Raw genomic sequence first — 56,429 nt, forward strand, 5'->3', positions numbered from 1 at the left:
CACTATGTGGTTCCCGGACAACAACCCAGGAACAAACCACAAAAACACAACCGAATAACACCAGCAGCAACACCTGGTAACCACAAGACTTCCCACCACCCCCACAAGCACGGGGTCGGACCGGGTAACAGGGTTACGGCGGTCATAGCGTGGGGGAAACGCCCGGTCCCATTCCGAACCCGGAAGCTAAGACCCACAGCGCCGATGGTACTGCACCCGGGAGGGTGTGGGAGAGTAGGACACCGCCGGACAACCATTCAGGTCGAGGCCCCCGAACACACCGTTCGGGGGCCTCCCGCATTTAACCGATATAGCCAGCCGGCAAACAGGACCAGCTGGGCGGCTGGACGAGCAGGCACGAGCCCAACCGACGCCAGCGCGCGCAACCCCCACTGCCGCCGTCGGGCACTCCCGCTAACGGCCGTCGGGCACTCCCGCTAACTGCCGCCGGACGGCCACGCAAGCCGCCGCCCGGGCCGCTGCGGCAGCCTCGCCAAGCTCCCCGAACTCCTCAAAAACCCCGGAAATCCAGTGAATTTGGTCAAAAAAGCGCGGAAACACGCGGAATTTGCTGGCCGCGTCGGCCCAAGCTGGTAAGTTTTCGAACAGTGGCTCGTGCGCAGACCGCGCGTGAGCTCCAGACTCGTATAGTCCAGGAGGACAACAATGGCTAAGAACCGTAGCGAACTGGTTGCAGAGGTTGCTGGCAAGGCTGGCACCAGCCAGGCTGCCGTGAACGGCGTTCTCGACGCCCTCTTCGAGGTCTTCGAGGCTTCCGTCGCCGCAGGCGAAAAGATCACCATCCCGGGCTGGCTTGCCATCGAGCGCACCGACCGCGCCGCACGCACCGGCCGCAACCCGCAGACCGGCGAGACCATCCAGATTGCAGCAGGCCACAGCGTCAAGCTGACCGCCGGTTCCAAGCTGAAGGCTGCTGTCGCCAAGAAGTAGGACACTTCGGCGAACGCCCCGGAAGGCGGCAGGCTCACGGCCTGCCGCCTTCTGCATTTAACTGCGCGGCTCCATCGGCCGATTCGCGGCCTCGGCGGCGTTGGCGGACAATGGATAGGTGCCCCAAGCAAGAACCCCCTCCACAGCCCCGCAGCCCGCTCCCAAGGCAGGGGCCGGTGCAGGGACGGCAAACGGCATCCCGCTTCCGTGGCAGCTGGCCGGCATTGCCGTGCTCCTGCTTGGTTTGGCAGGGGCACTGCTCTTCTCGGGCGCAGCAGGGGCCCGCCAGGTCTCCGATCCCGGGGCGCTGGTCCGCTGGGGCCTGCCGGTCAGCAAAGCCATCCACAACGTCGCTCTGGCGACCGTGGTGGGCGGGCTGATCTTCGCCGTCGGAATCCTTCCGCGCCACCTTCCCGGGCACCGGGGCAAGGACGAGGACGCACCGGAACATCCGGCTTTCACCCGGGCACTGGCGGTCGCGGCCGCCGCGGGCGCCGTCTGGACCCTCTCCGCCGTCGCGGTGCTGGTGTTCAGCTACGCGGACATCGCGGGCCAGGGCGTTTCGGGCGACGCTGAGTTCACGCGCTCCCTCGTCTATTTCATGACCGACATCGAGACCGGCAAGGCCTGGCTCGCGGTCACCATCATCGCCGCGGTGGTCACCACCATCCTCTTCGGCGTCCGTTCCCTGGCCGGACTGGCCTGCACGCTGGTCCTGGCGCTCGGCGGCCTGGTACCGACCGCACTGATCGGACACTCCTCCAGCTCCAGCGACCACGGCGGCGCCATCAACTCCCTCGGCCTGCACCTGGTGGGCGTCTCCTCTTGGGTGGGCGGCATCATCATGCTCGCGGTGCTTTCCGGCACCCTGGGTGGCAAGGTCTCCGGCGGCAAGGACGCCACCGAACAGACACTCCGCCGCTTCTCCAGCTTGGCGGGGTTCGCCTTCCTCCTGGTCTTTGCCTCCGGCGTCGTAAACGCGAGCATCCGGGTGACCACCTTCCAGGAGCTCATCGGCTCGTCCTACGGACAGCTGATCCTGGCCAAGGCCTTCGCCACGCTGCTCCTGGGCGGCATCGGCTTCATGCACCGGCAATGGGTCATTCCGCAGCTTGGCCGCGGCGGGATGTCCGCCAAGCGGGTGCTATGGCAGCTCGTCCTCGTCGAACTGCTGGTGATGGGCGCGACGTCGGGACTCGCCGTCGCGCTGGGCCGTTCGGCACCGCCGGAGCCGACCACGTACGCGCCGGACGCGTCGCCGTCGTTCATCCTGTCCGGCTATGACCTGCCGCCGGAACTGACGCCGGAACGTATGTTCAGCGAATGGCGCTTCGACTGGATCTGGGTGACGGTGGCGGTCTTCGGCGCCGTGGCCTACCTGCTGGGCGTCGCCAAGCTGCGCCGCCGCGGCGACTCCTGGCCGTGGCTGCGCACCGTCGTGTGGCTCCTGGGCCTGGCGGCGCTGACGTACATCACGTCCGGACCGCTGGCCGTGTACGGCATGGTGCTGTTCTCCGTGCACATGGTGGACCACATGGCCCTGACCATGGTGGCGCCGCTGTTCCTGGTGCTGGGCTCGCCCGTGACCCTGGCCCTGCGTGCGCTCCCGGTGCGCGGCGAAGGCAGCCGGGGCGACGGCTCACGGGGCCTGCGCGAGTGGCTGCTGGTGTTCGTCCACTCGAAGTTCTCCCAGCTGGTGACCCACCCGCTGTTTGCCGCAGCGAACTTCGCCGGATCGATCGTCCTGTTCTACCACTCGGACGCCTTCGGCTGGGCAATGCGCGAACACGTCGGCCATGAACTGATGAACCTGCACTTCCTGCTCACGGGGTACATTTTCGTGCTGACAATGATCGGCACGGACCCCCTGCCGCGCCGGGCACCTTATCCGTTGCGGCTCCTGCTGCTCCTGGCCACCATGGGCTTCCACGCCTTCTTCGGCGTGTCCATCATGGGCGGCACCGGCCTGCTCGCCGCCGACTACTTCGGCAACCTCGGCCGCACCTGGGGCGGCTCGGCCCTCGCAGACCAGCAGCTCGGCGGCGCCGTGGCGTGGGGAATCGGCGAAGTGCCCACGCTCCTGGTGGCGATCGGCGTCGCGATCATGTGGTCCCGTTCCGACGAACGGGAGACCCGGCGGAAGGACCGCGCGGCCGAGCGGAATAATGACGCCGAGCTCAACGCTTACAACGACATGTTTGCCCGGCTCGCGGACCGCGACGCCAAGCTTGAACAAGACAACCCTGGACACCGGCCCGCCAAGCAGGCCGACTCCCACACGAAGCTGGAAGGACGCTGATGAGCGAAACCGTACGCACCCAACTGCGGGTCCGGGCCTCCGAACTGGTGGGCCGCGGCTGGCTCAACACCGGCGGCAAGAACCTGGACCTGGAAGCCCTGCGCGGCAAGATCGTGCTCCTGGACTTCTGGACGTTCTGCTGCATCAACTGCTTGCACGTGTTGGACGAACTGCGCCCGCTCGAAGAGAAGTACTCGGACGTGCTGGTGACCGTGGGCGTGCACTCGCCCAAATTCGAGCACGAGGCCGATCCTGTGGCCCTTGCCGCTGCCGTGGAACGCTACGAAATCCACCACCCCGTGTTGGACGACCCGGAGCTTGCGACCTGGAAGGCGTACACGGCGCGTGCGTGGCCCACCCTGGTGGTCGTGGACCCCGAGGGCTACATCGTGGCGCACCTGTCCGGTGAAGGGCACTCCGGCGGCCTCGCGGTCCTGCTGGAGGAACTCGTCGCCGAGCACGAGGCCAAGGGCACCCTGCACCGCGGCGACGGCCCCTATGTGGCGCCGGTCCCGACGTCGGGCACCCTGCGCTTTCCGGGCAAGGCCACGGCACTGGAGAACGGCAACTACCTGGTGGTCGACTCCGGCCACCACCGCCTGGTGGAACTGCGCCCGGACCTGGAGACCGTGGAGCGCGTGATCGGCTCCGGCACCAAGGGGTACCTGGACGGCCAAGCCGAGGTGGCGCAGTTCAACGAGCCGCAGGGCGTGGCCGTGCTGCCGTCCGAGCTCGCCTGGAAGGTGGGATACGACGCCGTTGTGGCCGACACCGTGAACCACCGACTCCGCGGCGTCACGCTGAGCTCCGGATACGTGCAGACCGTGGCCGGCAACGGCATCCAGCGGTTGCTCGACGCCGGTCCTGCGCGTGTGAGCGCGACCGGCGCCGCCGAATGGGCTACTCCGGCTGCTTCCGCGGGCTCCGCGGGTTCCGCGCACCACGAAGGTCCTGCCGACTTCGCCGGCGATGCCGTGGACGTGGGCGTGCTTGGCCTCGGGGCCGGGGTTTCGCTGTCCTCCCCGTGGGACCTGGTGTGGAGCGACAAGCTGCAGCGCGTGGTCATCGCCATGGCCGGCACCCACCAGATCTTCGCCTTCGAGCCTGTGTCCGGTGAGGTCTCCATCCTGGCCGGCTCGGGCCTGGAAGGGCTCCTGGACGGTCCTGCCGAGGAAGCCTGGTTCGCGCAGCCGTCCGGCGTGGCCATCGACGCCGCCGGGGACATCTGGGTGGCCGACTCCGAAACCTCCGCCCTGCGCCGGCTGGTGCTGGGTGAATCCGGCGTGACCGTGGAATCCGCGGTGGGCAAGGGCCTGTTCGACTTCGGCTTCCGTGACGGCGAGGCCGCCGAGGCCCGCCTCCAGCACCCGCTGGGCGTCACCGTGCTGCCCGACGGTTCCGTGGCCGTCGCCGACACCTACAACGGTGCCGTGCGCCGCTACGACCCCGCGGCGAAGTCCGTGTCCACCCTGGCGCGCGGCCTCGCCGAGCCTAGCGACGTCGTCGTGGTCCACCCCGACGGCGCCGAGCCGCTCCTGGTGGTGGTGGAGTCCAACAAGCACCAGCTGGTCCTGGTCCCGATCCCCAAGGAAGCCCAGCAGGTGGACGAGGGTGCCTCGCAGACCCACCGGCCCAAGAGCCCCGTGGCTCCCGGCACCCTCGAGCTCACGGTGCGCTTCACCGCGCCCACCGGCCAGAAACTGGATGACCGCTGGGGCGATCCCACACAGCTGAAGATCTCCTCCACCCCGCCGGAGCTGCTGGTGTCCGGCGGCGGCACCTCCGTGGGGCTGCTGCGCACGCTGGAGCTGTCCTCCGAGGTGGCCGAGGGCGTCCTGCACATCACGGCCCGCGCCGCTGCCTGCGACGGCCCCGAGACCGAGGACGGCGAGATTCCGGACCATGCCGCCTGCCACCTGTACCAGCAGGACTGGGGCATCCCGGTGGTCCTGCAGGCCGACGGCGACAGCGAACTGGTGCTGGACCTGCGCGGAATGGACTGATCGGCTCGGTTTGAGTGACTAGGCGTCACGCCAGACAGGTTTTGCACTGGAGTTCCGGGTGGATTCCCCGGATATCCGGGGTTCCGCTGATCGGGACCGGGTGAAAACCTGACTGGCGTGACGCTTTGTTGTTTTCAGAGGCGTTATCCACATAGGCCCGTTCCGCCGCCCCGGAGGCTTGGAATTCCCGTGACCATGGGTGAGTGGATGTTGTCAGAGCCCTGAAGCTGTGCGGAGGCGTGGCCCGGAGACCCGTCCTCCGGAGTCTTGGCGTCAGCGATGCACAGCTGCGCCGGGCGGTCCGCCGGGGCGTTCTGCAGCCGGCAAAGGGTGTCTACTCGCTGCCGGAGGCCCTGGCGGAGCGAGTGGACCTTATTGTGAAGCGCCAGCTGCTGAGCTGTGCCAGCGCTGCCCCCTTTTACGGGCTCTGGCTGCTGCATGAGCCGACGGTTCGCCACGTGCATCACGTCCGGGCAGGAGATGACGGAGCCGTTGTCCATCACGGGCCCCTCCTGCTGCCACCGCATCCGTACCAGCCCGTAGTAGCGCTGGCAGATGTCTTGGTCCACGCGCTGCGGTGCCTGCCCTGGCAGGAAGCCTTGGTGATGGTCGAATGCGCAGTGGGCAGGGGTGACATGACCATCGGATTCCTCGAGGAACGCCTGCCCGGCAACCGCAACGGTAAGGCACGGGACGTACTCCGGTGGGTGGGCTCCGGAGCCGAATCGCTGACTGAAGTCCTGGCCCGTACCTATTTCCGGATGGCAGGGATCCACGTCGAGGCGCAGTTCCACGTCCATGAGGCGGGGCATTTCGACCTGTTGCTGGAAGGCTGGCTCCTTGTTGAGATTGATGGGCGCCACCATGCGGAATGGTCCCAGGTGAAGAAGGACCACCGGCGCAGCAACATTTCAATCGAGCAAGGCTACGTCGTGCTGCATTACTACTATGCCGACGTCGTGTATTCACCAGGGAAGATGGTGGCGCAGGTGCTGTCGGTGCTTGCCCGGGGCAGGAAAACCTGGGGCGGCCGGGCCGCGTGACGCCTGTGTCGCGTCACGTCGTGCAGCTTTTGCCGCGCAGAAGCGAAGACGGTTCCCGCAACCAAAGGGGTCGCTGGCTGGAGGAGACCTGAAAACCTGCGCCGCGTGACGCCGCCGGGCTCCACCTGCGCCGCGTGACGCCGCCGGGCTCCACCTGTCGGGCGTGACGCCGTCGGGCTCCTGCCGCCGGGCCGTCAGCCCGCCAAGCTCAGTAGCTCACCTGCGGGACCACCGCGATGCTGTTCTCGCCGATGTTCAGCCGGGTGGTGAAGCTGAAGTCCAGGACCTCGTTGAGGTTGCTGACCTGGCCCGTGAACAGGTCGATCTGCTTCGCGGTCACCCGTGCCTTGCCGTTGAGGGGCGCCACAGCCCAGCCTCCCGCGAACGGTTCGATGCTGATCTTCGGGTACTGGGTGATCCGCCACTTGATGGTGCCCGGCTCGATTGGGCTGTTGGTCACGTGGTAGAACGGGCAGTCCGGCTGCAGGCGCTGCTGCTTCGTGGCTTCCTCGGCGCAGTTGTCCAGGTACTGCTTGATCTTTGCGGCCACGGCCCGGTTCATGCTGTCGGTGGTCCGGGTCAGCAGGTTCAGCGGGGTCTGGCCGGAATCGTTGCTCGTCACCGCCGTGTGGACCGGGATGGCGGTGAAGAATTGTTCGCTGAGGCTGGCCTCGTACTGGCCAGGGTAGAACACCGAGAAGCTGCCGCGGCCATCGGGCAGGTTCACCGGGATGCCGTTGAGGTTGGCCTCGCTGGCGTTCACCACGGTGACGTCGATGGTGGGCAGGGACGAGGGCACAAACTCCCAGTGGCCGAAGAACAGCCACTCAGTGCCCGTGCGCTCAAGCAGGAACTCGCTGTGCAGCTCGTTGCCGTCGATGGTGTAGTCGAGCGGCACCATGACCCGCTTCCCGCCGCGGGATTCAGGAGCGCCGATCCGGACGTCTGACACCTTCGAGGCCGCCGTCTGCAGGGCGGTGCCGTCCAGCATGGCCGCGTTTCCGCCCGGGACGGAGGCCTTCAGCAGGCCCAGCGCCGCACCGCCGTCGCCCCTTTTCAAGGCGTCCAGATAGTCGCGGACGGGCTGCTGCGGACTGGCCACGGTGTTGCTGACCAGGTTGATTGCAACGATGCATGCGGCGACGGCAAGCATCAGACCGAGCAGCCATTTGGCTGCGGTCCTGACGAAGGCTTGACTGAGCTGCACGTCCCTTACGTTACCTGCCAAGGCACCCATAACCGCGAATCGCGGGGGTTCCGCGGCCCGGAAAACCCTGAAAATCCAGCCCCCGACGGCGGCCGGAACCTTCCGCTGATGCCCCGGCGGCGGGCGGCGGGGCCGGGGGAGTGCGGTGGCCGGCGGCGCTTGAAACGGGCGTCCGTCGCCCGGGTAACCGCGCGCTTAATATGAAGCTCCCGGGACTGCCGCTTACCGCCTCCGGCGGGAGGACGTCCCGAAGATGCCCCGCATGAGTTCGCGGCCCAACTGCGTTCCGAGTGAGCGCGCCATGCTCTTCAGGCCGCCGCCCAGCGCGCCACCCAGGACGCCGGCCAGGTCACCCAGCTGGCCGTCGTCGTCCTGCGCTCCGGAGTTCCGTGTTCCGGAACGCCGTGGCTCCGGGACGGGCGCCGGCGGGAAGTCCGCCGGGGGAACCTGCGGGAATCCCGCTGGAGCCTGCGGGGCGGGGCGGCTGCTGGGGCGGCCCAGGATTTCCTCCTCGATGCGGCGAGCCTCGGCGTCGATGACGTTGGGGTTGCTGCTGGCGGGAACGGGAGGCTGCCCGGGTGCGGCGTCGCCGGTGGGGGCAGCCGCGCGGCCGCTCAGTTTCTCGTAGGCGGAGAGGTTGTCCACGGCCGTGCCGTACTTGACCAGCAGGGACGACGACGCCACGGTGCTGCGGACGAGGTCTTCGGCGCTGGGGCCCATGACCGATTCGGGGGCACGCAGCCTGGTCAGCGCCACCGGGGTGGGCGCGCCCCGTTCGTTCATCACGGTGATGACGGCCTCGCCGATGCCCGCCGAAGTGAGGGTCTCTTCGAGGTCGTAGTCACTCACGGGAAAAGTGGAAACCGTGGCCTTCAGGGCCTTGGCGTCCTCCGGGGTGAAGGCGCGCAGGGCGTGCTGGATGCGGTTGGCCAGCTGGCCCAGGACGTCCGCCGGCACGTCCTTCGGGGTCTGCGTAACGAAGAAGATGCCCACGCCCTTGGACCGGATGAGCCGGACCGTGGTGGTGATGGCTTCGAGGAAGGCCTTGGACGCGCCGTTGAACAGCAGGTGGGCCTCATCGAGGAAGAAGACGAGCTTGGGCTTGTCGAGGTCGCCGGCTTCGGGAAGCTCCTCGAACAGGTCGGCGAGCAGCCACATCAGGAAGGTGGAGAACAGCATCGGCTTGGTCTGCAGCGTGGGCAGTTCCAGGCAGCTGATGACGCCGCGGCCGTCCGGGGCGGTGCGCAGGAGCTCGGCGGTATCGAATTCGGGCTCGCCGAAGAACTTCTCCAGACCCTGCGCCTCCAGGCCCACCAGTTCGCGCAGGATGACGCCGGCGGTGGCCTTGGAGAGCCCGCCCAGGTTCTCGAGTTCGGCCTTGCCTTCATCCGAGGTGAGGAACTGGATGACCGAGCGCAGGTCCTTGAGGTCGAGCAGCTCCAGGTTTTTCTGGTCCGCGAAATGGAAGATGAGCTGCAGGCTGGATTCCTGGGTGTCGTTGAGCTCCATGATCCGGGACAGCAGGATGGGGCCGAAGGACGTGACGGTGGCCCGGACCGGGATGCCGTTGCCGTCCCCGCCGAGGGCCAGGAATTCCACGGGGAAGTTCCTGCCTGACCATTCCTGGCCCAAGTTCGCTGTGCGGGCTGTGAGCTTCTCGCTGCCCGTGGCCGCGGTGGCCAGTCCGGAGAGGTCGCCCTTGATGTCCGCGAGGAACACCGGCACCCCGGCGGTGGAGAGCTGTTCGGCGATCATGTGCAGGGTGACCGTCTTGCCGGTGCCCGTCGCGCCGGCCACCAGGCCGTGCCGGTTCATCATGGACAGCGGGAGGCGGACCTGTGCTTCCTTGTGGACTTCGCCGTCCACAATCGCAGCCCCGAGTTCGATGGTGGCGGCTTCGAGGGTGTAGCCCTGCTGGATGGTGGCGAGCTTCTCTGCAGCGGTTTTGTTGGCCATGCGCACAGCTTAGCCCCGGGGCAGCCCGGAAGGGCGGGATTGTTCGGAAGGTCCGGATTGCTTGGAAAGCGCATTCCAGATAGCGTGGGGGCAGACTTCCCGACGCCGGACAGACTGCGAGATGAGCCATGGCCCCCGACACCCCGAACGGCACCCCGAACGGCACCTTGACCCCGGGCCTGTGCTCGGTGACGCTCCGTTCGCACAGCGTGGAGGACGTGGCGGCCCTCGCCGCAGAGGCCGGGCTGGCCGGCATCGAATGGGGCAGTGACGTGCACGTCCCGGATGCCGATGCCGCCGCCCGGGCACGGAAGGCCTGCGCCGACGCCGGCCTCCGCGTCTTCTCCCTGGGGTCCTACTACCGCGCCGGCATCTTCGGGGAATTCGAGCCCGCCCTGGCGCTCGCCGCCGGGCTCGGCGCCCGCCGGGTGCGGATTTGGGCGGGGAGCCTGGAGCCGCACGAGGCCGACGCCGGAACCTGGGATGCGGTGGTGGAGGACACCCGGCGGATCGCCGCACTCGCGGCCGCCCAAGGCGTCGAGCTCGCCTTCGAGTTCCACAACCACTCGCTGACCGCGACGGTCGAGGGGACCCTGGAGCTTCTGGACCGGGTGGCCCGGCCGAACGTCGGCACCTACTGGCAACCCGCCGTCGGCGTTTCAGATGCAGAGGCGCTGGACGCCCTCCGGAGCCTGCTCGGTCAGCTGATGGGCATCCACTGCTTCTCCTGGTGGCCGCAGGCCGAGCGGCTCCCGCTCGACGCCCGCGAGGGGCTGTGGCGCGAGGCGCTCGCGATTGCGCGCAGCAGCGGCCGGGACCTCGATGTGATGCTCGAATTCGTCGCGGACGACAGCCCGGAGAACCTCCGTGCCGACGCGGCGGCGCTGCGGGGTTGGATCGACGCCGTTTAGGCGCCTTCGGTGCTCCGGCGCAGGCGCACGGTGCCGGTGATGTCGGTGGCAGCGGGTTCTTCCGCAGGCCGGTCGGCCAGCGCTCCGAGCGTCACCTGCCTGCCGATTTCCTCCAGGGGCAGCCCCACCGTGGACAGTTCGGGGCGGAAGTCCCGGAGCCATTCGATGTCGTCGAAGCCGGCCAGTGCGGCGTCTTCGGGGACCGACAGGCCGTGCTCCCGCAGTGCCGCGACGATCCCGATCGCCATGACGTCGTTGCCGGCGAAGATACACGGCCGGGTGGCCCGGTCTGCAAGGCGCCCGGCCAGCTGCGTTCCGGCGTCGAACCCGCCGTTGCGGCTGAAGGCCGTGTGCAGCACCTCCGTCGATTCCCGCCCCGCCTCCGCCAGGCCGCGCTGGAATCCTCGGACCCGCTCGTCGGAGGTGGCCAGGCCGTCCGGGCCGGCCACGATCACGAACGGACCCTCGTGCGTGGCGGCAAGTTCCGCCGCCAGTCCGCAGGCCAGGTCCTCGTTCGGCACCGGCAACGTGCGGTAGCCGGCCGTCTCCGGCAGGCCGATGATTCCCTGCCCGACGACGCCGAGCCGGCCGCCGTTGCGGCAGTAGCGTTCGAGCTCCGCGGCGAGTTCGCCGTTGGCGGCGGAGTCTTCCGCGCGGGTTGAGCGGGAGCCGGCGATCACGATCGCGTCCGCGCGCCGGGCGGCGAATGCGGCGGCGGCCTCCTTCTCGCCGGCGGGAGTGCCGTCCGTGGTGGCCAGCAGCACCATGCGCCGTTCCTGGCGGGCCGCGACCTGGACGCCCTGGGCGAGCGCGGAGAAGTAGGGATCGGCGATGTCGTGGACGATCAGGCCGATGAGTCCGGTGCTTGATTTCGCGAGAGCCTGGGCCTGGGCGTTGGCCACATAGCCGAGGGATTCGGCGGCCTGGCGCACGCGTTCGGCGATGCCCGCACCGGGCGTCCGGGCCGAGCCGTTGAGGACCCGCGAGGCCGTGGCGGGAGAGACGCCGGCGAGTTTTGCCACTTCGGCCAGGGTGCTTGCGGCCACGGAATTCCTTTGCTCGGGGGTCGCAGGGGATCTCCGCCCATTATGGCAGCTTTCGGCCTCACCCGGGAAAGCGCTTGCCAATAACGCTTGCCGCATGCACACTGGAGCAAGTGGGAATGCGCTTTCCAACTAATCCCGAGAACTTTTGGAGGACACATGGGTTTCGAAACAAGGACCATCCGGATCGCCATGAACGGCATCACCGGCCGCATGGGCTACCGCCAGCACCTGCTGCGCTCGATCCTGCCGATCCGCGACGCCGGCGGCTTCACCCTCGAGGACGGAACCCGCATTCAGGTGGAGCCCATCCTGGTGGGCCGCAACGAGGCCAAGATCCGCGAGCTTGCCGAGAAGCACAAGATCGCCGAGTGGACCACGGACCTGGATTCCGTGATCAACGACCCCTCCGTGGACATCATCTTCGACGCCTCCATGACCAGCCTGCGCGCGGCCACCCTGAAGAAGGCCATGCAGGCCGGCAAGCACATCTTCACCGAGAAGCCCACCGCGGAAACCCTCGAGGAAGCGATCGAGCTTGCGCGGATCGGCAAGCAGGCCGGAGTCACCGCCGGCGTCGTGCACGACAAGCTCTACCTGCCCGGCCTCGTGAAGCTGCGCCGCCTGGTGGACGAAGGCTTCTTCGGCCGCATCCTCTCCATCCGCGGCGAGTTCGGCTACTGGGTCTTCGAAGGCGACGTGCAGGCAGCCCAGCGCCCGTCCTGGAACTACCGCAAGGAAGACGGCGGCGGCATGACCACGGACATGTTCTGCCACTGGAACTACGTCCTGGAAGGCATCATCGGCAAGGTCCGGAGCGTCAACGCCAAGACCGCCACCCACATCCCGGTCCGCTGGGACGAGGCCGGCAAGGAATACCAGGCCACGGCGGACGACGCCTCCTACGGCATCTTCGAACTCGAAACCCCGGGCGGGGACGCCGTCGTCGGCCAGATCAACTCCTCCTGGGCCGTGCGCGTCTACCGCGACGAACTGGTGGAGTTCCAAGTGGACGGCACGCACGGTTCCGCCGTCGCCGGTTTGAACAAGTGCGTTGCGCAGCAGCGCGCCCACACCCCCAAGCCGGTCTGGAACCCGGACCTGCCCGTCACCGAATCCTTCCGCGACCAGTGGCAGGACGTCCCGGCCAACACCGAGCTGGACAACGGCTTCAAGCTGCAGTGGGAGGAATTCCTGCGCGACGTCGTCGCCGGCCGCGAGCACCACTTCGGCCTGCTCTCCGCCGCCCGCGGCGTGCAGCTGGCCGAACTCGGCCTGCAGTCCAATGACGAACGCCGCACCGTGGACATCCCGGAGATCGTGCTCTGATGACGTCCTTGATTCTTCCCGACGCCGACGGCGGCACCCGCCGATACACGGTCCGCCCCGCGACGTCGTGGGCCAGGCCGTCCGCGCCTTTGACGTCCCGGCGCGCCTACGCCGCGGCGCACGTGATCCCCGAAGCCACCGCCGACAACACCCCCGGCGCCCCGGCACGGCTCAACTGGGACGCCACCCTGGCCTACCGGCACGAGCTCTGGTCCTACGGCCTGGGCGTGGCCGACGCGATGGACACCGCACAGCGCGGCATGGGGCTGGACTGGGCGGCGACCCAGCAGCTGATCAAGCGTTCCGGCGCCGAGGCCGCCTCGGTGGTGGCGGCCGGGAATGCTTCGGGCCAGGGCGCGACGGCGGGCAAGTCCGTCCGCGACCTCGTCGCCTGCGGCGCCGGGACCGACCAACTGGACATGTCCAGCCTTCCGTCCGGCCCGGCCGGACTCAACGCCGTGCTTGAGGCGTACCGCGAGCAGATCGCCGTCGTCAGCGAAGCCGGGCCCAAGGTGATCCTCATGGCCTCGCGTGCCCTCGCCCGTGTGGCGAGCGGTCCGGAGGACTACCTGCACGTCTATTCCACGCTGCTGCGGGAAGTGGACCAACCCGTGATCCTGCACTGGCTGGGCACTATGTTCGATCCCGCGCTGGCTGGCTACTGGGGTTCCGACGACGTCGCGCAGGCGACCGAAACGTTCCTCACCCTCATCCGCGAGCATGCGGACAAGGTGGATGGCGTAAAGGTCTCGCTCCTGGACGCCGCGCACGAGGTGGCGCTGCGCGCCCAGCTGCCGGCCGGCGTCAGGCTCTACACCGGCGACGACTTCAACTACCCGGAACTGATCGACGGCGACGGCACGCACCACTCGGACGCGCTGCTGGGCATCTTCGCGGCCATCTACCCGGCCGCCTCGGTGGCCCTGCAGAAGTACGACGCCGGCGACGCCGCGGAAGCGCGCGCCATCCTGGATTCGACGAGGGAGCTCGGTAAGCACATCTTCAGCGCGCCGACCTTCTACTACAAGACCGGCATCGCCTTCCTGTCCTGGCTCAACGGCAAGCAGGCCGGTTTCCAGATGGTGGGCGGCCTGCACTCGGGCCGGTCCGTGGTCCATCTGGCCCGCACCTTCGAACTGGCGGACCAGTCGGGACTGCTGCGCGACCCGGCGCTCGCCTCCCTCCGAATGTCCGACTTCCTGCGGATCAACGGGGTGGGCGCATGAACAGGCTTTCCCTCAACACCGCGACCACCAAGAAATGGACCCTCGCCGAGGCCGTGGACGGCTGTGTCCGGGCGGGCATCCCGGCCATCGGGCCCTGGCGGGACCGTGTCCACGAGGCCGGCCTGGACGAGGCGGCCCGGCTCATTAAGGACGCCGGGCTGCGGGTCTCCTCGCTGTGCCGCGGCGGCTTCCTCACCGCGGCCGACGCCGAAGGGCAGGCGGCGGCGCTCGCCGACAACCGCGATGCCGTCCTCGAAGCGGTGGCACTGGACACGCGCGAACTGTTCCTCGTCGTCGGCGGCCTGGCCCCCGGCGAGAAGGACGTGGTGGCGGCCCGGCAGCGGGTGGCGGACCGGCTTGGGGAACTGGTGCCGTTCGCCGTCGAGCACGGGGTACGGCTGGTCCTCGAACCGCTGCACCCGATGTACGCCGCGGACCGGGCGCTGATCTCCACGCTCGGGCAGGCGCTGGACCTCGCGGCACCGTACTCCGCGGACGCCGTCGGGGTCGCCGTCGACACTTTCCACGTGTGGTGGGACCCGGAGCTGAAGTCGCAGATCGAACGGGCCGGGCGGGAGCAGCGGATCGCTTCGTACCAGGTGTGCGATTTCAACCTGCCGATCGCGGCGGACGCGCTGCTGTCCCGCGGCATGATGGGCGACGGCGTGATCGACTTCGCCACGATCGGCGGCTGGGTGCGGGACGCCGGATACACGGGCGACATCGAGGTGGAAATCTTCAACCAGGACATCTGGGACGCCGACGGAGACGCGGTGCTGGCCACCATGAAGGAGCGTTACGCGAAGCTGGTCCTGCCGCACGCGTGAGCCCTTTTTTGGCCTCGTTTCCGGGGGCGCGGCACCGTGTGATTAATGCCTCTTGCCGTCGTCTTGACGGGTGCTAGGGCGAGCCTTCAGCATTGTTCGTAGCGTTCATTTCTCGAACGTTTCTCGCGTTCAATTTTCGAACGTTTCTTATCGGTGTCGCACTTCCGTCTCTGGGGAAGTGGTGTCGGGCAAGGGAGCGGATCCTGCGCCGGAAATGGACAACATTGTGGGACTGTGGTTGGACATCGCAGGTTGGGGCGGCGCAGTTGCGATCCTGGCGTCCTACCTTTCCGTTTCCATGGGCTGGCTGCGGGCCGGCCGGCGTTTCCAAGCGGCGAACCTCGTTGGTTCCGTCGCCTTCATCATCAACGGTTCCTACTACGGGGCGTGGCCGTCCGTGGTGACCAACGTCGCCTGGTTCGTAATCTCGGCGGTGGCGCTGGTCCGGATGCAGCGCGCCGCGTCCCGGGCAGCCCAGGCTCCCGAAGCCCCGGCCACTGCGCCGGTGGAAACCGCGGCGCAGATGGCCCCGGCGCACCCCGTACCGGTGGTGACCGCCTCGATTCCGGTGGTGCAGGCGCCGGTGCAGGCGGCCCCGGCGCACCCCGTACCGGTCGTCACCGCCTCGGTGCCGCTGGTGCCTGCCTGCGAGTGCTGATTCCACCACCTTTGGCACACTTATCCCGTGGCTCAATTCAAGATCTATGGGAACGTTGAATCGCTGGCGGGAAAACGGCAGCAGATTTCCGATCTACTGCACGAGGCGTCCGTGAGCGTGCTCGGCTTGCCCGCGGACAAGCGCTTCCACCGCTTCATTCCCCTCGACGCGGAATCCTTCATCTACCCGAATTCCCGGAGCGGCAGTTACACAATCATCGAGGGCATCCTCTTCGAAGGTCGCGCGGTAGAAACGAAGAAGCGCTTCTACCGGGCGCTCTTCGAGGGTTTCGAAACGGCACTGGGCATCGCGGCCAACGACCTTGAAATCATGCTCATCGAAACCCCGCGCCACGACTGGGGCATCCGGGGCCTGCCCGGGGACGAACTGACCCTCGACTACCGAGTGAATCCCGACGACAAGGTACGCACCTAGGGCGCAGGGTCCTCCCGACGCTCGCTCTGCGGCTTGCCCGACGGCGTCCGCCGCACATTCTGCTGGATCACCTCGGCTGCTATCCTCCGTGCCCGTGCAATCCCGGGCGGTTCGTGCTGCCCGGCCGGGTGATCCAGCAGAACCGTCACGGGGAACCCGGAACTACGCCGTCAGGTTCCGGTAGCTGACGTACACCACGCCGTTGCCGAAGCGGCGCTCGTCCAGCAGCTCGAGCGTCAGCCCGACGCCGTCCGGCAGGAACCGCTTGCCGCCACCCACTGCCACGGGGCTGAGGAAGAAGCGGAACTCGTCCACGAGCCCCGCCTTGACCGCCTGCCCCGCCAGCTCGGCACCGCCGATGGCGAGCTCCCGCCCGGCAGAGGCTTTCAGCGCGCGGACGGCATCGGCGTCGAACGTTCTTTCAACCCGTGTCCTCGCGGTGGTGGGCCGGTCCAGGGACGTGGAGTAGACGATCTTGTCCGCCGCGTGCCAGATCCCGGCATAGTCCTTGATGGCCTGGGGCTCGCCGGAGGTGTCCAGGTCTTCCCACCACGCCATGACCTCGTACATCCGGCGGCCCAGGAGGTAGGTGCCGGCCTGCCTCTCAAGCTCGTTGACGAAGGCGTGGACTTCCTCGTCCGGGGCGCTCCAGTCGAAGTTGCCGTCGGCGTCGGCGGTGTAGCCGTCCAGGGACATGATCGCGGTGTAGATCAGCTTGGCCATGAGCCGAGGGTACGCCGTTCCGGCGCGGTCCTGAATGCCGTTTCGGTCAGTCGCGGTGCAGCCGATGCCACAGGAGCGCGACCGACAGGGACGTCCGGGACTCGGCGGAGTCGAAGGAGAAACCGAGCCGGTCCTCGAGCCTGCGGATCCGTGCATACAGCGCCTGCCGGCTGATGTTCTGGGCCCGTGACAGGGCGGACATGTTGCCGGCGTGATCCAGGTAGGCGGACAGCAGGGCCAGGCCTTCCTTGTCGAGCGGTTCCAGCAGCGGACCCAGCTCCGCCTGCGCGAAGGACCTGACCCGGGGGTCGCCGCCCAGGAGCGACAGCAGGCCCCGGAGCCGGACGTCCCCGAAGCGGTAGAACGGGCGGTTGCGGGAGCCCAGGGTGGCTGCGGTCTCGGCTACCTGGTCGGCGTCGTCCAGGCCGCGGGCGGCCCGGAGCAGGGAACGGTCGGCCTTGCCCACTCCGAAAGTCCAGGCGACGCCGGGTGTCTTGGCGCCGGCGGTGAGGCGGTGCAGCGTGGAATCCTCAAGTTCGAGCGCGGCCAGGGGGAGCAGGATGGCCACGGACCCCGCGCGGAGGCTGGCGGACAGGATCGACTGCCGTTCCTGCCGCGACCAGTCCTGCAACGCATCCAGGAACGCCCGTTCGCGGAGCTGCACTGCGGTGGCATCCGAGGGGTCGGTCCCGCCGTCCTGCCGTGCGACCACCGGAACGTAGGCCGCCGCGGAGGTCAGGCCGAGCGCTCCTGCCCGGGCCAGGGCTTCCTCTTCGCTGGGCGGCGAGGCCTGGCGTAGGTCCTGCACCAGGCCTGCCCGCGCCTGGAACAGCAGCTCGCGCCGGTCCCGGCCGGCCATGCGCGCCATGGTGAGCGCCTGGCCTGCGCGCTCGAGGACCTGGAGGGCGTCCGCGAGGTCCCAGCCGGCGGGTTCCTCGCTGGCCGCTGCGGTGTCTGCGGGCGGTGCCACCGCTGGGGCCACAAGCCGCCCCCACCGCTGCCCCTTCAACCCCACAGGGGTCTGGAGCCAGCGCTCGCCGCCAGCGGCGAATCCCGTCTGGTTGAGGTAGCCGACAAAACGCGAACGCTCCGCCCAGCCGTCCAACAGCCGGGTGGGGTTCTCCTGCTGCGCGGCGTAGCTCAGCACCAGGTGGGCGGGGTCCTCGAACACCACCGGGCTGCCCAGCAGCTCCGCGGTGGTGGTGACGATGTCGCCCTCCGCCGCGTTCTCCAGGCCCAGCGCCGTGAAGACCTCGTGGACCTGCCGGGCCCGCTCGAGGCGGACAACCTGCCGGTCCATCAGGGCCCGGTGCGCGGCTTCGGTGACCTGGACGAAGCGGGTCCGCCGGCTGAGCAGGACCAGCGGCGCCGCCGCGGACTGCGCCGCCGCCCGCAGGACGTCGATCGCCGCGCTGTCCGGAGCGCCGTCGTCGTCCACTAGTTCGACGACGACGGCGGCCGCGCCCGCCGCGTGGAAGCGCGCCAGGAAGGCGGCGGTGAGTTCGGGCGAGCGGCGGAAGGCGAGCCCGGTGGTAAGGACCAGTTCGCCGCCCTCCAGCAACGAACTTGTATCCGCCTCTTCGGCAATGTGCACCCACCGGACCGGCCTGTCGAGCTCCGCGTCGCCGGCCAGGACCTCGGGCGCGCCGGCCGCCAGTGGCGGCAGCGCAAGGGTGTCCCGGACGGTCAGGGGGCGCTGGGCTGTAGGCGAAAGCATGGACGGCGAGGACATGGACACAGTGTAATTCGATGACGCCGGATTCGGTACAACGTGTCAGGTGCGCCGGTCCAGTGCGAGACAGACCATGGAGGCAGCACATTTCGTGAAAGGACTCCCATGCAGACCACTTCTTTGCAGACCACTTCTTTGCAGACCATCGAACACTGGATCAACGGCACCACCACTGCGGGCGACGGCGCCCGTTTCGGTGACGTGACCAACCCGGCCACCGGAAAGGTGAGCGCCCGCGTCGCGCTCGCCAGCAAGGCCACCACGGAGGAAGGCATCGCCGCCGCAGCGGCCGCCTTCCCGGCCTGGCGCGACACTTCGCTCGCCCGCCGCGTCCAGATCCTCTTCGCCTTCCGCGAGCTGCTGAACGCCCGCAAGGGCGAGCTGGCCGCCATCATCACGGCCGAACACGGCAAGGTCCTGGACGACGCACTCGGTGAGATCGCCCGTGGCCAGGAAGTGGTGGAGTTCGCCTGCGGCATCCCGCACCTGATCAAGGGCGGCTACACGGAGAACGCCTCCACCAAGGTGGACGTGCACTCCGTCCGCCAGCCGCTCGGCGTCGCCGCCATCATCTCGCCCTTCAACTTCCCGGCCATGGTGCCCATGTGGTTCTTCCCCGTGGCGCTCGCCGCCGGCAACACGATCGTCCTCAAGCCTAGCGAGAAGGACCCCACCGCCGCCAACTGGCTGGCCGCCCTCTGGAAGGAAGCCGGCCTGCCGGACGGCGTGTTCAACGTGGTGCACGGCGACAAGGAATCCGTGGACACCATCCTGGACTCCCCGGAGGTGTCCAGTGTCTCCTTCGTGGGATCCACGCCGATCGCCAAGTACGTCTACGAGCGCGGCACCGCCACCGGCAAGCGCGTCCAGGCCCTGGGCGGCGCCAAGAACCACATGCTCGTGCTGCCGGACGCGGACCTGGACCTCGCGGCCGACGCCGCCGTCAACGCCGGCTTCGGCGCCGCGGGCGAACGCTGCATGGCCATCTCCGCCTTGGTCGCCGTCGACTCGGTCGCGGACGAGCTGGTGGCGAAGATCGCCGAGCGCACCCGCACCCTCCGCATCGGCGACGGCACCCGCGGCTGCGACATGGGCCCGCTCATCACCGCCGCCCACCGGGACAAGGTGGCGGGGTACATCGACGCCGGCATCGAGTCCGGCGCCACCGTGGTGATCGACGGCCGCAACCCCAGCCCGGACGCCGAGGGCGAAGGCTTCTTCCTCAACCCCACGCTCTTCGACAACGTCACCCCGGAGATGAGCATCTACCAGGACGAGATCTTCGGCCCGGTCCTCTCGGTGGTCCGCGTGGACAGCTTCGACGACGGTATGAAGCTCATCAACTCGAACCCCTACGGCAACGGCACCGCCATCTTCACCAACGACGGCGGCGCGGCCCGCCGCTTCGAGAACGAGGTCACCGTGGGCATGATCGGCATCAACGTGCCGATCCCGGTGCCCATGGCGTACTACTCCTTCGGCGGCTGGAAGAACTCCCTCTTCGGGGACACCCACGCCTACGGCAGCGAGGGCGTGCACTTCTTCACCCGCGGCAAGGTGGTCACCTCCCGCTGGCTGGACCCCAGCCACGGCGGCCTGAACCTCGGCTTCCCCACCAACTCCTGACTCACCTGGGTTAGCGGACGACGGCGGCGCCACGCGCCGTCGTCGTCCTCCTCCCGCTTCACCACACAGAAAGGGGACACCCCATGAGCACCGAGACGCTCCCCGGCGTGGAGGCCATGCCGCCCACCGCCGAAGAAATCGAAGCCGGCCGCCGCGCCCACGAGCTGGACCGCGCGCACGTGTTCCACTCCTGGTCCGCGCAGGACACCCTCAACCCCATGACCATCCTCAAGGCCGCCGGCTCCGAGGTGTGGGACGGCGAGGGCCGGAAGTTCATCGACCTGTCCAGCCAGCTGGTCAACACCAACATCGGGCACCAGCACCCGCGCGTGGTCGCCGCGATCCACGCGCAGGCCGGCAAGCTCTGCACCGTGGCGCCGCAGCACGTCAACGACGCCCGCTCCGAAGCCGCCCGGCTCATCACCGAACTGGCGCCGGAGGGCCTGAACCACGTGTTCTTCACCAACGGCGGCGCGGACGCCAACGAGCACGCCATCCGCATGGCCCGGCTGCACACCGGGCGCCGCAAGGTGTTCTCCGCCTACCGCAGCTACCACGGCGGCACCGACTTGGCGATCAACGTCACCGGCGACCCGCGGCGCGTCCCGAATGATACGGGCGACGCCGGCGTGGTCCACTTCCTGCCCGCCTACCTCTACCGCTCCTACTTCGGTTCCACCACCGAAGCCGAGGAGACCGAGCGGGCGCTCAAGCACCTGGAGGACATGATTGTCCTGGAGGGCTCGGTGAACGTGGCCGCCGTGATCCTGGAGTCCGTGCCCGGCACGGCGGGCATCTACGCCCCGCCCGCCGGCTACCTCGAAGGTGTCCGCGAGCTCACCCGCAAGTACGGCATCATGTTCATCGCGGACGAGGTCATGGCCGGATTCGGACGCACCGGTGAGTGGTTCGCCGTCGACCGCTGGGGCGTGACCCCGGACCTGATCACCTTCGCCAAGGGCGTGAACTCCGGCTACGTTCCGCTGGGCGGCGTGGTCATCTCCGACGAGGTGTTCGATACCTTCCGCCAGCGCGTGTACCCGGGCGGCCTGACCTACTCCGGCCACCCGCTCGCCTGCGCCGCCGCCGTTGCCACCATCGAAACCATGCGCGACGAACGGATGGTGGAGAACGCGCGCCGCCTGGGCGAGGAAATCATCCGGCCGGCCCTGGAAGCGATGAAGGCCAAGCACCCGAGCGTGGGCGATGTCCGCGGCTCCGGCGTATTCTGGGCGATCGAACTGGTCCGGGACCGCGAAACCCGCGAGCCGCTGGCGGCCTATGGCGGATCGAGCCCCGAGATGAACGCCGTGATCGCGGAGATCAAGGCCGGCGGTGTGCTGCCCTTCGCCAACTTCAACCGCGTCCACGTGGTTCCGCCGCTGAACATCCCGGACGAGCTGCTCCGCGAGGCGCTCGCCGTGATCGACCGTGCGTTGGACGTCGCCGACGCGGCCGTGGCCGGCTGACGCTTTTTCGTCCGCGGCAGCGTGATGCCCGCCGTTGGCGGCGGGCGGGCGATCTGGACCAGGGCCGAACCGCCGTCGTAACGACCGGACTCCAGCACCCGCACGACGACGGCTGGCGGCTTGGCGGGGGCGGGAGCCGTCGGGGGAATCCCGGTGGCTCCCGTCCGTTTACCGGGCGGCCGCTTTCGGAGATCGCCAAGGAGGGCTAGTATCTGTCTGACAATCAGCATTCCCTCTCGCTGCGAGGTTTCCATGGCATCCTTCCCTTCCGCCCAGCCCAATGGACGGGCCGTCTCCCCGGTGGCATCCGTGTCCCGGAGGGACGGGGTCCTCAACGAGATCCGGCGTGCCGTGGTCCTTGGAAGCATCAAGCCCGGGGACAAGCTCACCGAGGCCCAACTCGCCGAATGGCTCAACGTCAGCCGTCCCACGGTCCGGGAAGCGCTCAGCCAGCTCTCCCAGGAGGGCCTGCTGGTCCAGGAGCCGTACCGCGGCCTGCGCGTGGCGACGCTCTCGCCGGACGCCATCATGGACCTCGCCCGGACGCGCCTTGCGCTGGACATGCTGGCCGCTGAAGGGATCTGCGAGGACGCCACGGGTGCACGCTTGGCGCAGGTGGAGGAAGCCTGGCTGCGGTACGAGGACCTCGAATTCCATCCGGATCCCGTGGTCAAGCACGAAGCGCATGTGGCCTTCCACCGCGCCATCTGGGCCGCCGCGGACAACGCCATGCTGCTCCGGCTCTGGCCCGTGACCGAGGCCCACCTGACCATCCTCCTGGCGCAGGACCAGGCGACGCGTGACGACCCGGTCCGGGCCCACAATGTCCACGAACGCCTGGTGGAGGCCCTGCGGACCAGGGACCTGGATGTCATCCGGGCCGCCATGTCCGCCCACACCATCGACAGCGCCCGGGAATTGATCGAGCTCCTGGGCAGGAATGGAGAAAGCGCATGAGGGTCCTTTTGATCGGGGCCGGCGGGCACGTCGGCAAAGCCGCCTCGGCCGCATTCGTGGCGCAGGGGCATGAGGTCATCGAGGCCTCGCGCAACGGGGAATTGCCGGTGGACCTCCTGGACGAGGCCTCGATCGCGGCGATGTACCGCCGCGTGGGCGGGGTGGACGCCGTCGTGTCCTGCACGGGCTCCGTGCCCTTCAAGCCACTGGCAGAGCTCACCGCGGATGACTACCGTGCCGGTTTCGAGGACAAGGTCCTGGGCCAGATCAACCTGCTGCGGCTCGGCTTGGACAACGTATCCGACGGCGGATCCTTCACCTTCACCACGGGCGTCCTGGCCCGGGAACCCATCCCGACCGGCGCCGCGGCGTCCTTGGCGAACGGGGCGCTTGAGTCCTTCGTCATGGCTGCGGCCGCCGAACTGCCGAGGGGTCTCCGCGTCAACGCAGTGAGCCCCGGCGTCCTCGAGGACGCGCCCGGCTACCACCCCTTCTTCCCTGGTTTCGAGCAGGTCTCTTCGGACGCCCTCGGCCAGGTCTACGTAAAATCGGCGGCCGGCATCCAGACCGGGCGGATCTTCGCGCTGGGCTGAGGTCGGAAGTGCCTCAAGGGAGCCTTCGCCGGGAAACCGGCGGAGGCTCCCTTTTTCGTTGTCCGGAAATTCCTGCCGGAAAGGGCTGGACGTGGCAGCCATCACAGTCTAGAGTTTTGTCATTGCCAGATTGTCAGACAGTAAAACAGTCTGACTGAGTGAAGCCCTCGACAGCGTTGTCCGGCTTCTCCCCAGGCCTTGAACTCCTTTACCCAGAAGAGAGCGCATCATGACCAAAACAAGCAAGATCGTCCTGTCGATCCTGGCCGTCATTCTGGTTTCAATCGCCGGCGGTTACATCGGCTCAGGTTTCCGCGGAAACTCCGCATCGGCGGCCGGTGCCGCCGTCCAGGGAACGTTCATCGAAGAAATCAAGAAGCGCGGCGAGCTCCGCGTTGGCGTGGCAATCGCGCCGCCCATGACCACCCAGCAGCCGGACGGCAGCCTCGGCGGGCCGAACCTCATTCCCCTCCAGGAGCTCGCCAAGCAGCTCGGCGTCAAGCTCGTCCCCGTGGCGGCCGAATGGAAGAACATCGTTGCCGGCCTGCAGGCAGGCCGCTACGACTTCGCTGCCAACCTCGACTACACCGTGGAACGCTCCCTGGCGATCGGCTTCACCGATCCCGTGTACCAGTACCAGGGAGTCTTCGTGGTGAAAGCCGACTCCGCGTTCACTACCGCCGAGGACATCATCAAGAACGGCGGCCAGGTGACTACCGCCCAGGGCTCCGCTCCGGAGAAGGCACTCCAGGGGCTCGGCGCCAAGCTCATGTCCGTGGACAACTACTCGAACGCCATTTCCGCAGTCCAGGCCAACCGGGCCATCGCCGAATTCACCGACCTTCCCACGGCCGAATCCCAGGCACTGGCCAACAAGTCCCTGAAGATCGTGGTCCCCGAACCCGAGATCTACTCCGCCTCCGCCGCGTACGGCGTCCCCGCGACGATCGACCCCCGTTCCCTGACGATCGTCAACATCGCCATCGAGCGCGCACAGAAGAGCGGCCAGCTGGCCCAGGCCTACGCCAAGGTCGACTACGTCGAGGCAGACAACCTGGGCGACCTTCGCAAGAAGTAACGTCCCTAGGAGAACGACATGAATGGATACACCTTTGACTGGGACGTGGTGGCCAAGGCCTTGCCCAGCATGCTGGAGGGCCTGGGGCTGACGCTCCAGATCACGGTCATCACGATCGTGCTGAGCATGGTCCTCGCCATCCCGGTGGCCGTCGGACGTATGTCGAAGATCGAGGTCGTCCGCTGGGCGGCCCAGGGCTACATCGAGCTGTTCCGCTGCACGCCGTTGCTCGTCCAGCTGTTCTGGATCTTCTACGCCCTGCCGGCCCTGACCGGCGTGACCCTCCCGGGTTACGTGTCGGCACTGATCGCCCTGACCGCCAACCTGACCGCCTTCATGGCGGAGACCTACCGCAGCGGATTCCAGTCCGTGCCGGTCGAACAGGTGGAAGCGGGCCGGATGCTGCAGCTGAACCGTTTCCAGCAGCTGCGCTACATCATCGTTCCGCAGGCCATGCGCCAGCAATTGCCGGTCATCCTGTCCCTGAACATCTCGCTATTCAAGGACACCGCGCTCGTCTCCACCATCGCGGTGTCGGACCTGATGTTCATCTCCAACACCATCTCGGCCCAGAACTACCGGGCCCTGGAGATCTTCACGCTAGCGGCGCTGATCTACTTCGCCATCGCGTTCCCCGTCTCGCTGATCACTAGTGCCATCGAACGGCGCATGCAGAGCACCGCCGGCCCCGGGTTCAAGCCCGGGCCGAGCCTCCTGGCCCGCATGATGCCCGGAACTAAGGTGGCGACGTCATGACCCACATCAACCTCGAACGGAAAGGAACTCCGGTGACCACTCCAGCCCACGCAGCAGTCCCGGTCGATACCGGGCAGGTCCTGGTCCAGGCGCGGGGGCTCCAGAAGAGCTTCCACCACCGCACCATCCTGAAGAACGTCGACTTCGACATGCACCGCGGTGACATCACCGTCATCATCGGCAAGAGCGGCTCGGGGAAATCCACCCTGCTGCGGGCCATCGCCGGCCTGACCGATCCTGACGCCGGCGAGATCTCGATCGACGGCAAAACCGTCTTCGAAGGCACCCAGCGGACCAAGGCCTGGGCGGAAGCCAGCGCGAACGTCGGCATGGTCTTCCAGACCTATACCCTCTGGCCGCACATGAACGTCCTGGACAACCTCACGCTGGCACCGCGCAAGACCCGCGGCATGGCAGCCTCCGAGGCCAAGGACCAGGCCGAGTCGGCCCTGGACGAGGTGGGCATGAAGCACCACATCCTCAGCCGTCCCACCCAGCTCTCCGGCGGCGAACGCCAGCGCGTAGCCATAGCCAGGGCCCTGATGATGAAGCCAAAATTGTTGCTATGCGATGAGATCACGTCAGCACTGGACCCACCCGTGGCCGCCGAAGTCCTGGACGTCCTCCGGCGCCTGAAGGAAGAGGACGGAATTGCCGTGGCACTGGTTACCCACGACATGGCCTTCGCGTCCAAGGCCGCTGACCGCGTGGTGTTCTTCCACAACGGCGAAATCGCCGTCAACGCCACACCGGAAGCCGCTTTCGACAATTGCGACAACCCCGACCTGAAGAAGTTCGTTGACGCGGTCCGGTTCTAGGCCGGACCGCCCAACAGGAAAGGAAATGCAGTGCACACCGTTGTGATCGGCGGAGGCGTCATAGGTCTCACGCAGGCCTACCATCTGGCCCGGGAGGGCGAGACCGTCACCGTCATTGACGCGCGGGCCACCGGCCTGGGTGCGTCGAAGGTCAACGCGGGGTGGATCTGCCCCGCGGAGTCGGCACCGGTGCCGGGACCTGGCGTCGTCCTTAAGTCCATGAAGTGGATGCTGCGGCCGGACAGCCCGCTCTACATCAAGCCGTCCCTGAACCCGGCGTTCGTGCGGTTCATGTTCGGCATGTGGCGCAAGTCCAATGCCCGCGATCAACGTGCGGGATTCGAGGGCCATCTCCGCCTGGCCGCCGACACGCTGCAGATCTTCGACGAATACCGCGCCGATGGCATGGACTTCGAGATGCACACCAACGGCCTGCTGATGGCGTTCATGGAGCAGGACAACTTCGACCACCACATCGACAACCTGGACTTGGCATCGCAGTACGGACGCCAGCCGACGGTGCTGGACCGGGACGCCGTCCATGAGCAGGAGCCGCTGCTCACCGACGGCGTCCTGGGCGGGATCTACTTCCCGCAGGAACGGCACGTCGATCCTGGAGCGATGGCCACTGCGCTGCACCAACGGCTGCTGGCGACGGGCGTGAAGATCGTGGAGAACTCTCCCATCGACGCTGTGGAGCGCAGCGGGGACCGGGTGACCGCCGTGCACAGCGGCGGCAACCGCTACACCGCGGACAACTTCGTCCTTGCCGCCGGCGCCTGGAGCGGGAACCTGTCGAAGCAGTTCGGGGTGGCGCTTCCCGTGCGCCCAGGCAAGGGCTACAGCGTGGAGGTGGCCCCGCTGGGCCTGCGCAGCGCCGTCAACCTCTGGGACGCGAAGGTGGCGGTGACCCCCTTCAACGAACGCCTCCGCCTGGCTGGCACCATGGAGTTCGGCGGCCTGGACGAGAAGATCAACCAGGTCCGGGTCGATGCGATCCTCCGGGCTCCTGCGAAGTACTTCCGCAACTGGGAGCCGCCCGCCACCAAGCCGACGCCGATGGCAGGCATGCGGCCGATGACGCCGGACGGACTGCCGGTGATCGGCCACCTCGGCCACCTGCAGAACACCTATGTCTCCACCGGCCACGGGATGATGGGCATCACCCTCGCCCCGGGCACCGCGGCCGCGCTGACGGACCTGATGGTGCGCGGTCGCATGGCGCCCACCCTCCAGCCCTTCCGGGCCGACCGCTTCCCGGGCGTCCAACGCCTGCAGCCGGTCCCGGCCCTCTAAACCCCTTGATTTCTGCCGCAAACACGCGGCCCACGACCGTCCCGAAAGGACCGAAAACATGTCATCACGCACCAAGGTCGAACTCCGCGGAATCCTCGCCGCCGCCACCACGCCGTTCACCAGCGACGCCTCCGCGATCGACGAAGCCGCGCTGCGCGGCCAGGTGGACCGTCTCGTCGCGGCCGGGATCCACGGCCTGGTCCCCACCGGCACCACCGGCGAATTCACCACCCTCTCGCCGGAGGAATACCGCCGGGTCATCGAGGTTTACGTCGAGGCCGCCGCCGGCCGCATCCCCGTCATCGCGGGCATCGGCGCGCTCTCCACCCAGGGCGCCATCGACCTCGCCCGGCACGCCGAAAAGGTGGGCGCGGACGCGATCATGCTGGTTCCTCCGTTCTACGACCCGCTCAGCTTCGAGGCCCTCAAGGCGTTCCTGTCCGACGTCGCCGGTTCCATTACGCTGCCGATCGTCTACTACAACGTCCCCGGCTGCACCGGCGTCCAGCTCAGCGCCGCCCAGCTGGCGGAGCTCGGCGACATCGACGGCGTGGACTACATCAAGAACACCTCCGATGACGCCGTGGGCCTGGCAGAACTCCTCGCGAACCCGAGCGACAAGATCAAGGCCTTCAACGGCTGGGACACCCTGACCTTCTTCGGCATCGCGTCCGGCGCCGAGGCGTCCGTGTGGGGCACCGCCGGGGTGGTTCCGGAGCTCGCGGTCGAGTTCTGGGAAACCCTGGCCGAAAAGAAGGACCTGGCCCGGGCACGGGAACAGTGGAAGCACCTCTGGGCCATCAGCGATTTCCTGGAGTCCGTGAACTACGTGGCTGGCATCAAGGCAGGCCTGGAACTGCTCGGCCACCCGGTGGGACCCGTACGCGCCCCCATTCAGCCCCTGCCGGCCGAGGAACGCGAACGTTTCGCGCGCATCCTCGAGAACGCCGGCGTCCTCCCGGTCGCCGTCTGACCATGATCCAAACCTTCGACGCGATCGAGGTGCACGCCGAGGGCGAGCCCGGCCGGATCCTTACGTCCGCCGCCGGGCTCGTCCAGGGCAGCAGCATGGCCGAGCGCCTGCAGTACTGCCGGGAAAACCTGGACTGGCTGCGCACGCTCATGCTGCACGAACCCCGCGGCTACCCCGGGCTGTGCTCCGTGATCCTGCTGCCTCCGGTGAACCCGGGCTCGGACTTCGGGATCGTGGTCCTGGAACAGGGCGGGTTCACCCCGATGTCCGGTTCCAACACCATCTGCGCGGTGACCGCCGCGGTGGAGACCGGCATCGTGCCGGTGCGGGGACCGGAGACAACGGTCACCATCGACACCGCCGTCGGCGTCGTGCAGGCAGTGGCGCACGTGCGCGACGACGGCAAAGTCACTTCGGTGACGGTCGTGAACGTGCCGGCGTTCGTCGTCGAACTCGACTTCCCGCTCGAGGTGCCGGACTTCGGCACGGTACCGGTGGACGTCGTCTTCGGCGGGCAGTTCTTCGCCCAGGCGAAGGCGAGCGACCTGGGCCTGGAGCTGGACCCGGCCAACGGCAAGGAACTCGCCCGCGCCGGTGCGCTGATCAAACTGGCGGCCCTGGAACAAATCCAGGTCAGCCACCCCGACAACCCGGCGATCGCCGGGGTCAACCTGATCATGCTCCACACCGGCGACCGGATCCCGGGACGGCAGGACCGCAACACCGTGGTCCTGTCCAACGGCGAGCTCCTAGCTGACGACCCCAGCACCTGGACCGGCGCGCTGGACCGTTCGCCCTGCGGCACCGGCACCAGCGCACGGATGGCGGCACTGCACGCCCGCGGGCAGCTCGCCATCGGTGAGGACTTTTCGCACCACAGCATCATCGGCAGCGAATTCATCGGCCGGCTGACGGGCACGACGACGGCGGGCGGCCGGGAGGCGGTCCTCCCCACGATCACCGGGCGCGGGTGGGTCACCGGCCGCAGCCAATGGGCGCTTGACCCCAGCGATCCGTTCCCCTCCGGATACACCGTGGGCGACATCTGGGCGCCGGGCGCCTGACCATACCCGGCGCCAGCCCACCAAACATCTTCAAACCATTGAAAGCAGGAGTTGTGAGCCAGTTCATTGACGGCAAGCTCGTTGACGGCACCACAGGACAGACCGTCGATGTCATCGATCCCTCCACCGGAGAAACCATTGCCACGCTTACCCAAGCCGGCAGCGACGATGTGAAGCTCGCTGTGCAGGCGGCACGGGACGCGTTCCCGGCCTGGTCCCGCGCCACCCCTGCCGAGCGCTCGGCCGTGCTCACCAAGTTCGCCGCGCTCATGGAGGAGCGCGCCGAGGAGTTCGCGCAGCTCGAGAGCCGGCAGGCCGGCAAGCCGATCCGCCTGACCCGCGAGTTCGACGTACCCGGCACCATCGACAACATCGCGTTCTTCGCCGGCGCCGCCCGGAACCTCGAGGGCAAGGCCACCGGTGAGTACTCGCCTGACCACACCTCCTCGATCCGCCGCGAGGCGATCGGCGTGATCGGCTCCATCTCGCCGTGGAACTACCCGCTGCAGATGGCCGCGTGGAAGATCCTGCCGGCCATCGCCGCCGGCAACACGATCGTGCTCAAGCCCGCCGAGATTACCCCCCTGACCACGCTGCTGTTCGCCCAGGTCGCCACCGAGGCCGGCGTGCCGGACGGCGTCATCAACGTCCTCACCGGCCGCGGCTCCACCGTCGGCGCCGAGCTGCTGCGCCACCCGGACGTGGACATGCTCTCCTTCACCGGCTCCACCAGCGTTGGCCGGACCGTCCTGGAGGCCGCCGCGACCACCGCCAAGCGCCTGCACCTGGAACTGGGCGGCAAGGCACCTTTCGTAGTGTTCGACGACGCCGACCTCGAGGCCGCAATCCACGGAGCGGTCGCCGGATCCCTGATCAACACCGGCCAGGACTGCACCGCCGCCACCCGCGCGATCGTGCACCGCTCCCTGTACGAGAAGTTCATCGAAGGCGTCGCCGGGCTCTACGCGCAGGTGAAGCTCGGCCCCACGTCGGACCCGGCCACGGACCTCGGCCCCCTCGTCTCGCGGAGACACCAGGAGACTGTGGCCGGGATGGTGGAGCGCGCCCGCGGCTACGCCCGGGTGATCGGCGGCGGCATACCTTCCAGTGAAAACAGTGAGCTGGCCGCCGGCTCCTACTACCGGCCCACTCTCGTGGCTGACGCGACCCCGGACAGCGAGATCTTCCGCGACGAGGTCTTCGGCCCCGTCCTGGCCGTCACCCCGTTCGACACCGATGACGAAGCGATCGCCCTGGCCAACGACACCCCCTACGGCCTGGCCGCATCCGCGTGGACCAAGGATGTCTACCGTGCCCAGCGCGCCACCCGCGAGATCCGCGCCGGCGCCGTCTGGGTCAACGACCACATCCCGATCATCAGCGAAATGCCGCACGGCGGACTGAAGCAGTCCGGCTTCGGGAAGGACATGTCCACCTACTCGCTGGACGAATACACCGTGGTCAAGCACGTCATGTTCGACCTCACCGGTGCCTCCACCAAACAATGGCACCGCACCATCTTCACCCTGCCTTCCGAAACACTGCCCGCCACGAACGAAGGAGGCGCCGCGTGATCCGGCTGCCCGAAGTCCCCGAAGGCGTGCGGCGCTTCGCCGGCCGCACGGCGCTGGTCACCGGTGCCGGCGGCGGCATCGGCTCCGCGATCGCGGAGCGCCTGGCGGCCGAGGGCGCGCACGTGATCGTATGCGATGTGCGCGAGGACGGAGCCAACGAAGTCGTGGACCGGATTGCTGCGGCGGGGCACTCTGCCGAGGCCCTGGCCTTCGACCTCCTGGACCCCAAGGCCTGCGCGGCGGCTGTCAATGACGTCGTGGCCCGCCACGGCAAGCTGGACGTGCTGGTCAACAACGCCGGCGTCAACCGGCGCGGGCACCTGCTTGAGCTCAGCGACGAGGACTGGGACCTGAGCTTCGCGGTCAACGTGGACGCCATCTTCCACCTCTGCCGTGCCGCTGTGCCGCACATGATCGAGGCCGGGGGCGGCGCGATCGTGAACACTGCCTCCCAGTGGGGCCTGTACCCCGTGCCCGGGCACCTGGCCTACAACGTCACCAAGGCCGCCGTCGTCGCGCTGACCAAGAACCTGGCCCGCGACCACGCACCGCAGGGCGTCCGGGTCAACGCCGTGGCTCCCGGTGAGGTGCGTACGCCGATGCTCGAATCGAACCTGTCTCGCACCGGCCGGAGCGTGGCGGACCTGGACGCCCTGGTCCCGTACGGGCGGATCGGGGAAACGCAGGAGATCGCGGCGCTCGTCGCCTTCCTGGCTTCCGACGAGGCCCCGTACCTTTGCGGCGCCGTCGTCGAGATCACCGGCGCGCAGGCCGCCGGATGAGCGCGGGCATGCTGGACGGGCGAACCGTCCTGGTCACCGGGGCGTCGCGCGGCATCGGGCGGGCGACGGCGCGCGTGCTGCACCGGGAGGGCGCCCACGTTGTGGCGCATTACGGCCGGGACGCTGCCGCCGCGGAGTCGCTGGAGGCTGAACTGGGGGAGCGGGTGATGCTGGCCCAGGCGGACCTCGCCGACCCGGCAGCGCCGGCCCGGCTGTGGGCCGACGCACTCGCGTGGCGGGGTTCCGTGGACGTGCTCGTCAACAACGCCGGGGCCTGGCTGGCGTCCGAGCTAGAGGATCCCGCCGCGTGGGCCAACGGCTGGGATGCTAACCTGCGCCTGAACCTGCAGGCGCCCGCCGATCTCTGCCGCGAGGCGATCCTGCACTTCCGTGCGCGAGGAGGGGGCGTCGTCGTGAACGTCACCAGCCGTTCCGCGCACCGCGGGGACGACGCCGGACACCTCGCCTACGGCGCGGCGAAAGGCGGGCTGCTCGCCCTCACCAAGGGCATCGCGCGCGGCTACGGGCGCGACGGCGTTCTGGCCTATGCTGTGGCGCCCGGCTGGGTGGAAACGGACATCGCCGCGGCCGGCGGCGTGGACGACGAACTGCTCGCGGCATTGCCGCTGGGCGAGGTGACCCCGCCGGAGGACGTGGCCGAGGTGATCACCTTCCTGGCCTCCGGCCGTTCCCGGCACAGCACTGGATCCACCATCGACATCACCGGCGCCGACTACGTGCGCTGAAACCACCCGCTCAGAAGAAAGCTCACCAGATGGACCGCAGACGCATCACCGATTGGACCACCTTGCTTGGGGCGCAGGTCGAGATCCGGCAACAGGGCGACGCTGTCTGCAGCGGACACGTGGACGCCGTCACCGACGACGGCTCGATCCTGTGGCTGCAGATCCCCGGCCTGGGCCGGAAGCTCTACGAGAAGTCCGAGTTCTACGAAGCCTGGGCCCTTGAGGAGCGCGTCGGGTTCCACTACCGCGTGTCCGCGGGCATCGCGGCGGCTTAAAGCAATTCGAAAGGAACAAGCATGACTGGAGTGGTCGTCGTCGGCGTTGACGACAGCCCGACTGCCCGCAAAGCAGCGCTCAAGGCCCGTGATCTGGCCCTGGCCCTGGGCGCGCACCTGCACGTGGTGACGGCGTTCGGCAGTGAGCGCGGGGAAGTGGTGGGCACGGGGAGCGACCGGCTCGTGGTGTCCGAGGCGAGCAAAGCCGAGGACGTTGCCCGCGGCGTCGCCGCGGAGCTGTCCGCCGGGCAGTTGGAGGTGATCCCGTTCGCCATCCATGGAACTCCGGCCCATGCGCTGGTCACGCAGGCGGAAACGCATCACGCGCAGATGATCGTTGTGGGCAGCAAGGGTATGCGGGGCCTGGGCCGGGTTCTGGGCAGCATCGCTACCGGGGTGGCCCACAACGCGCCGTGCGATGTGTACGTGGTGAAGACGGACGAAGGGTAGTTTCCGGACTTCCGTGGCCCGACGGCGGTCCGGCAGTTTCCGGGGCGGCCGGACGCCGGTAGAGTGCGGCCATGGATGAGAAAGCCACGCTGCACCGCTACCTGAGCGTCGCGCGGAAGGAGTTGCTGGCCAAGCTGGACGGGCTGAACGGGTACGACATCCGCCGGCCCATGACCCCCACCGGCACCAACCTGCTGGGCCTGGTGAAGCATGTGGCCAGTGTGCAGCTGGACTACTTCGGCGAGGTGTTCGGCCGGCCCAGCGGACGTGAGCTTCCCTGGCTTGCCGACGGCGCCGAGCCCGACGCGGATATGTGGGTCACGGCGGAGGAGAGCCTTGAGAGCGTGGTTGAGTTGCACCACTTCTCCGCCGCCCACAGCGACGCCACCATCGACGAGCTTCCCTTGGATGCGCCCGGCGTCGTGCCGTGGTGGTCGGAGGAGAAGCGGAACGTGACGCTGCACCGGATCCTCGTCCACATGGTTTCGGAAACGGCGCAGCATCTGGGGCATGCGGACATCCTGCGGGAACTGATCGACGGCTTGGCCGGCAAGGGGCCGGAGGATCCGAACCTGAGCAGGCGCAGCACTGAGGAGTGGGCCCTGTACCGGGCCCGGATTGAGGCGGCGGCGCGGGAGGCCGGGAAGTGAGCGTGCCGTTTGACCTGACTGCGCAAGGTTACTGGTTGCCGCTGTCAGCCATTTTCGGCGTGACTATGAGCGTTGTGGCAATGACCGATCCGCCCTGGTCTGTGATCATGGTCGCCGCCTTCATCTTGTTCGTCGTCGTGCAAGGCATCCACTACCGCCAGCTCCGCCGCGAGGTCCAAGGAAAACCTGCAACAGCCGGCCCCGGAGTCGGCATCCTTGGTGCTGTCTTCGGCGGCGCGGCCGTTCTCATCCACGACACTTCAATAGCCCTTTGGGCGGGACCGGTCCTTGGCTTGGTCACCTTCGTCGGCACGTACCTCTACCTTCGCCGCTTCGGAGCTGGGGCTCCTTAACCCTCCACGACCTCAGTCATGTCCCCGGTACCCGGCGTCCCCTCAAGCAGCTCGTAGCGCTGCATCACCGCACCCTTTGGCGAGGCGATCACCGGCTCGATGAGCTTCAGGTTGCTCGGAACCACACCGTCGGCGAAGACCTTCTTCCCGCGGCCGAGCAGGATCGGGTACACCCAGAGATTCAGCCGGTCAAAGAGTTTCTCCGAGAACAAGGTCTGCACCAGGTCCAGGCTGCCGATCACGTGGATGTTCTCGTGCCGGCCGCGGAGTTCCCTGATGGCGGTTACGACATCCGGACCGAGTAGCGTGGAGCCGGCCCATTCGAGGTCCGGGTCCAGGCGCGAGGCCACATACTTCGGGATGCGGTTGAACAGGTCAGCGATGAAGCCGCTCTGATGCGGCCAGTACGAGGCGAAGATGTCGTAGGTGCGGCGCCCCAGCAGCAGGGCGTCCATCCCCTCCATGCCCTCGGCGATCTGCGCGCCGACGACGTCGTCGAAGAGCGGGGCCTGCCAGCCGCCGAACGCGAAGCTGTCATCCGTGTCCTCATCCGGCCCGCCGGGCGCCTGCGCGACGCCGTCCAGCGTGGTGAACAAATCGATGTGGATCAGTCCCATGCCATGCTCCTTCGCCTGATTTCCCAGTGGCCCGTCGTCGACCCGGCGGGATCACTCCGAGGCTGGCACACAACGCCCGGGGAGACAACAGTCCGACCCCCGTTGAGTGCTCAGTAGTGGCGGGGTTTCCGCGGAAAAACCCGCCACAAGTGAGCACTCAACGCAGCACAGCGCGCTAACCCAGCTTCTTCACTGGCTCAATTTCTTCACGAAGGCGAGGTGCTTGATCTCCTCCGGGTCGGCGTCGAGGTCGAACTGCGGGGCGTAGCCGGTGGCGAGGTAGAGGTTCTTGGCCTCGGGCTGCCGCGGACCGGTTGTGAGGTAGATCCGGCGGTAGCCGCGACGGACGGCTTCGGCCTCCAGTTCGGCGAGGACCAGTCTGGCCAGCCCGCGACGGCGGTGCGCCGAGTGAGTCCAGATCCGCTTGAGCTCCGCCGTGTGGGAGTCGTAGCGGCGGAACGCCCCGCCGGCCACCGATTCGCCGTTCTCCTGGAGGATCAGCAGGGCCCCGTGCGGCGCGGCGAACTCCTCCGCAGGATAGCGCCGCAGCTCGTCCTGGACGTTGCCGAATAGGTTCCCGTAGCGGGTGGAGTACTCGACGGCGAGCTCGTCCAGGAGCGGCTTGACCCGGGGATCGTGCATGGGCAGGCTGAGGACCTTCACGCCCGACGTCGGCCGGGTTGGCGTTGCGGTCATGGCTTTCCTTTCGTGCGGGGCCGGCCCAACTGACTGGCAGTAGTTGTCGTTTTGAGCCGTCAAAACGACATTAACTGCGAGCTAGTTGGGCGGGGGACAGGGGGCGGGAGGAGCGGGCCGCGAGGCGCCCCAGGATGGTCCGCGCCAGGGCATCATTTTCCCGGAACGGCGCGGCGTTGGTGTTGGGCCGCGCAAAAGCCCCGGCGCCCCAGCCCGAGGTCCACGGACCCACAGCAAACAACCCCGGCTGCGGACTGCCCGCGGGCGCCAGCACCTCGAATGAGCCGGACACCAGCAGCTTGCCGGTGGAGTGCGGGCCGTCCGCGGTAAGCAGGCGCTGTTCGGTGCCGCGGCCGGCGTCGTGCAGCTCGGCCAGCGCGGGGTTCGCCGAACGCTCCACCGACGGCGACGGCAGCCGCGCCTCGATGTACGCTGCGGCCTCCACCAGCGCGGGGGACTGGAAGGACCCCGCCACAAAGCGCCCTGAAGCCTCGTCCGGCCGCACCCACATTCCGGGGCCCAGGAAATGCAGCAGCCCGGCGTCGTGCAGGGCGAGCATCTCGCGCAGCCGGTGCGGCGGCGGGCCCGAATCCACGAAGCTGAAGAATCCGTGCCACCAGCCGTGCACCGCCTGTTGCGAGCGGGAGTTCAGCCGTTCCTGCGGGATGAGCCGGCCCAGGTCCATGTAGACCTTGAGCAGCGCCATGAACAGGGCGAGGGTTTCCGAATGGTCGGGGCTGGTCCGCAGGGCGAGGTCGCGCCGGATGTAGTTCACCACGGCCTGCTGCACGGCGGCATGGTCCGCGAAGGCACAGCCGCTAAAGGGCTGGTCCAGGGCTTCGAGGTCCAGGCGCAGCGCCGGATCCGGAACCGCCCGGGCTACCAAGTCCTCGCGGGCGTGGCTGTACCAGTCGAGCGCGTCGAAGCGTGCTTCGAACTCCGCCCAACTGCCGCTCACGCGCTCCGGGTAGGCGAAGAGTTCGCGGTAGTAGGCGTGGCCCGCGTCCTTCGCGATGAGCGGCCAGAGCTGCGTGCGGAAATCCAGTTCGTCGTGCGCAGCCAGGAGGGCGCCGACGGCGTCGGCCGTGAAGTAGCGCGGCGCACCGGTGGGCTCGCCACGGAAGGTCGAGGAGATCTTCGAGTGGAACGGCACCCCGCGCCGCGACCCGGCCCAGACCCGCGGCTCGGCGCCCGACGGCACGTAGTGCAGTCCGCCGTCGGGCTGTTCCTCGAAGCGGCCGCCGCGGCCCTCGAACAGCAGCACCAGCAGGTCCACAAACGCCAGGCCCATCCCGGAGACGATCACGTCCTGGCCTGCGAGGATGGGCGAGTAGTCGACGTCGGTGGTGTAGGACGGCGCCGCGTGGAACGCCCCGTGCCGGGCGGCGAAGTCCGAGAGGCGGGCGGTCTCGGCGTCCGGCCGCGAGTCGGTGTGGCCAAGCGAATAGACCACCAGGTCCGCGTCGAGGACCGCCCCGGAGGCGAGCCGCACGCGGTGCCGCGCGCCGCCGTCGGAAGTGCCGCCGTCGGGCGATTCTCCAAGGGCAACGGGCTCGACGCCGGTGGCTGTGTCCCGGTGGACGGTCACCGACGCTTCGGGTGCTAAAGCCGCGACCGCCCGGCGGAAGAACCACTCCAGGTACTTGCCTTGCAGCTGCCGCGTGGGGAAGCTGGCCGGGGTGAGCGCCCGGAGCTGCTCCAGGATGTGCGGCTCGAAGGCGGGCACGTCGCGGATGGAGCCGTCCAGGACGCCGGCGGCCCAGCCGCTGAGGCCCGGGCCGTCGGTGGCTGGTCCCTCGCAGAGCACGGAGCCGTCGGTGAACATCGTGATGTCCCCGGCCATGGAGTTAAGCAGCAGCCCCGGGCTCTGGTCATAGCGCCAGATCCTCCCGGAACCGGGCTCGTGCGGCTCCACCACGTGGATGTCCACCGGGCCGTCGAAAAGGTCCGGCCTGTTGGCCGCGAGGCGCTCCAGCACCCCGGCAGTGCGCGGACCACCGCCGATGAAGACGACCGCGGGGGTAGCTGCTGGCATGGGGAACTCCTGAAGAACGGGCGGAAACGGGTGAAACCGGCTGCTGGAACCTGAGCCTAGGGACCTTCCGCGGCCCCGGTCGAGGGGCTGGTCACGGCCGGTCACCCCGCGTTACGGCGCGTCAAAACAACGTCAAAAGGCGCAATGAACCGGAGGCATGTGGCGTTCTGTGACAGGCCGTGAAGCGCCAAGAAGCACCGTGAAGAAGTGCAAAAGGCCGCCTTGCAGCGCTTTCCGGGGCGCCCCTAGATTTGCAGCCATCCGATAGCCAACACCCAATCCGAAGCGAGGTGGCGCATGAGTTCTACAGCAACCACGGTGGCGCAGTCCGCACCGTCCACGGCAAACGGACCGGCGTCCGCCGGCGCCGCGGACAGCACCCCGACGGGCACCGAAACAGGCCCCGCAAGCGAGCCACCCGCCGTCGACTATTCCGGTTACAAACTCGTCCCGGCCAAGCATCCCGGCCGCTGGGTGGGCACAGTGCTGGTGGCACTCGGCGTCGCCGCCGTGCTGTGGTCCCTGGCCACGAACCCGCGCTGGGAGTGGGGCGTTGTGGCGCAGTGGTTCACCGCCCAGTCGGTGGTGAACGGGCTCATCGAAACCCTCAAGCTCACGGCCATCTCCGGGGCGCTCGGCTTCATCCTCGGCTTCGTGCTCGCGCTCATGCGGCTCTCTGCCTCGCCGCTGCTGGTTGGGGTGTCCTGGACGTTCTCCTGGATCTTCCGCTCCACCCCGCTGCTGGTCCAGCTGCTGCTTTGGTACAACCTGGGCTACCTGTACGAGAAGGTCAGCCTGGGCATCCCGTTCACGGACGTCCGCTTCTTCGAGGTCCAGACCACCACGCTCATCAGCCAGTTCGCCGCAGCCGTGCTGGGCCTGACCCTCAACCAGGCCGCCTACTCGGCCGAGATCATCCGCGGCGGCATCCTCTCAGTGGACCAGGGCCAGCTCGAGGCCGCGGCCGCGCTGGGCATCCCGGCCTGGCGGCGCTCCACCCGGATCGTGCTGCCGCAGGCCATGCGCGCCATCCTGCCCACGGCCTTCAACGAGATCATCGGCCTGGTCAAGGGGACCTCGATCGTCTACGTCCTGGCCTACTCGGAGCTGTTTTACACCGTGCAGGTCATCTACAACCGCACCCAGCAGGTACTGCCGCTGCTGCTCGTGGCCACCCTCTGGTACGTGGTCATCACCTCGGTGCTGAGCGTCTTCCAGTACTACATCGAGCGCCACTACTCCAAGGGCGCCGTCCGGAAGCTGCCGGATACGCCCCTGCAGAAGGTCCGCCGCTTCTTCGCCACCCACGCCCCTGTTGACAGGAAGACCCGATGAGCACCGCTGTTACCGAAACCCCGACGACGGCGCCCGCGGCTCCCGCTGCCGGCTCGCCGGCCGCGACCCGCGGCCACGTCCAAATCACCGATGTCCGCAAGACTTACGGTGCCACCGAAGTCCTCAAGGGCGTCTCCCTGATCGTGCCGCCAGGCGGCGTGGCCGTGATTGTGGGTCCGTCCGGTTCCGGCAAGTCCACCCTGCTGCGCACCATCAACCACCTGGAAAAGGTGGACGGCGGCTACATCACCATTGACGGCGAGCTGGTGGGCTACCGGCTCCGCGGCAACAAGCTGCACGAACTGCGCGAGAAGGACATCCTCAAGCAGCGCACGGACATCGGCATGGTGTTCCAGAACTTCAACCTGTTCCCGCACCTGACCGCGCTGGAAAACGTGGCGGAGCCACCCGTCGTCGCGCAAGGTCGGTCCAAGGAGGAAGCCCGGAAGCGGGCACTGGAACTCCTGGACCGCGTGGGCCTGAAGGATCGTGCGAACGCCTACCCGCGCCAGCTTTCCGGCGGCCAGCAGCAGCGCGTGGCCATCGCCCGGGCGCTCGCCCTGAACCCGAAGATCCTGCTGTTCGACGAGCCCACTTCGGCCCTGGACCCGGAGCTGGTCAACGAGGTCCTGGACGTGATCCGCGAGCTCGCCACCTCCGGCACCACCCTGATCATCGTCACGCACGAGATGGGCTTCGCCCGGGACGTCGCGGACACCGTGGTCTTCATGGACGAGGGCCAGATCATCGAACAAGGCAGCCCGCAGGAAATCTTCACCAACCCGCGCGAACCCCGCACCCGCAGCTTCTTCTCCAAAGTCATCGAACCGGCTTTCAACATCTGAGGACCCGCCACGCCATGCTTCGCACCACTTCCCGTACCCGCAGCAAAACCAAACTCCTGGCACTTGCCGTGCTGCCCGCCGTCGTCGTCCCGGTCCTGGCCGGCTGCTCCGATCCGGGGGCGTCCGCCAACAGCGGCTCCGGCGCCGGGACGACGGCGGCCCGCAACGGCGTCGTCTACAACACCGCGCCGGAACAGAACCGGATCCGTGTGGAGAAGGACGTGGCGGCCGTCGGCAAGCTTCCCGCCGCGATCGGCAAGGACGGCAAGCTGACAGTTGCCACCACGGCAGGGTCCATCCCGCTGTCCTTCCACGCCACGGATGACAAGACCCCCATCGGCGTCGAAACCGACATCGCCCAGCTGGTGGCCGACAAACTTGGACTCGAGCTGGACCTGCAGGTCACCTCCTGGGAGAACTGGCCGCTGAAGACCCAGTCCGGCTACGTCGAGGCCGTGTTCTCCAACGTGGGCATCAACAAGGACCGCGTGAAGCTCTTCGACTTCTCCAGCTACCGGGCGGCCTTCATGGGCTTCGAAGCCAAGAAGTCCTCGAACTACAACATCAAGGGCGCGGACGACATCTCCGGTCTGAAGGTCTCCGTCGGCTCGGGCACCAACCAGGAGAAGATCCTCCTGGCCTGGAACAAGGAGCTCGAGGCGAAGGGCAAGGCGCCGGCCACGCTGCAGTACTACTCCTCCGAGGCCGACACCATCCTGGCCCTGTCGTCCGGCCGCACGGACCTGAACATCGGCCCGTACCCCTCCACCACGTACCGGGAAAACACCCGTGACGACCTCAAGGTGGTGGGCAAGGTCAACGCCGGCTGGCCCTCCGAGACTCTCGTGGCAGCCACCACCCTGAAGGGCAACGGCCTGGCCCCGGCCATCACGGACGCCCTGAACTCGGCGATCAAGGACGGTTCCTACGCCAAGGTGTTGGAGCGCTGGGGCCTGTCCGAGGAAGCCCTCCCGGAGTCGAAGACCATCACCGAGGCGAACTTCGCGGCCACGAAGGCCGCTGCCCAGGCAGGTTCCAAGTGAAGTTCCAGGTCCTGGACATCATCCCGCACCTGAGGAATCCGCTCACCGGGCGGATCGTCTCGACGGCGGAGCGGCTCAACCAAGTGGTGGAGACCGCCCGCAAGGCCGAAGAGCTCGGCTACGACAGTTTCTCTGTGGGGGAGCGGCACGCGGGGGAGTTCATTTCCTCATCCCCGACGACGGTCCTCGCCGCGATCGCGGCCGTCACCAGCCGCATCCGGCTGCAGAGCGGCGTCACCGTTCTCTCCGTGCTGGATCCGGTGCGCGTGGCGGAGGACTACGCCACGATCGACCAGCTCAGCCGCGGCCGGCTGGAACTGGTGATCGGCAAGGGCAACGAGGTGCTGCAGTACCCGCTGTTCGGGCTCTCTTTGGACGATCAGTGGGACCTCCTGGCTGAGAAGTACGGGCTGCTGCGCCGGCTGTGGCGCGAGGAAAACGTCACCTGGTCCGGGCGCTTCCGGCCCGCCCTGACCGAGGAAACCACCACTACGCCGCGTCCCTTCGCGGGTTCGCCCCGGATTTGGCACGGGTCTGCCACAACGCTGACCTCCGCGGCGCTGGCGGCCGAGTGGGGCGATCCCCTGTTCACCGCCAACGCCATCCAGCCGCGGGAGAACTACAAGATCCTGATCGACCACTACCGCGAGGAATACGAACGCCATGGGCACGACCCCAGGCACCAGTACCTCGGCTCCGGCAGCGGCGCGGGCGGGGTGTTCATCGCGGACACCACCCAGGAGGCCAAGCGGCAGTTCGGCCCGGTCTATGAGGCCCTGACCGCCGGGCGCAACGTCCCCGGCAACAACTCGCCGTTCCGGGACATCGACCACGCCGTGGCCGAAGGCCCCGCCCTGGTGGGCAGCCCGGAGCAGGTGGTCGACAAGATCCTCAGCTACCACGCGCTCTACGGCCACGACCTGCAGTCGATCTCACTTCCCACCACCCTGCCCTTCGAACAGCAGCTGGACATCCTGGAGCGCTTCGCCCTCGACGTCATCCCGGCCGTGCGCGCCGCCGCTCCCACCACGTTGTGGGAAGCCGCCGACCCCTACGGGCGGCGCCCGGCCTTTGCCGGAGCCGCGGAACACGGCGCCGGCGAACCCGACGCCGCTGCGCCTGACGCCCCTGAACCCGACGCCGCTACAGCCGTTGAACGAGACCATGCCATCCATAGGAGCAACCATGCCCTCACCCACTGACATTCTGTCCACTGACATTCTTTCCGCCCCGAAAACCAGCCCGGCCTTCGCCGCCGAATGGGCCGAATGGCACGCCGCCCACGAACGCCACCGCGCCGATCCGCACGGCTTCCTCGCCGTCTCGCACCTGCACTGGCTGGACGGCACGCCGCAGCGCCTCGCCGGCGTGCCGGGCACCTGGAGCGTGGCGAACGACGTCGTCACCGTTGTCCTCGAGGCGGGCGAAAGCCTGCGCCGCGACGGCCGGGAACTGAATGCAACCAGCGGCAGCCGCCTCAGCTTCGGCCCCATCGCCGAACGCGCCGGCATCAACCTGCAGGCGGGGGACACTGCCGTCGGGCCTGAAACCGTGGTCGAGCTGGCCAAGCGCGGCGGCGAGTACATCGTCCGCCCGCGGCATCCGCGCAACCCGCTGCTCAACGAATACCGGGGCACCCCGGCCTACGAGCCGGATGCCGCGTTCGCCGTCGTAGGCCGTTACGTGCCGTTCGCCGAGCCGCGGACCACCACAGTGGGCGCCGCCGTCGAGGGCATCCAGCACGTTTACGAAGCTCCGGGCGAGATCCGCTTCAGCCTGGACGGCCGGGAACTGTCGCTGACCGCGTTCAACGGCCACGCCCCGGGCTCGCTTTCCGTGCTGTTCACCGACGCCACCTCGGGCAAGACCACCTACGCGGCCAACCGTTCGCTCTCGGTGGTTCCGGCGGAGGACAGCTCCGTGCTGCTCGACTTCAACCGGGCCGTGAACCTGCCCTGCGCCTACACCGACCTGGCCACCTGCCCGCTGCCGCCGGCCGAAAACCGGCTGCCCGTGGCCATCGAAGCCGGCGAAAAGATCCCTTACGAAAGGCAGACCCCGTGACCCACTCTTCCAACGCCGGCTTCCTCGCGCTGGAGCTCGACGGCGACGGCGCCCACCCCGCGGCCTGGCGCAAGGCCCGGCACACCCCGGACGCGCTCCTGAACGGCGAGCGGATCCGCAGCACCGTCGTGGCCGCGGAGTCGGCCGGGTTCCACGCCGCGACGTTCGCGGACGGGCCTGTCACCGAGGGCCGCGACGTCGCGGGCCGCCTGAACGCCCTGCAGCGCGCGGCCTTCGCCGGGCCCGTCGCCGGGTCCATCGCGCTGGTCCCGGAGGTGGACACCGTCTACACCGAGCCCTTCCACGCCGCCACTCAGCTGGCCAGCCTGGACTACGTGTCCGGCGGCCGCGGCGGGTGGCTCGTCAAGGCGAGCGGCGACGCCCGGGAGGCTGCCGCCGTCGGGCGTTCCGTCGCTGCCGAGGACGCCCTGGCGCATGAGGCGGCCGCGTCCGTGGAGGTGGGCCGCAGGCTCTGGGATTCCTGGGAGGACGGCGCCGTGATCCGCGACGTCCCCACCGGCCGCTACCTGGACGTGGACAAGCTGCACTACGCCGATTTTGAGACGCCGGCCGGTTTCCCGGGGGAGGCCTACTCCGTGAAGGGGCCCTCCATCATTCCGCGCCCGCTGCAGGGGCAGCTGCCGGTGCTGGCGCCGGCGCAGCTGGTGTCCGTGAATGGCTCGCTGCTGCCATCCGCCGTTGATGCCGTGCTGGTTTCGGCCCCGACGGCGGAGCTCCTCGCCGCGGAAGCCGCCGAGGTGCGTGCCAACCTGGCCGCTGTTGGGGGCGGCCCGGCTGGGATCGTTCCTGTTGGGGGCGGGCCGGCTGTGATTGCCGAGCTCGACGTCGTCCTGGACTCCCGCGGGCAGTCCGCCGCCGCGCGGCTCGCCGAGCTGGAGGCCTTCACCGCGTGGGAGAGCCCGCGGGCCCGCTTCGTCGGGACCGCCGCGGAGCTGGCGGACTTCCTCGCGGAGCTGCTCGCCGTCGTCGACGGCGTGCGGATCCACCCTGCCGTGCTGGACGTGGAATTGGAGGAACTGGCGCAGCTGGTGCTTCCGGAGCTGCGCCGCCGCGGATTGCTGCAGCCTGCCGCGTCCGGCGGCACCTTCCGCGAGCTGCTCGGCCTGGAACGGCCGGAAAACCGCTACGCCACAGCGCTTCTTGACACCACGATTGGGGAACCGGCATGAGCCAGGAGAATTCGATTCAGCACGGCCGTGCTACATTCCGGCCGTCGGGCAAGCTCCAGTTCGGCGTGTTCTTCCAGGGCGTCAACTCCGGCACTATCTGGAAGACCCCGGAGGCCGGGTCGCAGACGGATTTCGAGTCCTTCCGCAGGATCGCCCAGACCGCCGAGCGCGGCCTGTTCGCCGCTTTCTTTCTGGGCGAGGGCCTGCGCCTGCGCGAGCACCTGGGCCGGCCGCACGCCCTTGATGTGGCGGGCCGTCCGGACGCCCAGACCATGCTCGCCGCACTCGCCTCGGTGACGCGGAACATTGGGCTGGTGGCCACCCAAAACACCACGTACAACGACCCCGCGGACCTGGCCCACCGCCTCGCCTCCTTGGACCTGCTCTCCGGCGGGCGCGCGGCCTGGAACGTGGTCACCACGGACAACGCCTGGACCGGCGCCAACTTCCGCCGTGGGGGCTACCTGGACCATGCGGACCGGTATGTGCACGCCGAGGCCTTCGTGCAGACTGCCAAGCGGATCTGGGACTCCTGGGAGGACGGGGCGGTCTCGTCCTCGGTTGGCGCGGAGTCCTGGGCCACTCCGGCGCACGCCCGCTCAGTCCGGCACGAGGGGCAGCATTACACCGTGGACGTGACGCCGCGGCTGCCGCGCAGCGCCCAGTACCGGCCGGTCCTGTTCCAGGCCGGCGACTCCCCGGAAGGCCGCGACTTCGCCGCCCGCCAGGCGGACGTCATCTTCTCCGCGCACCCGAAGTTCGAGGCCGCGGTGGCGTTCCGCGAGGACATCGCGGCCCGGACCGTGGCGGCCGGTCGCGGCGCCAACGACGTGCAGATCTTCCCCGCGAGCGAGTTCATCCTGGCCGCCACGGATGAGGAGGCGCGGGAGAAGAAGGAGTGGGTGCGGAGCCTGCAGATCGGCCCGCAGCAGGCCATCGCCTACCTGGAGCAGTTCTGGGGCCGCGAGCTGTCTTCGTTCGATCCGGACGGCCCGCTGCCGGACATCGATCCCGTGGTGGAGACGACGTCGGAGACCCGGGGCAGCGGCTTCCACGGCGCCAAAGCACGGGAGCTTGCCGAGCAGTGGCGGGCCGAGGCCTCGGAGAACGGGTGGTCCATCCGGCAGTTCGTGAGCTCCCGGACGGCCCGCATCGACTCCACCTTCACCGGCTCCTACAGCTCGGTGGCGGACACCCTGGCCGAATACGCCCGGGTGGGGGCCGTGGACGGCTTCAACATCTCGCCGTGGATCATCCCGAGCGGCCTGGACGACATCGTGAACCACCTGGTCCCCGAGCTTCAGGAACGCGGCGTGTACCCCACGGAGTACGTCGGCTCGACGCTGCGGGAGAACCTCGGGCTCGCGACGCCGGAACGCTCGCCTGAGCTGGTTCCGGAAGCTGCCGGGAGCGTCCGGTGAGCGGCGCACCGGTGCGTTTTCCCGAGGCGGAGGAGTCCGACGTCGGCGATTCCCTCTGGAACGAGGAAACGGTGCGGCTCCAGCTGACGGTGTGGGAGCAGTGGCTGTAGCTTCTTTCTCATGAAACGGGGCGGCCAGCACATTAGTGCCGGCCGCCCTGATTCGTTTAGGGACGTCGCGCTTGGGCGAGGGTTTCCTCTCGGAGCACGTCCTTCGCGCCTAAGATCTCCAGCCCGAGAATTCGACCGTCGACATCGAAGTCGATGATTATCTCTCCTTTATCGTCAGGAGTCCCTATTGAATGCACCTGAGTTGACGCCTCTCCGTCGAGGATTTCATCGACGATCTGGATATAGGCGGCATCTGCTTCTTTATCGTAGGTAATTTTCATTCGCTGGCGCCCCAGTCTCTCCTTGTTATGCGGAGTCGTCGGTCAGGAAATCCTTGTGCGGCAACAAGCCTAACCCGGCCTGACAACGGAGCTGACAGCCCTCGCGCACGCGGCGACCGGGCATATATTGACTGCCCATGCGTCGGGGAACGTCAACGTCCGCCTGAAGCCGCTCCTCACTGTGGAGGACATCGACGAAGCCGCCAAGAAGACACCGTCCTACCAGGCCCCGGGACAGTAGGGCGTAGCTGCCGTCAGAGCACCCGCACCGGCTTGCCCTGCGCCCAGGCACGGACGTCCTCGAAGGCCTCGCCGTAGAAGCGGGTGTAGCTTTCGGCGGTGACGTACCCGAGGTGCGGGGTCAGCACAGTGCGCGGCGCGTCCAGGAGTGGATGGTCCGCGGGGAGGGGCTCGACGTCGTACACGTCAAGGGCGGCGCCGCCCAGCCAGCCCTCGTTCAGTCCGCGGAGGAGGGCGTCTCCGTCCACGAGTGGCCCGCGGGCGGTGTTGACCAGGATCCCGTCGGGGCCGAGCAGCCGCAGCTCCTCCTCGCCGACCACCCCGCGCGAGCGGTCGGAGAGCCGCACGTGGACGCTTACGACGTCGGCCTCCCGGAAGAGGGCGTCTTTACTCACCTTCCGGACGCCGGCCGCAGCCGCGGCTTCCTCGCGCAGGTTGGGGCTCCAGGCGATCACGTCCATGCCGAACGCCTTCGCGTAGCCGGCCACCTTCGTGCCGATCCTGCCCAGGCCCAGCACTCCGAGGGTCTTGCCGGCGAGCTCAAAGCCGACGGTGCTCTGCAGTCGGCCGGCGCGCAGGGCGTTGCCCTCGAACTGCAGGTTCCGTGCGGCGGCCAGCACGAGTGCCCAGGTCAGTTCCGGTGCTGCGGTTGAGGAGCCCCCGGTTCCGCAGACCGTGATGCCCAGGTCCCGGGCGGTCTCAATGTCGATGGACGGATTGGCCATGCCGGTGGTGACGAGGAGTTTCAGCTTGGGCAACTGGTGGAGCCGGGCGGCGGTGAAGGCCGTGCGTTCGCGCATGGCGACCACGATGCTGAACTGGCGGAGGGCCTGGACCAGGTCTTCCTCGTCCTCGAAGGGTTCGCCGAAGACAGTGACGTCTATTCCGTCGGCGGCAAGCTGGTCCCAGGGGGCGTAGTCGTAGGCGACACCCTGGTAGTCATCGAGTATGGCGAGGCGCTGGCGCATGGTGCTCCTTTGGGGAGGGGTCGTTGGAGTCCACGATAGTGCGGGTTGGGTGGGGGAAATGCGAGTGGTAGGTTGCAAACCTATGCGGCTGCACAATTGCTCGGCTTAAGAAAAGCGCAGCCGTTGAGTGTTTCGATGTCCTAGTAGATGTCATGCCTCGAACCGGTTGGAATCTGGCGTGATATCGGCTCTGGCGGTCCCTATCCCTTCAAGGATTCTGAGGCGGTGGCGTCCTGCGCTGCCTTGCCAATCGTAGTCAGAAGGGCGCTGGACCATTGCCCGAGCTTGGCTTCGACTCGATCAGCGCTACCAGAGTGTCCCGACACTTGGCTTGAAGGCAGCGGCGAGCAAAAGAACGGGTTCGACCTGCGATTTAGGCGCCACGCTCTCCCTCAGTGCTCATGTTCATCACCAAATGAGGAGACCCAAAGACGACTCTGTTCGTCCACATTCTCCGCCTCGTAGCGTCGAACCCCACGAAGCATGGGCCAATCGCGCCAGTTTTCCCGATCGATATCACCGCGAGCTATGAGGGACTTTGCCAAAGCATAAGCTTCTTTGTTTTTTTCGAGCAGCGAATATTTTGCCAGCCTGTAGCGTCCGTCCAAAGTGGCGACATCCCAAGCTTCGACTTCTTCGCCAACGCTCTCTAGGCCATCTATTTCCTTCTTAGCAACCCATCTATTCACAGATGCAATCAGCCGAGTTTCGGAATCCTGAACGAAACTTAACTGCCAGTCGCACAAACGGTGTGCTACCCGCCAAGACTCGGCGGTGAGAAAATCCAGTGATAGATGGTAAATGTAGTGGTCAACTTCCTCTAAATCCTTTTGATTGGAACCAATTTTTAGCACCAGCGAAAGAGCGAGCTTGATTCCAGCTATGGTTAGTTCGTCGAGTGATCGCTTCAGGTACGTTCTACTGACACCGAGTACCTCCCCCTCGCTCGGCGTAGAGTTACCAGAAACTTTGGAAAGATAAAACTTGTTGACTTTGCCGCCGTTGTGGACAAGAAGGTGACGCCGCTGAAAGATCTCCACTAGGATTGGCGCATTTTCGGTCACCTCCTCCACTCTGATCTTCCGCTTACTGCCGAACCACTCCATCCAGTCATCGAAGCCTCCGCGGAGTAGCGTCTCTGCCATGTTTTCGGCACAGTGGCGGCGAAAGTCATCAAGGGTGGAAAACGGTTCCAGATCAGAGAATGAATACTTCGTTTCAGCAGACTTGATGATTTCAGGACGCAACTCCAAAAAGGCCCTAACTAGTCCCGATATGAGCACTTCAAAGTCGCTCACAGCAGCCATGAGAAGCGAGTTTCGGATAAGTTTGCTCTTTTCACCAGTCGTACTCATGCTGTTCCAAACTCGTGCATATTTGTAGAAGTATTCTTCATCTCCCGTCAGCTCTGCAAGTTTCCTCTTCATACCGGACTCCCAGGCTTTAGTCCACTGTTCAATGCTGGACTTTCCAGCTTTCTTTTTCTTGAGTCTTTCAACGGAATTCATTCGTAGATGTATTTGCGGATGAATATATTCGGCAGCGCGCAAGTGCACCTCTGAATCGACGCCGGGAAATAATCGTTTCGCTTGTACGACAAATGAATTTTCAACACTGTTTAGCGATAGAGAGCTATCGCTAACAAAGTCGTCGACGTCCCCTATTGCCTGCATCGACCTTAGGAAGGAGTCCAGTCGGGGGAAGATTAGATCGTATGCTGTCGTCTCGGTTTCTCCACTCATGAAGACCGATCCTACCGAGCGCGTGGTCACGTTCTGGGGATTCGCCCCAGCTCCTTCGTCACCAACTTTCTTCCTGGAGAGAACAAAAGCCGAAGCGGATTAGTTGCAACGCCTTTAGGCGTGTGACCGTTGGCCAGTCGTTGACGGGTCGCCTTCCCGATTTCGTGATCAGTTCCCCGAGAAGCCCCAGGCTCCGGATGTGTCCGATTCCCGTATGACCCGCCGGCAAAATGCCCAGTCAAGGTGCCTCAAACGGTACAGCCTGAAAATTTCCTGATCGGCGACGATCGCGTTTTCCACCCGTCCCCAGGATCGCCCCGCTCTGCGAACGGCTCTCGTGGCTGGCAGCGTAGAGGTGACGGAGTTTTGCGTCGATCACGGAACCGCTGGCACCAAGCGCGATCGCCCCGACTCCATAAAATGATTGCCGCCTTTCGTGACGGCGACACTTCGTCGTCACAAAGCTTGACCGCCTGGCACGCCCGCTTCCCGACGCGAAGAATCATCAGGTATTGCGGCTGCTAACAGACTGCACAACCAAGCAAAGCAGCCCCACCACCGCGGAAACCTCCCGCAGCGCCTAGGCCGTCCCAGACCTTACTTCTTAGACAACCCAGGCGGGTTCAGTTCCGACTTGGCAATACCCTCCGAAGACAGGCCCCAGCGGTCCAGGATCTTCCCGTACGTGCCGTTCTTGATCAAGGAATTAAGGGCGGCCTGCGCAGCGACCGCGAGCCCGTTGCCCTTCTTGGTGGTGAAGGCGATGTCGGCCTTCAGCGGCCAGCCGCCGTTGACGGTGCCCACCTGCTTGGTCTTTCCGTCCTTCGCGGCCTTGTACGCGGCGCCGGCGTTCGGGCCGAAGGTCAGGTCCGCGCGGCCGGACTGGATCGCGAGGGAGGAGGCGGAGTCGTCGTCGTAATACTGGAACTCAACCGGCTTCAGGCCGTTCTTCTTGTTCTCCTCATCCCAGCGCACCAGAATGGCTTCCTGGTTGGTGCCCGAGCCCACGACCACGCGCTTGCCCGCCACGTCCTTGGCTTCCTTGACCTCGCCGATGTCCGAGTCGCTCTTCGCGTAGAAGCCCAGGGGGTCGGTGCGGTAGGTGGCGAGTGGGCATCACGCCCGGCCATGCGCGGTCACTTAGGGCTGAGGCTGGGGTCGCCGCGGAAAGCGGCGACCATTTCTTGAAAGCCCAATTCATGCTTGCGGATGCGTGCAGCGTCCAACTCAGAATTTAGGAACGGTTTGCGCTTCCCGATAAGGAGAACATCGCGAGGCTTACCGCCAACGTGCAAAGGTGGTTTTAGAGGAAGGACGGCGGCCAGCGCATCCGATTCCACCGCCTCAGGCAAATGCGCCCGAAGCCAGGCCAGCTGTTCCGTTGTGAAGAGGTTGTATGGAATCCGTAACGTCTTGAGGTTTGTCAGCGAACCGAGGGGTTGTACACGACCATCATCGATGCGTTTTGGGAGCAGGCTTAGGTTCAGCAGGTTCCTAAGCGTTCCTAGGGGTTCTAGGGTCTCAAAGGTCGATTTGTCCCATACGGCGTCACCGACGATGAGTTCCTTCAATGTCTGCCCGGCGTAGAGGTCATCCAACTGATGAAGCCGGGTGAAATCATCAATGCGTAACGCTGACAGGCGCGGCGTGCGGGCAAGGTCCCACAGGCGCGTCGCTCGTTGGTTCCAGAAAATCGAGACCATCCGCAGATCCGGAAGGTCTTCAAGCGGTGTTAGGTCCTGCAGCTTGGGACACTTCCAAAACTCGATCTCCTTGAACTGGGATCCGTGGTCGGAGACCAGCCGCTCAAAGCTTGATTGGTTCAAGCCGCTAACACGAAGCGCCGTCGCTCTAGGATTGGCATCAATTTTCGATAGGAGGCTCACGTCGAGCCGACCGCCACCAATTTCTGGTTGAACAAGATCGAGGAACCACGACGGATGGGCATCGCCCGCTCGCCGAAGTTCGGTTAAGTCCCGCGGACCTGATTCCATGAGCGCTCCGTCTGTTCGAGCACGACCCCTTCAAGAGTGATTCTGCCAACCTATCCAACTTGGCGAAAAAGACCAGGACCCCACGTGAACCGCTCGTTAGCCTGTTCTCGTCCGGCTACCGCAGCGACCTGGCCTGTTTTTCGAAAAGTGCGCATTTCACCGGCGACTGTCGACGCCCTGAATAGAATCTGTTTGCAGGCAATTTGGGGTCACACCTCCGTACGATCCGCGACTATTGGTGGATGCTTAGAACATGCCCTCGAAGCCGAGCACCCCACGCACGTTGGGGTTCGCCGTATGGAGCGATAACGTCGCCCTTGGCCGCGAACTCCTAGACGCTGGTGCTCCTGTTGATAATTACGGATCCGACACAGTTACCGATGTGACCCCCTTGATGGAGTCGGTCAACGAACTTGAGCCGTTCTATGACGCTTCCAGGCTAGTTCTCACACACCTTCTCCTGTCGGCTGGCGCTGACGTAGCCAGGCGCGACAACACCGGACGCACTGCCTTGCACTACGCCGTCGGGGCTGGTCGCGCGGCGGTCGAGGCTCTCCTCGCCGCCGGTTCAGATGTGAACGCGGCCGGTGACGGAGGGGCCACCCCACTGCACGAAGCGATCGTCCGCGGGAATGTCTCGGCTATTGAAGCTCTCTGCCAAGGCGGCGCCAATTGCAGGGCTCAAGACGACGCAGGTCGCACACCTGTAGATCTGCTCTCCGAAAGCACCGATGTGTTCACATCTGAGGAACTCACTGACGTGAATCTTCTGCTTGGGTCCACCTAAGCCGCGACCGAAAGCCGGCGCTCTACCCGGGACGGCATGCATTAGCGGCAATGATCTCCTCTAACCACGGGCGTGGAACTAGCTGCGAGAACTCCGTGCCATGGCGCATTCGGCAAGATTCGGTCAAGAGGATTCAACAACGCTAAGGAGATCCCGACCAGAAGTCACTACGACGGCGTCAGCGTCGAAGCCCTCCGGCAGTTCGACGCGCTGGGACTCATCAGTGATGCAGGTTCGGCAACCTATCGGCATGATGACCCATCCAGCCGCGCGTGCACCTTCCACGAGGAGGCCCCAAGGATCTTCACCGGTGATGTGGTTTGCCATCATGCCGTCATCCCCCAGGTACACGTCGGCCGACCCGTCGCCGTATTTGAACAAAGCGGATCCGTGATCAGCCTCCTCGCGGACGATAAAGGGCTGAAGGACATCGCGCATCCTATCGCCGCCGCCCGGTAATTCATGGCCAGCGACGAAGCCTTGGAAAAATACATCGAATGCCATGATCAAGACCCTCGCACGGAGAATGCGGGTCCACAAGGACCCCATGCTTTGAGAATTCGCGGTCCCGTCCACAATTAGCCGCGCAGTCCAGTTAACCTCCTGAACCACAAAGCGGTCCCAGCACCACGGGAAAATCCCGCGCCGCCAGGGCCGCCGCACGCCGCACGGTCGCCAAAGCGACCAAAGAAGACCTACTTCTTAGGCAACCCAGCCGGATTCAGCTCGGACTTGGCGATGGCCTCCGACGACAGGCCCCAGCGGTCCAGGATCTTCCCGTACGTGCCGTTCTTGATAAGCGTGTTCAGGGCCGCCTGCGCAGCCACCGCCAGCCCGTTGCCCTTCTTGGTGGTGAAGGCGATGTCGGCCTTCAGCGGCCAGCCGCCGTTGACGGTGCCCACCTGCTTGGTCTTGCCGTCCTTCGCTGCCTTGTACGCGGTGCCCGCGTTCGGACCGAAGGTCAGGTCCGCGCGGCCGGACTGGATGGCGAGCGAGGAGGCGGAGTCGTCGTCGTAGTACTGAAACTCAGCCGGCTTTGACCTCGCCGATGGACGAATCGCTCTTCGAGCGTGTGCAGCCTGAGGCTAACGCTGTCTCGATCTGGCACAGCGCCAGCAGGGTGTCCGCTCGTTACTGTGATTCAGCACTCAGGATTTAGTGACGAGGACTACATGAACAACACCACCATTGACGCGCCGAAGGTAGCGCTGCCTTCCCAGGAGAATCGGCTCAGCGGCAACATGGGAGTCGGGGAGCTCGTGATGAACGTGCTCGCGTTCTCGTCGCCGCTGGCCACTGTCGCCGGCACGCTGCCGGTACTGCTGATGTTCAGCGGCCAGACGGCTCCGGCCATCTACGTCCTGGTCACCTTGATGTTGTTGATCTTCTCCGTCGGCTTCGTGAAGATGAGCCGCAGCGTCCGGGGCGCGGGAGGCTTCTACTCCTTTGTCACTGCGGGCTTGGGCAAGCCTGCGGGCCTCGGAGGCGCCTTCTTGGCCCTCTTCGGCTACATCCTCATCGGATTCTTCGCCCCTTCGTTCTTCGGCGTGACCCTCCAGGGATTCGTCGTGAACACCCTCAACGGCCCGGATGTTCCCTGGTACTGGTACGCACTCGGCATCATCGCCGTCACCACAGTCCTTGCGTACAACCGCATCGACCTCTCCGCGAAGTTGCTCACGGCCGTCATGCTTCTTGAAGTGGCCATCATCGTCGTCTTCGACGTGGCGTCATTCTCTGCAAACGGACTTGATGCCGTGCAAGGAGTGGGGTTCGCCCTTCCCTCCCTCACCGATGCGAGCATCGGCCTCGCACTGTTGTTCGCCGTCGGGAACTTCTTTGGCTTCGAAGCGACGGTGATCTACCGGGACGAGGTCAAGAACCCGGACAAGACGATCTCGCGGGCGACGTACCTGGCGGTCATTGGCATTGGCCTCTTCTACGCGGTTGCTGCATGGGCATTCATCGCGTTCCTGGGGCCGGACAGCGTACAGGCCGCGGCGGAAAGCAATACTGTCAATCTGTTCAACGACGCCGTTGCTGCCTTGGCAGGCAAGATCTTCGCGGATGTTGCCATGATCCTGCTCATTACATCCGTCCTGGCATGCATGCTGTCCATCCAGAACATCGCCGCACGGTACAGCTTCTCGCTCGCCGCCGACCATGCATTGCCACCAATCCTCGGACGGGTGCATCCCCGCCACAAGTCTCCGTACGTTTCGGCGCTGGCAGTGGGTCTCGTCTGGGCCGTGGCCACGGTGATCTTCACGGTCTTGGGGGTTGCTCCCGACGCCCTGTATCCCATCGCTTCCGGTAGCGGCACGTTCGCCGTGCTGCTCCTGATGTTCATCACCAGCTTTGCGGTGCTCGTCTACTTCATCCGCCGCCGCGGTTTCGCGCCGGAGTCGGTCTGGAAGACCATCGTGGCGCCGATCATCAGCGTGCTCTTCCTGGCCGCCATCACCTACCTGGCGATCACCAACTACCCGGACCTCATCGGGGGCTCAGCAGTCATGACGGTCATTTTCATGACCTTCACCTTCGCGCTGTTCTTTGGCGGCATCGGGTACGCATTCTTCCTCCGCTCAAAGCGCCCCGAAATCTACGCCCGGCTGGGCCGGCAGAAAATCGGCTGACCCGCCGCGCCGGAACTTTCTCGCTCAGAACTCAACGCCGAGGACGGTTCGCGAGAGCAGGACCGCACGGTCCGCCAGCTCCTTGAGCTCGGCGTCGTCGGACTCCGGGGATGCCCACCGGGTGGCTCCCTCCAGCAGTGTCATGACAACTTTGACGTGCTCCCGGGGTTTCGGATAGCCCATGTCGTGCGCTGCTGCCACGTACATGTTTTCGTGGAGATCAACCCAGTCATCCACCTGGGCGCGCAAGTCAGCGGGGAGGATGCCGGCCATTCTGTCTGTGGCTACCAACAAGTCCCAGAGATTGCTTTCGGGAAGCCGCACCTGGCGGGTGAAATGAAGCCTGACCATGGAGTCCCAGAACTCATCGGCCGAGGCGGCCGGGCTCACCGCCTCGATCAGGGCGACGCCGAAACGATGAAAGTGCCAGCGCAGCGACTCGGCCACGATCTCATCCCGCCCCGCAGGAAAGTGCGAGTAGAGGCTGGGCGGCTTGATGTTGACTGCGTTCGCAATGGTTCGCATCGACACAGAGTTGAAGCCGTTGGCTATAGCCAACTCGAGGAAAGCTTCGAGGATGTGCTGGCGAGCGGCTTTCTGCCCTGCCCAGTTCCACTCCTCAAGGCGATGGACAAAGGCGTCAAGGGCTGCCTCGTATGACGTAACGCTCATAATTCCGTCATCGTAACAGCCGGCGGGTTGGCCGCTGCCGAGGGCCCCGGAAAGACGGCCAGGGGGCGCTGCTCGAGAGGGCCAGATTTCCCATGCAATCTCTTCCCTAACGACCATTAGTTAGCTAAACTGGATGTGGCAGAAAGGGCACCTCCCTTGGAGCCCAATGAGCGGTCTGAGCGGGAAGAGCAGAAAATGGTCACCGAAAATCCGGGCGTGGGGGCCAGCCGGAACGACGTCATCTTTGGTAGCGGCCTTTCAGGCATGGTGGCTGCATATGTTCGTGCCAGGGCGCTCGAGGACGATGCGGCCTCGAACGAAAATTGGAGCGCCCAGTCCGTGTTCCGGTCCCGCCGCAAGGCAGCCCGCGCCAGGAGGCCCCTCGTATTCCGCGCTCGCAGGAACGAAGAAGGCGAACAAAATGGCCGCGGCTGAAGTACTGTCACCTTGGACGCATGAGACACCGCGCGCAACCGATCGCGTTCGTGAGCTGTTCCTGATGCAACCCCACGCTGACCTGACGGGGATCCGGCCGATCGTTGCCCGCTCCTGGTACCGAAGCCGGGCCGCTGGAGTCGACGCCGTTGCCGATCGAGGATTCTTCGACGAGGGCCGGGTAGATGAATACACGATCCACGCCGCCGGTCCGCACTTGCAGAAACTGGATGAAGTTGCGTCGGACTTGGGCGGATACGTAAGCCTGACGGCACCCAACGGAGTGCTCGTGAAGGCGGACTTCCTTCGTGATGACGGCTTCCCCGCCGGATACTCACTGCTGGAGGAGAGCTGCGGCAGCAACGGTGAAGGGCTCGCGCTGGAAGAAGGGCGAGGGGTCTGGCTGGCCCCGGAGGAACACTTCCGGGAGGATATGCGCGGCAACTGGTGCTTTGCGTCGCTGGTACGCGACCCCTTCCACAACAGAGTGCGGGCTGTGATTGGCCTGACGCTTCCCGCCAACCGGGTGTCCACTCTTGAACCGTCTTCAACACTGCTGATGCTCGAAGGCGTAGCCTCACGAATCGAGCGCGACATCGAGGTACGGACTTCGTCCAGGGAGCGTGCTCTGCTCAGCGAATACCTGAGGATTTCCCGGCGAAGGGGCAACCGCGCCGTCATCGCACTTGACGGAAAGAACTCCCTCCTGAACGCGTCGGCAACCGCCTCGTTGGAGGACAGCGACTTCTCGATCATCTCGGGCTATGCCAAAGCCGTGATGTCCTCCGGCCAGGACATGAACTGCGAAGTAATGCTGCAAGGGCCCGGACTGGCCACCCTGGAAGTCTCCCCGGTGACCCTCTCAGCCGCCAATGTCGGGGCGATTGTTGTGGTCCGGCCGCACTCGCCATCCAAAGAACTCTCCGTCGAAACCAAGAGCGCCCCGCAGCAACTGGAAGGCTCCATCCAGGGGACCGCCGACCGCTTGATGTCCCAGCTCGACGGAACGAGCACCGAGTTCAAACGCACCCTGAATCTCGCCCGGAAGGCCGTGGACCAGGAACGGTCAGTGGTGATGATAGGTGAGCTGGGCAGCGGAAAACGCCGCCTGGCCAGCGCCATCGCCTCGCTGAGGGGCGGTCAAATAGCGGTCGATGCGCGGAGCGGCGCGCTCAGGAATCCGCAGCTCAGGGATCTGCTTCACCGCGTGACCACGGAACTGCCGTCGACGCTGATCGTTGAACACGCGGATGAACTCTCGCAGAACGAAGCCAGCGAGATTGCCCAAAGTCTGCGCGGCAACACGGCCACCAAGCTGATCTTCACCATTGCGCGGCCCACGGATGCCACGTTGCTGCTCTCCGAGGCCTTTGATGTCCTTGAGATCGCCGTGGCCCCGCTGCGGAACAGGCGGGAAGATATCCCACAACTCGCAAACGCCATCGCCGAGGAACTGGGGGAACGAAGGTTGTCCCGGAGGCTCATCACCACACTGACACACGCCGACTGGCCAAG

At 66.7% G+C, this 56,429-nt stretch carries 51 protein-coding genes, 1 rRNA gene and 2 pseudogenes (1 of these 54 running past the window's edge); 38 read left to right on the forward strand and 16 right to left on the reverse strand.

The features are described from left to right. Positions 1-134: 134 nt before the first annotated feature. The 5 genes from rrf (at position 135) to D3654_RS01670 (ending at position 6,296) form a co-directional block, all read left to right on the forward strand. Positions 135-251 (forward strand): 5S ribosomal RNA (rrf, locus tag D3654_RS01650). 415 nt (positions 252-666) lie between these two features. Beyond that, positions 667-951 (forward strand): HU family DNA-binding protein, encoded by a 285-nt coding sequence (locus D3654_RS01655; protein ID WP_070350644.1) that lies wholly within the window; start codon positions 667-669, stop codon positions 949-951. Between the two features lie 118 nt (positions 952-1,069). After that, positions 1,070-3,250, forward strand: coding sequence for a bifunctional copper resistance protein CopD/cytochrome c oxidase assembly protein (locus D3654_RS01660; RefSeq protein WP_120519801.1), 2,181 nt, complete (start codon positions 1,070-1,072; stop codon positions 3,248-3,250). After that, the gene (locus D3654_RS01665) at positions 3,250-5,253 is read left to right on the forward strand and encodes an NHL domain-containing thioredoxin family protein (RefSeq protein ID WP_120519802.1); all 2,004 of its coding nucleotides are present in this window, start codon (positions 3,250-3,252) and stop codon (positions 5,251-5,253) included. The genes D3654_RS01660 and D3654_RS01665 overlap by 1 nt, the downstream gene beginning before the upstream one ends. A gap of 203 nt (positions 5,254-5,456) precedes the next feature. Further along, on the forward strand, positions 5,457-6,296 hold the full coding sequence (locus tag D3654_RS01670) for a DUF559 domain-containing protein (protein ID WP_120519803.1): 840 nt from the start codon (positions 5,457-5,459) through the stop codon (positions 6,294-6,296). Between the two features lie 208 nt (positions 6,297-6,504). Here D3654_RS01670 and D3654_RS01675 read toward each other — a convergent pair whose 3' ends face one another. Then, a complete protein-coding gene (locus tag D3654_RS01675; RefSeq protein ID WP_120519804.1) occupies positions 6,505-7,533 on the reverse strand; it encodes a hypothetical protein in 1,029 nt (342 codons plus the stop codon). A gap of 192 nt (positions 7,534-7,725) precedes the next feature. Next, positions 7,726-9,459 (reverse strand): helicase HerA-like domain-containing protein, encoded by a 1,734-nt coding sequence (locus tag D3654_RS01680; protein WP_205571703.1) that lies wholly within the window; start codon positions 9,457-9,459, stop codon positions 7,726-7,728. A gap of 128 nt (positions 9,460-9,587) precedes the next feature. Here D3654_RS01680 and D3654_RS01685 point away from each other — a divergent pair, with 128 nt between their 5' ends. After that, positions 9,588-10,370: a sugar phosphate isomerase/epimerase family protein gene (locus D3654_RS01685; RefSeq protein ID WP_120519806.1), complete on the forward strand. Its 783-nt coding sequence runs from the start codon at positions 9,588-9,590 to the stop codon at positions 10,368-10,370. Here the strand turns inward: D3654_RS01685 and D3654_RS01690 are convergent. After that, complete coding sequence (locus tag D3654_RS01690; protein ID WP_120519807.1) at positions 10,367-11,416, reverse strand: LacI family DNA-binding transcriptional regulator; 1,050 nt, start codon at positions 11,414-11,416, stop codon at positions 10,367-10,369. The two genes, D3654_RS01685 and D3654_RS01690, sit on opposite strands and share 4 nt — an antisense overlap. A gap of 156 nt (positions 11,417-11,572) precedes the next feature. On the opposite strand from D3654_RS01690, the gene D3654_RS01695 reads away from it, so the two are divergent. The 5 genes from D3654_RS01695 (at position 11,573) to D3654_RS01715 (ending at position 15,888) form a co-directional block, all read left to right on the forward strand. Further along, positions 11,573-12,742 (forward strand): Gfo/Idh/MocA family protein, encoded by a 1,170-nt coding sequence (locus D3654_RS01695; RefSeq protein WP_120519808.1) that lies wholly within the window; start codon positions 11,573-11,575, stop codon positions 12,740-12,742. Then, positions 12,742-13,968: a dihydrodipicolinate synthase family protein gene (locus tag D3654_RS01700; RefSeq protein ID WP_120519809.1), complete on the forward strand. Its 1,227-nt coding sequence runs from the start codon at positions 12,742-12,744 to the stop codon at positions 13,966-13,968. The genes D3654_RS01695 and D3654_RS01700 overlap by 1 nt, the downstream gene beginning before the upstream one ends. Beyond that, positions 13,965-14,795, forward strand: coding sequence for a sugar phosphate isomerase/epimerase family protein (locus tag D3654_RS01705; RefSeq protein WP_120519810.1), 831 nt, complete (start codon positions 13,965-13,967; stop codon positions 14,793-14,795). Before D3654_RS01700 ends, D3654_RS01705 begins: the two co-directional genes overlap by 4 nt. 214 nt (positions 14,796-15,009) lie before the next feature. Continuing rightward, positions 15,010-15,453, forward strand: a complete 444-nt coding sequence (locus tag D3654_RS01710; protein WP_120519811.1) for a CBU_0592 family membrane protein — start codon at positions 15,010-15,012, stop codon at positions 15,451-15,453. Positions 15,454-15,480: 27 nt separating this feature from the next. After that, entirely contained in the window at positions 15,481-15,888 is a 408-nt protein-coding gene (locus D3654_RS01715) for a tautomerase family protein (RefSeq protein ID WP_120519812.1), read from the forward strand. A gap of 162 nt (positions 15,889-16,050) precedes the next feature. Here D3654_RS01715 and D3654_RS01720 read toward each other — a convergent pair whose 3' ends face one another. Both D3654_RS01720 and D3654_RS01725 read right to left on the reverse strand, forming a co-directional pair. Next, entirely contained in the window at positions 16,051-16,611 is a 561-nt protein-coding gene (locus tag D3654_RS01720; RefSeq protein ID WP_120519813.1) for a dihydrofolate reductase family protein, read from the reverse strand. Positions 16,612-16,657: 46 nt separating this feature from the next. Beyond that, positions 16,658-18,343, reverse strand: a complete 1,686-nt coding sequence (locus D3654_RS01725; RefSeq protein WP_120519814.1) for a PucR family transcriptional regulator — start codon at positions 18,341-18,343, stop codon at positions 16,658-16,660. A 135-nt stretch (positions 18,344-18,478) separates the two neighbouring features. On the opposite strand from D3654_RS01725, the gene D3654_RS01730 reads away from it, so the two are divergent. The 17 genes from D3654_RS01730 to D3654_RS01810 all read left to right on the forward strand — a co-directional run bounded on the left by D3654_RS01730 (position 18,479) and on the right by D3654_RS01810 (position 33,803). Continuing rightward, a complete protein-coding gene (locus D3654_RS01730; protein WP_120519897.1) occupies positions 18,479-19,969 on the forward strand; it encodes a CoA-acylating methylmalonate-semialdehyde dehydrogenase in 1,491 nt (496 codons plus the stop codon). 83 nt (positions 19,970-20,052) lie between these two features. Beyond that, positions 20,053-21,438: an aspartate aminotransferase family protein gene (locus tag D3654_RS01735; RefSeq protein ID WP_120519815.1), complete on the forward strand. Its 1,386-nt coding sequence runs from the start codon at positions 20,053-20,055 to the stop codon at positions 21,436-21,438. A gap of 252 nt (positions 21,439-21,690) precedes the next feature. Beyond that, a complete protein-coding gene (locus D3654_RS01740) occupies positions 21,691-22,395 on the forward strand; it encodes a GntR family transcriptional regulator (protein ID WP_120519816.1) in 705 nt (234 codons plus the stop codon). Further along, complete coding sequence (locus D3654_RS01745; protein ID WP_120519817.1) at positions 22,392-22,988, forward strand: short chain dehydrogenase; 597 nt, start codon at positions 22,392-22,394, stop codon at positions 22,986-22,988. The genes D3654_RS01740 and D3654_RS01745 overlap by 4 nt, the downstream gene beginning before the upstream one ends. Positions 22,989-23,217: 229 nt before the next feature. Next, positions 23,218-24,066 carry a substrate-binding periplasmic protein gene (locus D3654_RS01750; protein ID WP_120519818.1) on the forward strand — a complete coding sequence of 283 codons (849 nt, stop codon included), beginning with the start codon at positions 23,218-23,220 and terminating at the stop codon, positions 24,064-24,066. A gap of 18 nt (positions 24,067-24,084) precedes the next feature. Continuing rightward, on the forward strand, positions 24,085-24,822 hold the full coding sequence (locus D3654_RS01755; RefSeq protein ID WP_120519819.1) for an amino acid ABC transporter permease: 738 nt from the start codon (positions 24,085-24,087) through the stop codon (positions 24,820-24,822). Continuing rightward, positions 24,819-25,640 (forward strand): amino acid ABC transporter ATP-binding protein, encoded by an 822-nt coding sequence (locus D3654_RS01760; protein ID WP_120519820.1) that lies wholly within the window; start codon positions 24,819-24,821, stop codon positions 25,638-25,640. Before D3654_RS01755 ends, D3654_RS01760 begins: the two co-directional genes overlap by 4 nt. A 30-nt stretch (positions 25,641-25,670) precedes the next feature. Further along, the gene (locus tag D3654_RS01765; protein ID WP_120519821.1) at positions 25,671-26,936 is read left to right on the forward strand and encodes an NAD(P)/FAD-dependent oxidoreductase; all 1,266 of its coding nucleotides are present in this window, start codon (positions 25,671-25,673) and stop codon (positions 26,934-26,936) included. Between the two features lie 58 nt (positions 26,937-26,994). Continuing rightward, complete coding sequence (locus D3654_RS01770; RefSeq protein ID WP_120519822.1) at positions 26,995-27,909, forward strand: dihydrodipicolinate synthase family protein; 915 nt, start codon at positions 26,995-26,997, stop codon at positions 27,907-27,909. 2 nt (positions 27,910-27,911) lie between these two features. Beyond that, positions 27,912-28,973 (forward strand): proline racemase family protein, encoded by a 1,062-nt coding sequence (locus D3654_RS01775; RefSeq protein ID WP_120519823.1) that lies wholly within the window; start codon positions 27,912-27,914, stop codon positions 28,971-28,973. 53 nt (positions 28,974-29,026) lie between these two features. Beyond that, positions 29,027-30,547, forward strand: a complete 1,521-nt coding sequence (locus D3654_RS01780; protein ID WP_120519824.1) for a gamma-aminobutyraldehyde dehydrogenase — start codon at positions 29,027-29,029, stop codon at positions 30,545-30,547. Beyond that, a complete protein-coding gene (locus D3654_RS01785) occupies positions 30,544-31,329 on the forward strand; it encodes an SDR family NAD(P)-dependent oxidoreductase (RefSeq protein ID WP_205571704.1) in 786 nt (261 codons plus the stop codon). Before D3654_RS01780 ends, D3654_RS01785 begins: the two co-directional genes overlap by 4 nt. Before the next feature lie 8 nt (positions 31,330-31,337). Continuing rightward, positions 31,338-32,075, forward strand: coding sequence for an SDR family NAD(P)-dependent oxidoreductase (locus tag D3654_RS01790; protein ID WP_245413029.1), 738 nt, complete (start codon positions 31,338-31,340; stop codon positions 32,073-32,075). 29 nt (positions 32,076-32,104) lie between these two features. After that, entirely contained in the window at positions 32,105-32,350 is a 246-nt protein-coding gene (locus D3654_RS01795) for a hypothetical protein (RefSeq protein ID WP_120519826.1), read from the forward strand. A 21-nt stretch (positions 32,351-32,371) separates the two neighbouring features. Next, entirely contained in the window at positions 32,372-32,800 is a 429-nt protein-coding gene (locus D3654_RS01800; protein ID WP_120519827.1) for a universal stress protein, read from the forward strand. A 71-nt stretch (positions 32,801-32,871) separates the two neighbouring features. After that, entirely contained in the window at positions 32,872-33,450 is a 579-nt protein-coding gene (locus D3654_RS01805) for a DinB family protein (RefSeq protein ID WP_120519828.1), read from the forward strand. A gap of 65 nt (positions 33,451-33,515) precedes the next feature. Further along, a complete protein-coding gene (locus D3654_RS01810; RefSeq protein WP_162943587.1) occupies positions 33,516-33,803 on the forward strand; it encodes a hypothetical protein in 288 nt (95 codons plus the stop codon). Here the strand turns inward: D3654_RS01810 and D3654_RS01815 are convergent. From D3654_RS01815 to D3654_RS01825, 3 genes are all read right to left on the reverse strand, one after another. Further along, the gene (locus D3654_RS01815) at positions 33,800-34,420 is read right to left on the reverse strand and encodes a dihydrofolate reductase family protein (RefSeq protein WP_120519830.1); all 621 of its coding nucleotides are present in this window, start codon (positions 34,418-34,420) and stop codon (positions 33,800-33,802) included. The two genes, D3654_RS01810 and D3654_RS01815, sit on opposite strands and share 4 nt — an antisense overlap. A gap of 189 nt (positions 34,421-34,609) precedes the next feature. Then, a complete protein-coding gene (locus D3654_RS01820; RefSeq protein ID WP_120519831.1) occupies positions 34,610-35,116 on the reverse strand; it encodes a GNAT family N-acetyltransferase in 507 nt (168 codons plus the stop codon). Positions 35,117-35,186: 70 nt separating this feature from the next. Further along, on the reverse strand, positions 35,187-37,151 hold the full coding sequence (locus D3654_RS01825; protein ID WP_120519832.1) for an FAD/NAD(P)-binding protein: 1,965 nt from the start codon (positions 37,149-37,151) through the stop codon (positions 35,187-35,189). A gap of 297 nt (positions 37,152-37,448) precedes the next feature. On the opposite strand from D3654_RS01825, the gene D3654_RS01830 reads away from it, so the two are divergent. From D3654_RS01830 to D3654_RS01860, 7 genes are read left to right on the forward strand one after another with little or no spacing between them, the layout of a single operon-like run. After that, positions 37,449-38,486, forward strand: a complete 1,038-nt coding sequence (locus D3654_RS01830; RefSeq protein ID WP_120519833.1) for an amino acid ABC transporter permease — start codon at positions 37,449-37,451, stop codon at positions 38,484-38,486. Next, entirely contained in the window at positions 38,483-39,331 is an 849-nt protein-coding gene (locus D3654_RS01835) for an amino acid ABC transporter ATP-binding protein (protein ID WP_245413030.1), read from the forward strand. Before D3654_RS01830 ends, D3654_RS01835 begins: the two co-directional genes overlap by 4 nt. A gap of 14 nt (positions 39,332-39,345) precedes the next feature. After that, entirely contained in the window at positions 39,346-40,374 is a 1,029-nt protein-coding gene (locus D3654_RS01840) for an ABC transporter substrate-binding protein (protein ID WP_120519834.1), read from the forward strand. After that, on the forward strand, positions 40,371-41,576 hold the full coding sequence (locus tag D3654_RS01845) for an LLM class flavin-dependent oxidoreductase (protein ID WP_120519835.1): 1,206 nt from the start codon (positions 40,371-40,373) through the stop codon (positions 41,574-41,576). Before D3654_RS01840 ends, D3654_RS01845 begins: the two co-directional genes overlap by 4 nt. Continuing rightward, complete coding sequence (locus D3654_RS01850; RefSeq protein ID WP_120519836.1) at positions 41,560-42,438, forward strand: DUF1684 domain-containing protein; 879 nt, start codon at positions 41,560-41,562, stop codon at positions 42,436-42,438. Before D3654_RS01845 ends, D3654_RS01850 begins: the two co-directional genes overlap by 17 nt. Continuing rightward, positions 42,435-43,628 (forward strand): LLM class flavin-dependent oxidoreductase, encoded by a 1,194-nt coding sequence (locus D3654_RS01855; protein ID WP_120519837.1) that lies wholly within the window; start codon positions 42,435-42,437, stop codon positions 43,626-43,628. Before D3654_RS01850 ends, D3654_RS01855 begins: the two co-directional genes overlap by 4 nt. Continuing rightward, a complete protein-coding gene (locus tag D3654_RS01860) occupies positions 43,625-45,049 on the forward strand; it encodes an NtaA/DmoA family FMN-dependent monooxygenase (RefSeq protein WP_120519838.1) in 1,425 nt (474 codons plus the stop codon). Before D3654_RS01855 ends, D3654_RS01860 begins: the two co-directional genes overlap by 4 nt. A 166-nt stretch (positions 45,050-45,215) precedes the next feature. Here the strand turns inward: D3654_RS01860 and D3654_RS01865 are convergent, their stop codons facing one another. From D3654_RS01865 to D3654_RS01890, 5 genes and pseudogenes are all read right to left on the reverse strand, one after another. Beyond that, positions 45,216-45,440, reverse strand: coding sequence for a DUF2283 domain-containing protein (locus D3654_RS01865; protein ID WP_120519839.1), 225 nt, complete (start codon positions 45,438-45,440; stop codon positions 45,216-45,218). Positions 45,441-45,694: 254 nt separating this feature from the next. Continuing rightward, complete coding sequence (locus D3654_RS01875) at positions 45,695-46,648, reverse strand: D-2-hydroxyacid dehydrogenase family protein (protein WP_120519840.1); 954 nt, start codon at positions 46,646-46,648, stop codon at positions 45,695-45,697. A gap of 392 nt (positions 46,649-47,040) precedes the next feature. Then, on the reverse strand, positions 47,041-48,390 hold the full coding sequence (locus D3654_RS01880; RefSeq protein ID WP_162943588.1) for a hypothetical protein: 1,350 nt from the start codon (positions 48,388-48,390) through the stop codon (positions 47,041-47,043). Positions 48,391-48,987: 597 nt separating this feature from the next. Then, a pseudogene (locus D3654_RS01885) lies at positions 48,988-49,497 on the reverse strand (type 2 periplasmic-binding domain-containing protein); the annotation flags it as partial. Positions 49,498-49,526: 29 nt separating this feature from the next. Beyond that, a complete protein-coding gene (locus tag D3654_RS01890; protein WP_162943589.1) occupies positions 49,527-50,384 on the reverse strand; it encodes a hypothetical protein in 858 nt (285 codons plus the stop codon). 394 nt (positions 50,385-50,778) lie between these two features. Between D3654_RS01890 and D3654_RS20990 the strand changes: the two genes are divergently transcribed. Beyond that, a complete protein-coding gene (locus D3654_RS20990) occupies positions 50,779-51,171 on the forward strand; it encodes an ankyrin repeat domain-containing protein (protein ID WP_425359382.1) in 393 nt (130 codons plus the stop codon). Between the two features lie 123 nt (positions 51,172-51,294). On the opposite strand, the gene D3654_RS01900 is transcribed toward D3654_RS20990, so the two are convergent. Then, complete coding sequence (locus tag D3654_RS01900) at positions 51,295-51,675, reverse strand: hypothetical protein (RefSeq protein ID WP_162943590.1); 381 nt, start codon at positions 51,673-51,675, stop codon at positions 51,295-51,297. A gap of 191 nt (positions 51,676-51,866) precedes the next feature. Continuing rightward, a pseudogene (locus D3654_RS01905) lies at positions 51,867-52,208 on the reverse strand (type 2 periplasmic-binding domain-containing protein); the annotation flags it as partial. A 135-nt stretch (positions 52,209-52,343) separates the two neighbouring features. On the opposite strand from D3654_RS01905, the gene D3654_RS01910 reads away from it, so the two are divergent. Continuing rightward, positions 52,344-53,807 carry an APC family permease gene (locus D3654_RS01910; RefSeq protein WP_120519845.1) on the forward strand — a complete coding sequence of 488 codons (1,464 nt, stop codon included), beginning with the start codon at positions 52,344-52,346 and terminating at the stop codon, positions 53,805-53,807. A 24-nt stretch (positions 53,808-53,831) separates the two neighbouring features. Here the strand turns inward: D3654_RS01910 and D3654_RS01915 are convergent, their stop codons facing one another. Beyond that, positions 53,832-54,479: a TetR/AcrR family transcriptional regulator gene (locus tag D3654_RS01915; protein ID WP_120519846.1), complete on the reverse strand. Its 648-nt coding sequence runs from the start codon at positions 54,477-54,479 to the stop codon at positions 53,832-53,834. A gap of 499 nt (positions 54,480-54,978) precedes the next feature. On the opposite strand from D3654_RS01915, the gene D3654_RS01925 reads away from it, so the two are divergent. Beyond that, positions 54,979-56,429: the 5' portion of a sigma-54-dependent Fis family transcriptional regulator gene (locus tag D3654_RS01925; protein WP_245413031.1), read on the forward strand. It continues 271 nt past the right edge of the window; 1,451 of the gene's 1,722 nt are visible here — the first part of the coding sequence; its start codon is at positions 54,979-54,981; the stop codon falls past the right edge of the window.

Source organism: Arthrobacter celericrescens, assembly GCF_003614925.1.
GTDB lineage: Bacteria > Actinomycetota > Actinomycetes > Actinomycetales > Micrococcaceae > Arthrobacter > Arthrobacter celericrescens.

What these genes read in the sequence shown, in the direction of transcription:
- D3654_RS01655 (WP_070350644.1), top strand. Translation starts at nt 667, where the DNA reads ATGGCTAAGAACCGTAGCGAACTGGTTGCAGAGGTTGCTGGCAAGGCT.
- D3654_RS01665 (WP_120519802.1), top strand. Translation starts at nt 3,250, where the DNA reads ATGAGCGAAACCGTACGCACCCAACTGCGGGTCCGGGCCTCCGAACTG.
- D3654_RS01675 (WP_120519804.1), bottom strand. Translation starts at nt 7,533, where the DNA reads ATGGGTGCCTTGGCAGGTAACGTAAGGGACGTGCAGCTCAGTCAAGCC.
- D3654_RS01680 (WP_205571703.1), bottom strand. Translation starts at nt 9,459, where the DNA reads ATGGCCAACAAAACCGCTGCAGAGAAGCTCGCCACCATCCAGCAGGGC.
- D3654_RS01685 (WP_120519806.1), top strand. Translation starts at nt 9,588, where the DNA reads ATGGCCCCCGACACCCCGAACGGCACCCCGAACGGCACCTTGACCCCG.
- D3654_RS01695 (WP_120519808.1), top strand. Translation starts at nt 11,573, where the DNA reads ATGGGTTTCGAAACAAGGACCATCCGGATCGCCATGAACGGCATCACC.
- D3654_RS01700 (WP_120519809.1), top strand. Translation starts at nt 12,742, where the DNA reads ATGACGTCCTTGATTCTTCCCGACGCCGACGGCGGCACCCGCCGATAC.
- D3654_RS01705 (WP_120519810.1), top strand. Translation starts at nt 13,965, where the DNA reads ATGAACAGGCTTTCCCTCAACACCGCGACCACCAAGAAATGGACCCTC.
- D3654_RS01710 (WP_120519811.1), top strand. Translation starts at nt 15,010, where the DNA reads ATGGACAACATTGTGGGACTGTGGTTGGACATCGCAGGTTGGGGCGGC.
- D3654_RS01720 (WP_120519813.1), bottom strand. Translation starts at nt 16,611, where the DNA reads ATGGCCAAGCTGATCTACACCGCGATCATGTCCCTGGACGGCTACACC.
- D3654_RS01725 (WP_120519814.1), bottom strand. Translation starts at nt 18,343, where the DNA reads ATGTCCTCGCCGTCCATGCTTTCGCCTACAGCCCAGCGCCCCCTGACC.
- D3654_RS01735 (WP_120519815.1), top strand. Translation starts at nt 20,053, where the DNA reads ATGAGCACCGAGACGCTCCCCGGCGTGGAGGCCATGCCGCCCACCGCC.
- D3654_RS01740 (WP_120519816.1), top strand. Translation starts at nt 21,691, where the DNA reads ATGGCATCCTTCCCTTCCGCCCAGCCCAATGGACGGGCCGTCTCCCCG.
- D3654_RS01745 (WP_120519817.1), top strand. Translation starts at nt 22,392, where the DNA reads ATGAGGGTCCTTTTGATCGGGGCCGGCGGGCACGTCGGCAAAGCCGCC.
- D3654_RS01750 (WP_120519818.1), top strand. Translation starts at nt 23,218, where the DNA reads ATGACCAAAACAAGCAAGATCGTCCTGTCGATCCTGGCCGTCATTCTG.
- D3654_RS01755 (WP_120519819.1), top strand. Translation starts at nt 24,085, where the DNA reads ATGAATGGATACACCTTTGACTGGGACGTGGTGGCCAAGGCCTTGCCC.
- D3654_RS01760 (WP_120519820.1), top strand. Translation starts at nt 24,819, where the DNA reads ATGACCCACATCAACCTCGAACGGAAAGGAACTCCGGTGACCACTCCA.
- D3654_RS01770 (WP_120519822.1), top strand. Translation starts at nt 26,995, where the DNA reads ATGTCATCACGCACCAAGGTCGAACTCCGCGGAATCCTCGCCGCCGCC.
- D3654_RS01775 (WP_120519823.1), top strand. Translation starts at nt 27,912, where the DNA reads ATGATCCAAACCTTCGACGCGATCGAGGTGCACGCCGAGGGCGAGCCC.
- D3654_RS01790 (WP_245413029.1), top strand. Translation starts at nt 31,338, where the DNA reads ATGCTGGACGGGCGAACCGTCCTGGTCACCGGGGCGTCGCGCGGCATC.
- D3654_RS01795 (WP_120519826.1), top strand. Translation starts at nt 32,105, where the DNA reads ATGGACCGCAGACGCATCACCGATTGGACCACCTTGCTTGGGGCGCAG.
- D3654_RS01800 (WP_120519827.1), top strand. Translation starts at nt 32,372, where the DNA reads ATGACTGGAGTGGTCGTCGTCGGCGTTGACGACAGCCCGACTGCCCGC.
- D3654_RS01805 (WP_120519828.1), top strand. Translation starts at nt 32,872, where the DNA reads ATGGATGAGAAAGCCACGCTGCACCGCTACCTGAGCGTCGCGCGGAAG.
- D3654_RS01810 (WP_162943587.1), top strand. Translation starts at nt 33,516, where the DNA reads ATGAGCGTTGTGGCAATGACCGATCCGCCCTGGTCTGTGATCATGGTC.
- D3654_RS01815 (WP_120519830.1), bottom strand. Translation starts at nt 34,420, where the DNA reads ATGGGACTGATCCACATCGATTTGTTCACCACGCTGGACGGCGTCGCG.
- D3654_RS01820 (WP_120519831.1), bottom strand. Translation starts at nt 35,116, where the DNA reads ATGACCGCAACGCCAACCCGGCCGACGTCGGGCGTGAAGGTCCTCAGC.
- D3654_RS01825 (WP_120519832.1), bottom strand. Translation starts at nt 37,151, where the DNA reads ATGCCAGCAGCTACCCCCGCGGTCGTCTTCATCGGCGGTGGTCCGCGC.
- D3654_RS01830 (WP_120519833.1), top strand. Translation starts at nt 37,449, where the DNA reads ATGAGTTCTACAGCAACCACGGTGGCGCAGTCCGCACCGTCCACGGCA.
- D3654_RS01835 (WP_245413030.1), top strand. Translation starts at nt 38,483, where the DNA reads ATGAGCACCGCTGTTACCGAAACCCCGACGACGGCGCCCGCGGCTCCC.
- D3654_RS01840 (WP_120519834.1), top strand. Translation starts at nt 39,346, where the DNA reads ATGCTTCGCACCACTTCCCGTACCCGCAGCAAAACCAAACTCCTGGCA.
- D3654_RS01850 (WP_120519836.1), top strand. Translation starts at nt 41,560, where the DNA reads ATGCCCTCACCCACTGACATTCTGTCCACTGACATTCTTTCCGCCCCG.
- D3654_RS01860 (WP_120519838.1), top strand. Translation starts at nt 43,625, where the DNA reads ATGAGCCAGGAGAATTCGATTCAGCACGGCCGTGCTACATTCCGGCCG.
- D3654_RS01865 (WP_120519839.1), bottom strand. Translation starts at nt 45,440, where the DNA reads ATGAAAATTACCTACGATAAAGAAGCAGATGCCGCCTATATCCAGATC.
- D3654_RS01875 (WP_120519840.1), bottom strand. Translation starts at nt 46,648, where the DNA reads ATGCGCCAGCGCCTCGCCATACTCGATGACTACCAGGGTGTCGCCTAC.
- D3654_RS01880 (WP_162943588.1), bottom strand. Translation starts at nt 48,390, where the DNA reads ATGAGTGGAGAAACCGAGACGACAGCATACGATCTAATCTTCCCCCGA.
- D3654_RS01890 (WP_162943589.1), bottom strand. Translation starts at nt 50,384, where the DNA reads ATGGAATCAGGTCCGCGGGACTTAACCGAACTTCGGCGAGCGGGCGAT.
- D3654_RS20990 (WP_425359382.1), top strand. Translation starts at nt 50,779, where the DNA reads ATGGAGTCGGTCAACGAACTTGAGCCGTTCTATGACGCTTCCAGGCTA.
- D3654_RS01900 (WP_162943590.1), bottom strand. Translation starts at nt 51,675, where the DNA reads ATGGCATTCGATGTATTTTTCCAAGGCTTCGTCGCTGGCCATGAATTA.
- D3654_RS01910 (WP_120519845.1), top strand. Translation starts at nt 52,344, where the DNA reads ATGAACAACACCACCATTGACGCGCCGAAGGTAGCGCTGCCTTCCCAG.
- D3654_RS01915 (WP_120519846.1), bottom strand. Translation starts at nt 54,479, where the DNA reads ATGAGCGTTACGTCATACGAGGCAGCCCTTGACGCCTTTGTCCATCGC.